At 36.5% G+C, this 57,671-nt stretch carries 47 protein-coding genes, 2 tRNA genes and 5 pseudogenes (1 of these 54 running past the window's edge); 21 read left to right on the forward strand and 33 right to left on the reverse strand.

The annotated features are described in order from the left end of the window. The 4 pseudogenes from ACFIJJ_RS05655 to ACFIJJ_RS05670 form a co-directional block, all read left to right on the forward strand. Positions 1 to 171 (forward strand): annotated as a pseudogene (locus ACFIJJ_RS05655) (type II toxin-antitoxin system HicA family toxin); the annotation flags it as partial. Beyond that, positions 143 to 539: pseudogene (locus ACFIJJ_RS05660) on the forward strand (type II toxin-antitoxin system HicB family antitoxin). The pseudogenes ACFIJJ_RS05655 and ACFIJJ_RS05660, both read left to right, overlap by 29 nt. Positions 540 to 1,048: 509 nt before the next feature. Then, positions 1,049 to 1,363 (forward strand): annotated as a pseudogene (locus ACFIJJ_RS05665) (hypothetical protein); the annotation flags it as partial. A 10-nt stretch (positions 1,364 to 1,373) separates the two neighbouring features. Next, positions 1,374 to 1,954, forward strand: a pseudogene (locus ACFIJJ_RS05670) (hypothetical protein). Between the two features lie 307 nt (positions 1,955 to 2,261). Here ACFIJJ_RS05670 and ACFIJJ_RS05675 read toward each other — a convergent pair. The 4 genes from ACFIJJ_RS05675 to ACFIJJ_RS05690 all read right to left on the reverse strand — a co-directional run bounded on the left by ACFIJJ_RS05675 (position 2,262) and on the right by ACFIJJ_RS05690 (position 3,401). Next, complete coding sequence (locus ACFIJJ_RS05675) at positions 2,262 to 2,384, reverse strand: hypothetical protein (protein ID WP_375646297.1); 123 nt, start codon at positions 2,382 to 2,384, stop codon at positions 2,262 to 2,264. Next, positions 2,381 to 2,716 carry a type II toxin-antitoxin system RelE/ParE family toxin gene (locus ACFIJJ_RS05680; RefSeq protein ID WP_375646298.1) on the reverse strand — a complete coding sequence of 112 codons (336 nt, stop codon included), beginning with the start codon at positions 2,714 to 2,716 and terminating at the stop codon, positions 2,381 to 2,383. The genes ACFIJJ_RS05675 and ACFIJJ_RS05680 overlap by 4 nt, the downstream gene beginning before the upstream one ends. Positions 2,717 to 2,853: 137 nt before the next feature. Then, positions 2,854 to 3,177 carry a type II toxin-antitoxin system PemK/MazF family toxin gene (locus ACFIJJ_RS05685; RefSeq protein WP_375646327.1) on the reverse strand — a complete coding sequence of 108 codons (324 nt, stop codon included), beginning with the start codon at positions 3,175 to 3,177 and terminating at the stop codon, positions 2,854 to 2,856. Further along, on the reverse strand, positions 3,177 to 3,401 hold the full coding sequence (locus ACFIJJ_RS05690) for an antitoxin MazE family protein (RefSeq protein ID WP_375646328.1): 225 nt from the start codon (positions 3,399 to 3,401) through the stop codon (positions 3,177 to 3,179). The genes ACFIJJ_RS05685 and ACFIJJ_RS05690 overlap by 1 nt, the downstream gene beginning before the upstream one ends. Before the next feature lie 134 nt (positions 3,402 to 3,535). Between ACFIJJ_RS05690 and ACFIJJ_RS05695 the strand changes: the two are divergent. The 3 genes and pseudogenes from ACFIJJ_RS05695 to ACFIJJ_RS05705 all read left to right on the forward strand — a co-directional run bounded on the left by ACFIJJ_RS05695 (position 3,536) and on the right by ACFIJJ_RS05705 (position 4,681). Beyond that, positions 3,536 to 4,129: pseudogene (locus ACFIJJ_RS05695) on the forward strand (lysozyme). Next, entirely contained in the window at positions 4,126 to 4,353 is a 228-nt protein-coding gene (locus ACFIJJ_RS05700; RefSeq protein WP_375646300.1) for a hypothetical protein, read from the forward strand. Before ACFIJJ_RS05695 ends, ACFIJJ_RS05700 begins: the two are co-directional and overlap by 4 nt. A 196-nt stretch (positions 4,354 to 4,549) precedes the next feature. Further along, positions 4,550 to 4,681, forward strand: a complete 132-nt coding sequence (locus ACFIJJ_RS05705) for a hypothetical protein (protein WP_375646301.1) — start codon at positions 4,550 to 4,552, stop codon at positions 4,679 to 4,681. A 125-nt stretch (positions 4,682 to 4,806) separates the two neighbouring features. Here ACFIJJ_RS05705 and ACFIJJ_RS05710 read toward each other — a convergent pair whose 3' ends face one another. The 5 genes from ACFIJJ_RS05710 to ACFIJJ_RS05730 all read right to left on the reverse strand — a co-directional run bounded on the left by ACFIJJ_RS05710 (position 4,807) and on the right by ACFIJJ_RS05730 (position 10,661). Continuing rightward, on the reverse strand, positions 4,807 to 5,145 hold the full coding sequence (locus tag ACFIJJ_RS05710; RefSeq protein WP_375646302.1) for a hypothetical protein: 339 nt from the start codon (positions 5,143 to 5,145) through the stop codon (positions 4,807 to 4,809). 161 nt (positions 5,146 to 5,306) lie between these two features. Further along, positions 5,307 to 5,621 (reverse strand): phage integrase central domain-containing protein, encoded by a 315-nt coding sequence (locus ACFIJJ_RS05715; protein ID WP_375646304.1) that lies wholly within the window; start codon positions 5,619 to 5,621, stop codon positions 5,307 to 5,309. Between the two features lie 893 nt (positions 5,622 to 6,514). Further along, positions 6,515 to 7,459, reverse strand: a complete 945-nt coding sequence (locus ACFIJJ_RS05720; protein WP_375623589.1) for a porin — start codon at positions 7,457 to 7,459, stop codon at positions 6,515 to 6,517. Positions 7,460 to 8,019: 560 nt separating this feature from the next. Continuing rightward, positions 8,020 to 8,292: a hypothetical protein gene (locus tag ACFIJJ_RS05725; RefSeq protein WP_375623591.1), complete on the reverse strand. Its 273-nt coding sequence runs from the start codon at positions 8,290 to 8,292 to the stop codon at positions 8,020 to 8,022. Then, positions 8,286 to 10,661 carry a mechanosensitive ion channel domain-containing protein gene (locus ACFIJJ_RS05730; protein ID WP_375646305.1) on the reverse strand — a complete coding sequence of 792 codons (2,376 nt, stop codon included), beginning with the start codon at positions 10,659 to 10,661 and terminating at the stop codon, positions 8,286 to 8,288. The genes ACFIJJ_RS05725 and ACFIJJ_RS05730 overlap by 7 nt, the downstream gene beginning before the upstream one ends. Before the next feature lie 200 nt (positions 10,662 to 10,861). On the opposite strand from ACFIJJ_RS05730, the gene ACFIJJ_RS05735 reads away from it, so the two are divergent. From ACFIJJ_RS05735 to ACFIJJ_RS05750, 4 genes are all read left to right on the forward strand, one after another. Next, the gene (locus ACFIJJ_RS05735; RefSeq protein WP_375646306.1) at positions 10,862 to 11,260 is read left to right on the forward strand and encodes a hypothetical protein; all 399 of its coding nucleotides are present in this window, start codon (positions 10,862 to 10,864) and stop codon (positions 11,258 to 11,260) included. Positions 11,261 to 11,332: 72 nt separating this feature from the next. Then, positions 11,333 to 13,846 carry a protein translocase subunit SecD gene (secD, locus tag ACFIJJ_RS05740; RefSeq protein WP_375623598.1) on the forward strand — a complete coding sequence of 838 codons (2,514 nt, stop codon included), beginning with the start codon at positions 11,333 to 11,335 and terminating at the stop codon, positions 13,844 to 13,846. Between the two features lie 98 nt (positions 13,847 to 13,944). Beyond that, positions 13,945 to 15,696, forward strand: coding sequence for a YbaL family putative K(+) efflux transporter (ybaL, locus tag ACFIJJ_RS05745; protein WP_375646307.1), 1,752 nt, complete (start codon positions 13,945 to 13,947; stop codon positions 15,694 to 15,696). A 15-nt stretch (positions 15,697 to 15,711) separates the two neighbouring features. Further along, positions 15,712 to 16,665, forward strand: a complete 954-nt coding sequence (locus ACFIJJ_RS05750) for a YbhN family protein (protein ID WP_375623602.1) — start codon at positions 15,712 to 15,714, stop codon at positions 16,663 to 16,665. A gap of 1,003 nt (positions 16,666 to 17,668) precedes the next feature. Here the strand turns inward: ACFIJJ_RS05750 and ACFIJJ_RS05755 are convergent. Further along, positions 17,669 to 17,744, reverse strand: a tRNA-Lys gene (locus ACFIJJ_RS05755). Positions 17,745 to 18,181: 437 nt separating this feature from the next. Between ACFIJJ_RS05755 and ACFIJJ_RS05760 the strand changes: the two genes are divergently transcribed. Continuing rightward, on the forward strand, positions 18,182 to 19,750 hold the full coding sequence (locus ACFIJJ_RS05760) for a TerC family protein (protein ID WP_375623604.1): 1,569 nt from the start codon (positions 18,182 to 18,184) through the stop codon (positions 19,748 to 19,750). A 527-nt stretch (positions 19,751 to 20,277) separates the two neighbouring features. On the opposite strand, the gene ACFIJJ_RS05765 is transcribed toward ACFIJJ_RS05760, so the two are convergent. The 4 genes from ACFIJJ_RS05765 to ACFIJJ_RS05780 all read right to left on the reverse strand — a co-directional run bounded on the left by ACFIJJ_RS05765 (position 20,278) and on the right by ACFIJJ_RS05780 (position 23,865). After that, entirely contained in the window at positions 20,278 to 20,562 is a 285-nt protein-coding gene (locus ACFIJJ_RS05765) for a DUF6990 domain-containing protein (protein WP_375623606.1), read from the reverse strand. A 151-nt stretch (positions 20,563 to 20,713) separates the two neighbouring features. Then, a complete protein-coding gene (locus tag ACFIJJ_RS05770; RefSeq protein WP_375623608.1) occupies positions 20,714 to 20,944 on the reverse strand; it encodes a hypothetical protein in 231 nt (76 codons plus the stop codon). 1,898 nt (positions 20,945 to 22,842) lie between these two features. Beyond that, the gene (locus ACFIJJ_RS05775) at positions 22,843 to 23,250 is read right to left on the reverse strand and encodes a YbfB/YjiJ family MFS transporter (RefSeq protein WP_375646330.1); all 408 of its coding nucleotides are present in this window, start codon (positions 23,248 to 23,250) and stop codon (positions 22,843 to 22,845) included. A 538-nt stretch (positions 23,251 to 23,788) separates the two neighbouring features. Then, positions 23,789 to 23,865: transfer RNA gene (locus ACFIJJ_RS05780), tRNA-Arg, on the reverse strand. 263 nt (positions 23,866 to 24,128) lie between these two features. On the opposite strand from ACFIJJ_RS05780, the gene ACFIJJ_RS05785 reads away from it, so the two are divergent. After that, positions 24,129 to 24,902 (forward strand): NAD kinase, encoded by a 774-nt coding sequence (locus ACFIJJ_RS05785; RefSeq protein ID WP_375623610.1) that lies wholly within the window; start codon positions 24,129 to 24,131, stop codon positions 24,900 to 24,902. A 146-nt stretch (positions 24,903 to 25,048) separates the two neighbouring features. Then, entirely contained in the window at positions 25,049 to 26,452 is a 1,404-nt protein-coding gene (locus ACFIJJ_RS05790; protein ID WP_375646309.1) for a DEAD/DEAH box helicase, read from the forward strand. Positions 26,453 to 26,512: 60 nt separating this feature from the next. Here the strand turns inward: ACFIJJ_RS05790 and gltX (ACFIJJ_RS05795) are convergent, their stop codons facing one another. The 7 genes from gltX (ACFIJJ_RS05795) to ACFIJJ_RS05825 all read right to left on the reverse strand — a co-directional run bounded on the left by gltX (ACFIJJ_RS05795) (position 26,513) and on the right by ACFIJJ_RS05825 (position 36,725). Beyond that, a complete protein-coding gene (gene gltX / locus ACFIJJ_RS05795) occupies positions 26,513 to 27,886 on the reverse strand; it encodes a glutamate--tRNA ligase (RefSeq protein ID WP_375623614.1) in 1,374 nt (457 codons plus the stop codon). Between the two features lie 10 nt (positions 27,887 to 27,896). Further along, the gene (locus tag ACFIJJ_RS05800) at positions 27,897 to 29,558 is read right to left on the reverse strand and encodes an NAD+ synthase (protein WP_375623616.1); all 1,662 of its coding nucleotides are present in this window, start codon (positions 29,556 to 29,558) and stop codon (positions 27,897 to 27,899) included. 121 nt (positions 29,559 to 29,679) lie between these two features. Beyond that, positions 29,680 to 31,059, reverse strand: a complete 1,380-nt coding sequence (locus tag ACFIJJ_RS05805; protein ID WP_375623618.1) for a class II 3-deoxy-7-phosphoheptulonate synthase — start codon at positions 31,057 to 31,059, stop codon at positions 29,680 to 29,682. Positions 31,060 to 31,127: 68 nt separating this feature from the next. Then, entirely contained in the window at positions 31,128 to 32,519 is a 1,392-nt protein-coding gene (gene gor / locus ACFIJJ_RS05810; protein ID WP_375623620.1) for a glutathione-disulfide reductase, read from the reverse strand. A 203-nt stretch (positions 32,520 to 32,722) separates the two neighbouring features. Beyond that, complete coding sequence (locus ACFIJJ_RS05815; protein ID WP_375623622.1) at positions 32,723 to 33,292, reverse strand: DUF2059 domain-containing protein; 570 nt, start codon at positions 33,290 to 33,292, stop codon at positions 32,723 to 32,725. A gap of 105 nt (positions 33,293 to 33,397) precedes the next feature. Beyond that, positions 33,398 to 34,102 (reverse strand): ribose-5-phosphate isomerase RpiA, encoded by a 705-nt coding sequence (gene rpiA, locus ACFIJJ_RS05820; protein ID WP_375623624.1) that lies wholly within the window; start codon positions 34,100 to 34,102, stop codon positions 33,398 to 33,400. 352 nt (positions 34,103 to 34,454) lie between these two features. Then, positions 34,455 to 36,725, reverse strand: coding sequence for a ComEC/Rec2 family competence protein (locus ACFIJJ_RS05825; protein WP_375646310.1), 2,271 nt, complete (start codon positions 36,723 to 36,725; stop codon positions 34,455 to 34,457). Positions 36,726 to 36,836: 111 nt separating this feature from the next. On the opposite strand from ACFIJJ_RS05825, the gene gltX (ACFIJJ_RS05830) reads away from it, so the two are divergent. From gltX (ACFIJJ_RS05830) to ACFIJJ_RS05860, 7 genes are all read left to right on the forward strand, one after another. After that, a complete protein-coding gene (gene gltX, locus ACFIJJ_RS05830) occupies positions 36,837 to 38,267 on the forward strand; it encodes a glutamate--tRNA ligase (protein WP_375646311.1) in 1,431 nt (476 codons plus the stop codon). Positions 38,268 to 38,532: 265 nt separating this feature from the next. Further along, the gene (gene gltA / locus ACFIJJ_RS05835) at positions 38,533 to 39,828 is read left to right on the forward strand and encodes a citrate synthase (protein WP_375623630.1); all 1,296 of its coding nucleotides are present in this window, start codon (positions 38,533 to 38,535) and stop codon (positions 39,826 to 39,828) included. Between the two features lie 670 nt (positions 39,829 to 40,498). Further along, on the forward strand, positions 40,499 to 41,251 hold the full coding sequence (locus ACFIJJ_RS05840) for a transporter substrate-binding domain-containing protein (RefSeq protein WP_375623632.1): 753 nt from the start codon (positions 40,499 to 40,501) through the stop codon (positions 41,249 to 41,251). A 468-nt stretch (positions 41,252 to 41,719) separates the two neighbouring features. Beyond that, positions 41,720 to 42,472, forward strand: a complete 753-nt coding sequence (locus ACFIJJ_RS05845) for a transporter substrate-binding domain-containing protein (RefSeq protein ID WP_375646313.1) — start codon at positions 41,720 to 41,722, stop codon at positions 42,470 to 42,472. Positions 42,473 to 42,551: 79 nt separating this feature from the next. Continuing rightward, positions 42,552 to 43,274, forward strand: a complete 723-nt coding sequence (locus ACFIJJ_RS05850; protein ID WP_375646314.1) for an ABC transporter permease — start codon at positions 42,552 to 42,554, stop codon at positions 43,272 to 43,274. Then, positions 43,271 to 43,978 carry an ABC transporter permease gene (locus ACFIJJ_RS05855; protein WP_375646315.1) on the forward strand — a complete coding sequence of 236 codons (708 nt, stop codon included), beginning with the start codon at positions 43,271 to 43,273 and terminating at the stop codon, positions 43,976 to 43,978. Before ACFIJJ_RS05850 ends, ACFIJJ_RS05855 begins: the two co-directional genes overlap by 4 nt. An 80-nt stretch (positions 43,979 to 44,058) precedes the next feature. Continuing rightward, positions 44,059 to 44,832, forward strand: coding sequence for an amino acid ABC transporter ATP-binding protein (locus ACFIJJ_RS05860; protein ID WP_375646316.1), 774 nt, complete (start codon positions 44,059 to 44,061; stop codon positions 44,830 to 44,832). A gap of 20 nt (positions 44,833 to 44,852) precedes the next feature. On the opposite strand, the gene lpxB is transcribed toward ACFIJJ_RS05860, so the two are convergent. From lpxB to rpsB, 12 genes are all read right to left on the reverse strand, one after another. After that, on the reverse strand, positions 44,853 to 46,049 hold the full coding sequence (lpxB, locus tag ACFIJJ_RS05865; protein WP_375623642.1) for a lipid-A-disaccharide synthase: 1,197 nt from the start codon (positions 46,047 to 46,049) through the stop codon (positions 44,853 to 44,855). Continuing rightward, positions 46,042 to 46,914, reverse strand: coding sequence for an LpxI family protein (locus ACFIJJ_RS05870; protein WP_375646317.1), 873 nt, complete (start codon positions 46,912 to 46,914; stop codon positions 46,042 to 46,044). Before ACFIJJ_RS05870 ends, lpxB begins: the two co-directional genes overlap by 8 nt. A 2-nt stretch (positions 46,915 to 46,916) precedes the next feature. Further along, complete coding sequence (gene lpxA / locus ACFIJJ_RS05875) at positions 46,917 to 47,741, reverse strand: acyl-ACP--UDP-N-acetylglucosamine O-acyltransferase (RefSeq protein ID WP_375623646.1); 825 nt, start codon at positions 47,739 to 47,741, stop codon at positions 46,917 to 46,919. A gap of 24 nt (positions 47,742 to 47,765) precedes the next feature. Beyond that, positions 47,766 to 48,233, reverse strand: a complete 468-nt coding sequence (gene fabZ, locus ACFIJJ_RS05880) for a 3-hydroxyacyl-ACP dehydratase FabZ (protein WP_375623648.1) — start codon at positions 48,231 to 48,233, stop codon at positions 47,766 to 47,768. Position 48,234: 1 nt separating this feature from the next. Next, a complete protein-coding gene (gene lpxD / locus ACFIJJ_RS05885) occupies positions 48,235 to 49,281 on the reverse strand; it encodes a UDP-3-O-(3-hydroxymyristoyl)glucosamine N-acyltransferase (protein WP_375623650.1) in 1,047 nt (348 codons plus the stop codon). A 65-nt stretch (positions 49,282 to 49,346) separates the two neighbouring features. After that, positions 49,347 to 51,743, reverse strand: coding sequence for an outer membrane protein assembly factor BamA (gene bamA, locus ACFIJJ_RS05890; RefSeq protein WP_375623652.1), 2,397 nt, complete (start codon positions 51,741 to 51,743; stop codon positions 49,347 to 49,349). A 203-nt stretch (positions 51,744 to 51,946) separates the two neighbouring features. Next, positions 51,947 to 53,095 (reverse strand): RIP metalloprotease, encoded by a 1,149-nt coding sequence (locus ACFIJJ_RS05895; protein WP_375646319.1) that lies wholly within the window; start codon positions 53,093 to 53,095, stop codon positions 51,947 to 51,949. Positions 53,096 to 53,110: 15 nt separating this feature from the next. Next, the gene (locus ACFIJJ_RS05900; protein WP_375623656.1) at positions 53,111 to 53,926 is read right to left on the reverse strand and encodes a phosphatidate cytidylyltransferase; all 816 of its coding nucleotides are present in this window, start codon (positions 53,924 to 53,926) and stop codon (positions 53,111 to 53,113) included. Between the two features lie 725 nt (positions 53,927 to 54,651). Beyond that, positions 54,652 to 55,212: a ribosome recycling factor gene (gene frr / locus ACFIJJ_RS05905; RefSeq protein WP_012755044.1), complete on the reverse strand. Its 561-nt coding sequence runs from the start codon at positions 55,210 to 55,212 to the stop codon at positions 54,652 to 54,654. A gap of 37 nt (positions 55,213 to 55,249) precedes the next feature. Next, a complete protein-coding gene (gene pyrH, locus ACFIJJ_RS05910; RefSeq protein WP_012755043.1) occupies positions 55,250 to 55,969 on the reverse strand; it encodes a UMP kinase in 720 nt (239 codons plus the stop codon). Positions 55,970 to 56,125: 156 nt separating this feature from the next. Continuing rightward, a complete protein-coding gene (tsf, locus tag ACFIJJ_RS05915) occupies positions 56,126 to 57,049 on the reverse strand; it encodes a translation elongation factor Ts (protein ID WP_375623659.1) in 924 nt (307 codons plus the stop codon). Between the two features lie 102 nt (positions 57,050 to 57,151). Then, positions 57,152 to 57,671 carry the 3' portion of a 30S ribosomal protein S2 gene (gene rpsB / locus ACFIJJ_RS05920; protein WP_273788135.1) on the reverse strand. It continues 260 nt past the right edge of the window, so 520 of the gene's 780 nt are visible here — the last part of the coding sequence; the start codon falls outside the window, past its right edge; the stop codon is at positions 57,152 to 57,154.

The following is a 57,671-nucleotide window of genomic DNA, read 5'->3' on the forward strand; positions in this document are numbered from 1 at the left end:
ACTTGTCAAAGTAAAAGGTTCTCATCATAAATTAAAAAAAGATGGTAAGGTTGTTATTGTTCCACATCCTAAAAAAATCTTCCGATTGGAACAACACGCTCTATTGCACAACAAGCAGGATGGTTAAAAAAAAAGAAGAAAAATGAAGAGATTTTTTGCTCTTGTTCATAAAGATGAAGATTCTGCTTTTGGTGTTCAATTTCCTGATTTTGAGGGACTTTTTTCTGCTGCTGATAAGGAAGAAAATTTAATCGAAAATGCAACAGAAGCACTTCAACTTTATTGTGAAGATATGGATACAGTGCCTATTCCTTCAAAATTTGAAGAAGTGCATACAACGGAAATCTGTCAAAACAGCTTTGTCAGAAGGAGCTTTTTTAATACAATTCCCCTTTATTGAAAATGATGCAGAAGTGGTACGTATAAATATATCAATTGAACGACGGCTTTTACGTGCAATTGATGATTGTGCACAAGAAAGAGGTTTAACAAGATCTGCTTTTTTGGCAACAGCAGGCCTTCACGAGCTTAATATTTAGCTCATCAATCTGGAAAAATTTCTCACTCTAGATTTTTTTACAAAAGCGTGTAATTGCATATGATCTGCAAACTATTAATGAAAATCAAAAGGCAGCAGGCAAACAAAACGCTATAATTAAGAGAGATATAACTATCATTGATACCATATACACGGCATCTAATATTTCTGGACCTGTCATGGCCTTTCCCTCCTATAATAATTGCTCAATAATTTATAAAATCTAAAATGTCTTAGAAAATTCTATATATTCTATTTTAAAATAAAAAAATATAAAATATAGATTTTTTCTGTTGACAATATGTAAAAATTCTTATTTCATAATGATTCTGTATTGGTTAAATTGCATCCAAAATTCAAAAATGTTCCCAAAAATTCAGTAAAATATCATGCCTTTAATATAGCTAGAAAGCTCTGTTTTCTAGGTAATTCTGACTAATCTATTTTTCACAGAATAAAAATCAATATTTGACTAATGATGTCATTAATTATGACTCAAAAGGAGCAATGATGAAAGCAATCATCACGAAGCCAATGTGTATTGTTAGCGATAATAAGAGTATTGTTCGTTTTTAAACTTCAACACAAAATAATCCATTTGTTGAGGTTTCCAATCAAGTCTACGCACATCTCAAGCGCGCCAATGCTGCAAAACTTTTTGTTGAAGTCAAAACAACAGCAAAACCTGACAAGGCAGTTGAACAAATTAAGCAAATAGAACAAGACTCCACACAAACATCATATGAACCAGTGACAGAGAAAACCTCACTCGAAAAACCAAAAGCATCTAAAGCTTCCAAGTCATCAACACCTCCCCCCAAAAAAGGCTTAGAAGTTGAAGTTAATCATCCACCCAAAATGCTATCTTCAACAGGTGAAGGATATCTTCACAAGTCTTCAAGCCCCTCGCCTTAATTGGACTCTGCGTGATGCTGTAAACAACACAGCAAAACAAGTCGAACGCTTTACCGAAAAGCAAATTGCCAAAGTTACATCTGCCCAATCAAAGCGTATCAAAAAAGGGGGTTATATTAAAGAAAAAGCGACAGCAAAGTTTCTTGAGACAGATATCATTGGTTCTGGAACACTGATACCTCTTAATTTTTTTCAAGCAAGAGAAACAAAACGCGGTGTGGCTTACAAAATGTTTGGAAAAAAAGAAATCTTACCCCATGCTTTTATCAAGGGAGGCAGTTTTCCAAAGCGTGTTGAATTAAAAAAGCTGAATGGTAATGTATTTCAAAGAGTGGATAAAAATCAATTTCCCATTGCAACACAAGAAGTCCTCTCAATTGCTGGGGTGATGTCCAAGCCAGAGATTGCAAGTGCTATTGTAAAAAAAACAATGAAAGATTAATCAAAAACATACAGTATCAACTTACTCGTCAAGAATATGCTGCTAATAAGAAAGGCTAGATCATGTTCTCAAGCTATGTCTATGTACTCCACACCGTCATCTTATTACTTGACAAGATTCACGGAAAACATATATCGTTAAATTAAGTGCTTGAAAAACACTTAAGCGATTAGTAGATGAATTACGAAACAATCTTTCCCCGCATTTTAAAAATCGGTTATTTCTTATGCTCGAGATAGTATATGAAAGGCTCATCGGGTGCGGTTGTGCTAAAAAACACCCTTTTTAGGGAAAGCATAATGACAGACTTACTAGCGTGTTTTTCAGCGCCCAGCACTTTCTAATTAAAGTGTTAATGAAAAACGTCTAAGTAGTAAGAAGTTCACCCTGATCACCATCTGCTAGAATTGCATCAAGGGTAGCTGCTGCCAACTCAGGGTCATCATGGAATATTTCTGCCATTGCATCATCATGGTTACGGTCCTTCATTTTTGCACTCCTTTAATCTTTACGGTTTTGCCAATCACGCCAGCAAGCACATGCGCGAGTGATATCGGTCTCTTGTGTTTTTGTGGTGCCACCGCATATAGCAACAATACGATCTTTCCAGATTGGACATAATAAACTTGGTAGCTAGGACCAACATTAATACGCAATTCATGAACACCATCACGAAGCGGCTTGAAATCGCCAAAGCTTCCTTGTTCTAAACGATTAAAGCAACGAATAATTGCAGTTTTAGCCTGCATATCACGGAGCTTTCGCAGCCATTTAGCTATCAAGTCTTTGCCATCAGAGGTAAGGTTAGTGACGTATCTCAAAGATTATGTATATTCCCTTATAAACGAATACTTGTCAGGAGAGAAATTAAAAGTTGAGAAAAAATCTTCTTTTATTCCAATGAATAAGTAACATGAAGCTTAACCAAGCTATTTTTCCGAAGAAAAAAATCCAATTTTTATTTTACTATTCCTAAAAATACAGCCAAATAACGTTCAATTTCTACTATTTTATCTGTATGAATGAAGCCGAAAGCTGGACTAACTTTTTCACACCTTACTGTCATAATCTTATCAATCATTACTTGCGAAGGCTTTTGTAAACCATTTTTGTTGTCTGGTTGGAGAGTAATGCGGAGTAATGGCGCTGCAACAAGTGTACTTGTAATTGGTAAAACTGTTACGCTTGTATGTTCACTGGATTGATTAGCTTGAATGATCAATGCGGATCTTGGTTTACCAAAATCACCTTGCATAGCTATTGTTACGAGAGATCCGCGCATCATTCTGTCCAACCATCAACATCCATTAAAGATTGATTCATAAACAACTGTATAGATGTATCAGCTTTATCCATTTTTGCTACTAAGCGACATTGGCGACGACACTCTTCTGCAAAATTTGGCTGACGTGTATCTGGAACCCAAATCTGTATTAAGCGTAAACCTGCTTTTCTTTGCGCATTGCGATGTTTTTGAACCCGTTCATTAACGTGCATTGTACCTATAATAAAATCTCCACTATATTTCATGTAACGTATAACACAGAAAAAAGTTACATGAAACGAGATTTTTAAAAATGCAATAATTACAATTTTTAATATTCACTCATCCCCGCCTTGTGTGGAGCTTTTTATGGAGAATCATATGCGAAAAATATCATCAAAAGGACTTGCACTTATCAAACAATACTGGAAAACCTTTTGTTCATAAAAGCATGGCAATCACTGAAAAACAAGCAGAAGAACTTCTTTGCCAAGACTTAAGATAATTTGAGAATGCTGTTGAACGTGCTGTTACGGTTTCATTAACGGATGAACAATTCGCGGTATTAGTATCCTTTTTCTATAATGTAGGAATAGGAGCCTTTTGTAATTCGACACTGTTAAAAAAGCTCAATCAAGGTGAATATGAAGCTGTCCCTGCCAAGCTACAGAAATGGACCAAAGCAGGCGGAAAGCGTCTTGAAGATCTCGCTCACCGGCGCGCGGCAGAAACAGGCTTATGGGCAAAAGGGGCTTATATTTCCTCCAATTATCAAACAGTAGAAACGCAAGCATCAACGGGCTTTTTCAAAGCAGAAGCCCTTGCACCGATTATTGGTTTTTTCTCAGTTCTTGGTGGATTTTTAGCAGGTAATGGTCCAGTTCAATGAGCTTTGACTACTATTATGGTTTTAGCTGCATGTGCTGGCATTTTCTTTGTTGCTAAACGCTTTCAGGAGCACCGCCTATGATCTTATGGATGAAAAGAAATCTGATGATAACAAGCGCAGCTTTAGCCGCTTTTTTTATGATTTTAGCAAGAGCTTTTACTCTTGGGAAAAAAGCAGAGCAACAAAAACGAACAGAAAAAGCTTTAAAAGCAGCCACAACACGACTGGAGGTGAAAAATGAAGTTAATCAGAAAAGTGATACTGATGTGCGTGCTGCTTTCTCTGACTGGTTGCACGACAAATAAATATGCTTCTTCTTGTGTTGGCTGATTGCCAATTTATTTAGATAAGCAAGATCTGAACGCCATCAGTTCAAACTTAGCAAGAGAGATCTTAAAGCACAATAATCTAGGTGAACGCTTGTGTAGGTGGAAAAGTGGCTAGAAAAAAACACAAGACGATATAGAGCTTACAGAAACAGAAATCCTTCAAGAAATCATCATGACCTACAAAAGTGTAAAAGTGATGTCGCGCTTGATGAAATGGATTGTATTCATCCTCTTTTTGCTTATCCTTGATTTTGCTCGTCTTATGGATGTGATAGACAATGTCTGTGCACGTTTAAAACAGTGACTAACCAAAAACTGAAAGCTTTACCCTTCCCCGCTTTTAAAGCAAGGAATGAGAGATTATATCGTAATCTATCCGCTAATCGCTTCAGTGTTTCTTAGACACCTGACTCGATAATAGACATATTATCAAGCCTCTCCTGATATAAAAGACGCCCATTGTTCTAAGAGGACACGGTGCTGTTCTAAAAAATCCGTCCTCATGTAAGCCTTTGTCACTGACTTCTCAACTGAATACGCAAGAACAAATTCTACAATTTCAAATGGTGTTGACGTTGTCTCTGCTATCCAGTCCCGCAGAATCGATCTGAAACCATCAAGTCTATAATCAAAACCTTTGTCTTTCATGAATTTAGAAAGGACTACATCAGATATAAGCTTTCCAGAACTCTCAGCAAATAAAAAAACTTTTTTTTCTATTTTTTGCTTTTTCAATAACAGTAAACGCTTCAACTGTAAGCGGCACATGAAAATCAGAAACCTTTCCAACAATTCTCTTCATATTTTCTTTTGGGATAATCCATATCGATCACATAAATCTCTTCTAACCGAATATGCCTGATTGGCATAGAACGAACACCTGTCAAAATAAGAAGTTTTAAGGCTAGATTTGATACAAGCTCATTATTTTAAGATTGAAAAAACTTAGGCATTTCTTTCCATGACATTGCTGGAATATTTTGGTATTTTGAATAAACTTTTCTAATAAAGCTTTTGCTTTTAATTGCATATCCACATCTATACCAAGTGCCGTCGCATGTTTTATAGCTATATTCAAGCGGTATAGAGTTACTTGCTGTTTCGTTTTTTGTCTTCCAAATAGGAGAAATGCATCCTTTTATATCAATTTGCATCAGTTCAGTGATTGGCGTATCACCAAGTGTAGGAAAAGCATGTAACTCAAGAGGTATTAACCACCTTGCTGCTTTTCTTTCATTTTTCAATTCGTTTTTTTTTGCTTAAAACGCACTGGAGGCAATTTCTCGTAAAGAAATACCCCCATGCCCGACGAAAATTTTCTTTTTGTTTTCGGCAAATTGGGTCAATTTCGTGATCTAAAATATCACGACAAGATGAAACCTTGAACAGTGCTTCTTTTAAAGATACATTGCTACAAGAGCCTAATCCCATTTCTCATCGTCTTTTATTGAGGTAAAGTCTAAAAAACTATCATCCTTGATCTGGTGTAGTTTTGATAAGCCATAAAACAGCTCTATCAGCATATTTGCCTTTAGATAGATACAGATAAGACAGACAGTCTATCACGTGTTCTTGTTCTTCGAACCACCTTTTAAAAACCATCTTTTGAATCGCACTTAGAGCACTTTCATCTGGTACCAAGATTATATATAAAAAGCAATTTAATAAATAAAATAAAAACAATTAGTTATTAAATAGAAAAAAGATAAACCGCGCTATCAGATGATATTGCAGAGAGTTCTAAGGGAAGAAAAAATTGGTGCACAAACGTGCACGCTGCCCGCATCGCTCTATGTGAATTTTCTTTATTTTCTCATTACTTAGATAGTAAAAACTCTCTTTAAATTTACTGTTTGCAACTCTATAACGATATTATAAAATGATAACTGTAATAATATGAAAGACGAATTAATCCTTCTTTGCTAACAAATATTTCAACCACACCTCGTGAACTAAAAATTTTTCATTCTTAACAATTAAGAATCTGAGTAACTCTTCCTTACCTCCTCATTCTCACTCAAAGTCAAAGCTCCCTTTTTTCACCATAAAATAGTATTTGCAATGCATAAAATTAAAAAATAAAGGCCCTATCAAAGAAATAGGACCTTTTAAATTTAAGCTCCTTTATCCTACAAAACTAGAATTTGTAAGCTATTCCTGCGCGAAAATCATTCGTCTTATACTTAACTTCAATCTCGTCTTTAAATTTCTTTTTACCAAAATCTGAGTAACGATATTCCGCACGCACAACAAAATGGTCTGTCATTGCAAAATCAACACCACCACCGAGAGTATAACCCATCATCGTTTTTGTTACATCCGATGTCCTATTAAATGGCTCACTTCCCGTAATTACTGTCGACAGAATATCTTGAAACTGTCCATAAGCAACACCACCAGCAATATAAGGCATCACACGCCCTGCAGAAAACCCAACACGCACCCGTGTAGCACCTGTCCATTTTTGTTTTAACGTATGATTAAAAGTTAAACTGTCTTTCTCTTCTTTAGCCTCTGCAGCAGAGCGAGAAAAGCCTCTACCCTGTCTCCTGACAAGTTTTGCCCTTTTTCGACTTTTTTTTTCTGCACTTGCATCAGTATCACTACCCGATTCTTTAGTACCCGATCCTTCAGTACTAGGACCATCAGTACCAGTCCCACCAGCACTCGATTCATCAGCCTGAAATTTTGTTTTTGTATCCTTTTTTTCCGTTAAAACGATATCCGTATCAACCCCCATAATAAAATTATTACCGAGATCAAAATTAATACCCGCATAAAAACCACCTATAAACCCAGAAAGATCGGGCAGATACTGTTTCTCGATGGGGATCCATGGTTTACTTTTACTCTCCTCAGTATGATGGAGAGGAATATCAACATGAGGCGTTGTTGCAGAAATTTTACTTGAAAAGCCCCCAACTTGCCCCCCAAAATAAAAACCTGCCCAAGAAAAAGGTGAAGAAGCAAAAACTTCTGAGGCAACATGTACTGGCTCTTCGTGAGCCACCACATCTGCAGCATGTACTATAGAAGGTGAAATTAACGAAAAAACAGATGCTGTTATAAATTTTGTATTCATAAAATTATACCCCATTGCTAAATTTAAATATAATCAAAAATCACATTTAGAAAAACAAAGTTTTATAAAATCTTATGCCGCAAAATCGCATGTACTCCTTTATAGTTACATTTAAATCTATCACTATACTAATATATCATTACATCAAAATTTAATATTATCAAATAAATTTTAAAATATTATAATAATCAATACTTCAAATAATAAATATTTAATAAAAAAACTATTATATTTTTAAAAGGAGAAAATATAAAACATTTTGTATCAATAATACTGCAAAAAAATTACAAAATAGTACATTTTATGCATTTTTTATGAGAAAAAATGCATAAAATGATGTAATAATTTTTAGAAAATTGATATTCATTAAAAATATTATAAAAATACCTAAATATTCTTACACCCTAAATGCATACTGTAGATTCTACATAGTATAAAAACACATCTATTTTATACTAAAATCATACTTTTTTACCATTTTCTAAAGGATGTGTTTATTAATTACGCACAATATCATTATCCTTCTAAATCTTGTCTCTAAACACAAATTCTCAATCATTTTATTTAAAAATTGCTCTTCCCCTACTGATTTCTATAGTATCATCTGCCTTTATTGCAAAACGATCTTTATTAGGAAAAGTTATAAAACATCCCTTCATACAAATTGTAATTGTTTGATGAGTATTTAAAGAAATTGTTGAAGGTATACTTCCTTCAACAACAATAAGAGACTGTATCTTTAAATCAGTATTCTTCACTGTTGCAGCAAAAGCTGTTATGGTAAAAATACTTAACAGAATAACTGTAATCAAAGCATAAGTATATTTCAGCATTCTAAGATTCCTTCCTCAGAAAAATGCTTATATAGGCTAAATCGAAGAGCATTGGTTACATGAGAAGGTGAGGTAATATTAGGCACATAAATAGCCAAATTAAAGGAAAAACTCTTATGATCAAATGCAGTAAAACTCACCTGTGGGATAGGATTTTTTAAAACGCCTTCTGTCTCAGAAGCAATCTCTAACAAAATTTCAACAACATGCTCTGGAGCAACCTTAGATGATACAGTAACTGGTATATCAATTCGTCCTACTTTATTACGTCGTGTCCAATTACTAACGTTGTTATTAATAAGGCTTGAATTGGGAATAATAATTGTCTTACGCTGAATCGTCTCAAGTTCCGTTGCACGCACACTAATACGCTTAACAACACCAGCTACTGATCCAGATTCTATATAGTCTCCTATTTTAAATGGTCTTCCAACTAAAATAATAAGTCCAGAGACAAAGTTTTGGACAATATTCTGTAAACCAAAACCTATACCAAGTGAAAGTCCTCCAGCAATAAGAGCGAAATTTCTAAGATCCAAACCTGCCATTGATAATCCCGTCAAAGCAGATACAACAACGCCTCCATAACTTATCACTGTTTTGATAGAATTACGTATACCAGAATCGAACTCTCCATGAACCAACACAACACTATCTAACCAACCAATAAATCGGCGAATAAGAAACCAGCAAACACAAAAAGAAATAATTCCTGTTACAAGAGAAGTCAAAGAAAGAGTCATATTTCCAATCTGAAAACCGGTCACCGATTGCCACAAAACTGCTTTTAAATCAGAATAGGAAAATCCAAACTGTACAGCAATTGGCATTGTACAAAATATAACAACAAACAAATTGAGAAAAACGCTCACAAAAACTCCCAATTGATTCATCGTTTTTTCTTCTAAATGAAATCGCTGCATCAAAAGGTGACCAGCCGTTGTTTTCATCAATTGGCCTTTAGTTCCAAGTGCTTGAGCACTTTGTATTCCTAAATACATGAGAACTAAAAATACTCCATCAATCATAATTTGCTGCATAATAAAACGCGCAAGACCAACATAACCTAAAAAATTCAACACAAAGAGCAGTAACCCAAAGCCAATAAGAGGAATGCGTATATAAAATGGCCAAAAGTATGGCTCTTTTTTTTCTTCTTGAACACGCCTACGTCTAAACCGCAAAGGTACAAATGATATTATAAACAGCAATATCGCTATCAGAAAAACAGCAATAAAACTTTTAGCAATTGTCAAAGATAGAGGCGCTGAAATGATTTGATAAATACTATCAAGAACAGCGTCAAATGCCAAAATCCCCCCTAAAGAAGTGAGTAAAATCACTAATTGATAAGCAGACGATGGCGCAATACTGAAAAGACGCACATGGGGCTTATTCGATGATAAAAGAACAATCGCTAAGCGATTGATTAAAAATACTAAAATAATTTGGCAACCTATCATATCAAAAACTGTTGTAAGCCTACCTGGATCTAAGTTAAAACTACGAAACAAAAACAACACAAGATAAACGCAAAGAATACACACAAGTGAAGGTAAGAGAACTGAAATAAAGGCGATCAATAAGCGTTGTAAATAAGATATTTCCTCATTAGACTTCGTAAAATGGCAATACACATGAACAAGAACTTTTTGAGAAAAATACGAAAGTCCCAAAGTAATAAAAAGTGGAATTAAAAAGCAAAGAAATAGTTGTAAAAACTTGAAATAAAATATAAAATTCCACCAAGAATCTAACAACAAAAGAAAATCTGATGAAGCCTCTTTTGTTGTTTGGGCGAGATGCTGAACCATCGCAATCGAAAACTCAAGCCTATACGTAAGCGTGCGTTTAAAAAGCTCCCGAGATTGAGAAATAGAAAGTTCAGCTATTCTATTTGCCGCTAAGAAAATTGCCTCAAAACGAAGCATGATACTGTTAATTTTAGCTTTTTGCTCTATCAAGTAAGAATATTCCTTCACTGAGCTTTTCAGTTTTTTCACATCACGATGGAGCTCCGTTAATTGATCAAGAAGTGTATTAATCTCATTAAGAGGAGAACGCAAAACAAATGCTGCCTCAATAGCACGTTCACCGATATCTTGTGCACGTAACCGCAATTCTTCTAAAGCACGCTCATCTTCTGGCTTTCTGTCAAAATCTCTTTTTAAAGTTTCAGTATTTTCTTCAAGAGTCTTAATAATCAACAGTTGTTGTTGAATAATTTCATCAACTGAATAAGAAGCTATCGTTTGTTCGACAATTGTATTTTGTGCCCCCCTATTCCCCCATGCACCAGAATTAAATACAAAGATAATCCCCAAAAGAAGGAAAAGTATGTGGATATTTTTTCTACAAAATGAATACATATCTACCTTGCAAGAACAAAAAGGATTTTATTCCTCTCTTTTAAATATGCTATAAAATAGATATAAATATGCTATAAAATAGATATTTTCAACTTTTATAGAATAATCTTATAAAAGCTTTCCCTTATCCTATAATACTGGTAATAAGATAAAAGAATTAAATAAGATGAACTCAATAAGATTAAAGAAGGCACTCTAGCATGTTTTTTTTGCACCTTTATTGCAAAAAAGAAGATTTTCTTCCTTTGACAACTTGGATTTTTCTATCCAGTTTAGGTGTATTCTTGACGAACAACCTAGGAATGCGTGCTTATTTAATCAAACAATCACACACCAATAATATCATTAAAACGAATAGATTTGATTTACACAATAAGTGTGATCAGGTGAATGTTACCACAACTGAAAACAAAAAACTTGTAACATGCCATACAGAATCTATTTTTATGAGAACCTTTCAAAGAATCCTAGCATTGGATTTCTTTTTAATAAAGATTCCAGCTGTTGACACACAATTTCGTAGCGTTAAAACGCAATATTTCTCAAATAAACGCGCTCCCCCCAATGAACAACACTTAATCCTCTTCCTTGAATTATAAAAACGATCATCTTATTTTACTTGTGCTTTTAACTTTGAATAACTGTTAGATTGCCTATTTGCGGAATATATCATGCGTACACCTAATTGGTTAACTGCCCTTTATTGTTTTATTCTCTTAGGCAGCATTTATGTTGCCTTACCCAATTTATTTTCACACGAACAAGTTAAAAACTCGAAATTCTTACCCGACACCCGTGTAGCACTTGGTCTTGACCTTCAAGGAGGCTCTTCTCTCCTGCTCGAGGTTGATAGCAAAACGTTAAAACACGATCAGTTACACACAGTTTTAAGCAGTGTACGCAATACATTGCGTGAAAAACAAATCCGCACCTTAAGTGTGCGTATTGTTGAAGATAGCGTTATTGCCCTTATTTCTGACCCATCACAAACTGAAAAAGCGCTCTCTGCTTTGAAAACATTAATAACTCCCATACATAGTAGCTTTGGCACAACAGAACATAACATCGCGATCAGTGCTCAAAATGAAACTCTCCGCGTCACATTAACGGAAGCTGGTATAAAAGACCGTGTAAGCAATGCTATTGAACAAAGCTTAGAAATCATCCGTCGCCGTATAGATCAAGTTGGTGTTTCAGAACCAGCCATCCAAAAGATTGGAAATGATCGTATTATGGTCCAATTGCCTGGCCTACAAGATCCCAAACAACTGCGTGATCTCTTAGGAACAACCGCTAAGATGAGTTTTCATCTTGTTCCTTCTAATGTGGACCCCAATAATCCCCCTATAGGTGTTTCTATTCTCCCTGGATATACAGATGAGACACAACATTATGCAATTTATGATCAAATCGCTTTAGATGGAAATGTCCTGAAAGATGCCCGTGCAGGTTTTGACCCCCAAATACCAGGACGTTCTATTATTTCATTTACTCTAGATTCCGCTGGCGCTAAAATATTTGCCGATATAACACGACAAAATATTAACCGTCCTTTTGCTATTGTTCTGGATAATAAAGTTTTAACGGCGCCTACCATCAATAGTGTCATTCCCAATGGACAAGGTCAAATTACAGGAAACTTTGATCCCAAAGAAGCCTCAACTCTGGCTGCCCTGCTCCGCGCTGGTTCCCTCCCCGCACCGCTCACGGTCATTGAAGAGAGAACCGTAGGTCCCAATCTTGGTGCTGATGCCATCCAAATGGGACTTTACACCGGCGTTATCGGCTTTATTCTTGTTGCAATTTTTATTTTTCTTCTCTACCGTATTTGGGGATTAATTGCCAATATAGCACTAGCCCTCCACACGATTTTAACATTTGCTGCCCTGAGCCTCCTCGGTGCTACGCTTACACTGCCTGGTATTGCTGGTATTATTTTAGGCATTGGTATTGCCGTTGATGCTAATATTCTCATCAATGAACGTATCCGTGAAGAAAGTCGAAAAGGTGTGAGTGCTTTTGCAGCTTTAGATCGTGGATTTAAACAAGCTTTTGCAACCATTGTTGATGCAAATGTTACTGCAATTATAGCGACTGTCTTACTATTTTGGTTCGGTACCGGTCCCGTTCGTGGTTTTGCCGTAACAATGTTGCTTGGTATTATCATCTCCATGTTTACGAATATCACCATTGTACGCATCATCATGATTTGGATCGTTCGTAAATGGAAAATTAAAAAGTTGCATATTCACTCTGCTTTCAATATCATGCCACAAAACACAACTTTCCACTTTATGAAAGCACGTTTCATTGGTATTGGCGTCTCAATTGTTTTATCAATAGCTTCAGTTTTTCTCTTTTTTAAGCCTGGGTTGAATTTCGGAATTGATTTCATTGGTGGAAGCCAAATGAGTATTACCACGAAAGCACCAGCAGATCTAGCAACTCTGCGTTCCAAGCTTTCTACTCTTAATGTTGGTGAAGTTTCCTTGCAAAATATTGATAACGAAAATACCGTATTAATTCGCATGCAGAAACAAAGCGGTAGCGAAGCACAACAAACCATCGCCATTGATAAGGTTAAAACAGCTGTACAAAATATCTATCCCGATACCACATTCGATCAAATAGAAGTTGTTGGTCCCAAAATTTCAGGCGAGCTTGCCACAGCTGCTTTTACTGCTGTTATTCTTGCGGCGATTGCCATGTCTCTCTATATATGGCTCCGCTTCGAGTGGTTCTTTGCCGTTGGAGCCATTGTCACACTCATTCTAGACACCACAAAAATGATTGGCTTTTTTGCTTTATTTCAATTTGATTTTAATTTAACGGCTATCGCTGCACTCTTAACAATTGTTGGATATTCTATAAATGATAAAGTTGTCGTCTATGATAGAATGCGCGAAAATATGCGTCTTTATAAAAAAATGCCGTTGCGTGAGCTGATTGATCTGTCCATTAATCAGGTTCTTGTACGTTGTTTTTTTACATCAGCCACAACAATTCTTGCGATGCTCCCCATGGCGATATGGGGTGGAAGTGCTGTTCATAATTTTGCATTGCCCATGGTCTTTGGGATTATTATTGCAACATCATCCTCTATCTTTATTGCTGCTCCTATTTTACTCCTGCTAGGAAATTGGTGGCGTGAGCGAAATAATCGTGCAAATACCAAAGTGAAATAAAAATGCCCTTTAATGCGTATGATACATCTCGCCTCTCTTCTCATAGAAATATAGTCGTTTTCATTCATTCGCTTTTTGATCAAGAATAGTAATAATCCATGCTCCACGACACACCACTTATCACAACTATTGTTGCAGGCTTATGTTTAGCATTTCTCTTGGGAATGATTGCGAGCCGTTTACGTATTTCACCACTTGTAGGCTATTTATTAGCTGGTGTTATTGTGGGACCCAATACAGGCGGATTTAAAATAGATTCCGTCATCATTAATCAACTTGCTGAAATTGGTATTATTTTGCTGATGTTTGGTGTTGGGCTCCACTTTTCATTAAAAGACCTTTTATCTGTCAAAGCTATTGCTGTCCCCGCCGCTATTGCACAAATAGTATTTTCTACTTTTCTAGGTTTGTGCCTTGGTCTGATTATGGGATGGGGCTTTAGTGGTAGTTTGATCTTCGGTCTTGCTTTATCCATAGCTAGTACCGTTATCCTGCTACGGGCTTTGCAAGAGCGTCATCTTATTGAAACAGAAAAAGGACGCATTGCCGTTGGATGGTTGATTATTGAGGATTTAGCAATGGTCCTTATACTTGTCCTCATCCCTTCCTTGGCAAGTGCCCTCAGCAATACCAAAAAAGAAGCGTTGGATCCTCTTGTTCAATGGTTGGATTTAAGTATTTGGGGTATTTTTGGTCTCACCATCCTGAAAGTAATTGTATTTATTGCACTTATGCTTGTCATTGGGCGACGCGTTATCCCATGGCTTTTAAAAATGAGCGCACAATCGGGATCACGTGAATTATTTCGTCTTAGCGTCTTTGCTATTGCATTAGGAGTAGCTTTCGGAGCCGCTCATTTATTTGGTGTTTCTCTTTCTCTTGGTGCTTTTTTTGCTGGTATGGTCATGAGCGAATCAGAATTAAGCCACCGTGCCGCTGAAGAATCTTTACCACTGCGAGATGCCTTTTCTGTTCTCTTTTTTGTTTCTGTAGGCATGTTATTTGACCCAGAGAAACTTTTAACTCATTTTTTCCCTCTCTTAGCAACCTTATTCATTATCGTAATCGGAAAATCTGCTATTGCCTTTTTCATCGTTAAGGCTTTTCGCTATTCTAATGCAACAGCTTTGACTATTTCTGCAAGCCTTGCCCAAATTGGAGAATTTTCCTTTATCCTTGCTGGTTTAAGTTTAAGCTTAGGACTTTTAAACAATGACGCTCATGATTTAATTCTTGGAGGAGCAATTTTTTCTATTTTGCTCAATCCTCTTGTTTTCATTGCCTGTAATAAAATTAAAAAACGTTTAGAAAAAAATTCTGCAGCTTCACAAAATACCCAAACAATTATTGATATTGATCCACAAGATCCTGACCAAGACTTTTTACCGATAACATTAAAAAATAACCATATCGTAATTATTGGCTATGGTCGTATCGGTAAGTGTGTTGCATTATCTTTAATAAATAGAGGTGATCCTATAGTGATTGTAGAAGAATCAAAACGCCTCTCTGATAAAGCGATTGCAGATGGATTTGAGACTATTTGCGGCAATATCATTCAACAAGAAATAATGAACGCAGCAAATATAAATAATGCACATAAAGTTGTTATTACAATGCGAAGTACCATTGAAGTAGGAGAATGTATCGTGAATATACGTGATATGAAGAAAGATATCCAGATAATCACACATGCATTATCTGACACAGAAACAACATATCTCATTGATTTAGGAGCTGATGTTGTAGTAACAGATGATGAAGAAATTGCCAATGGCATTATAGAGTATATAACAGAACGAAGATCTGTAAGGAATATGCTCAATCATGAAAATTTACAGAAAACATAAAATGGATACAGAATCATGAAAATAAAGCAATTTATATGGCCATTGATTGGTATCTTAGCAATGCTGGTGTCTATTCGGATCCTTTATATGAAGCTCTCTGCCATTTCATTTGGGGACGTATTGGAGCGCTTGAGCGATTTAAATGCACAGCACTGGTTATTAGCCTGTTTATGTTCTCTCCTAGCTTATGCTGCTCTTGCTGGATATGATCGAATTGCCTTACAACATCTAGGCCATAAAATTTCTTGGATTTTTATCGCTATATGTTCATTTACAACCTACGCTCTTTCACACAATATCGGTGCTTCAGTTTTTTCTGGTGCCGTTGTGCGCTATCGCGCCTATAAAATGAAAGGATTAAACGGAACAGAAATCGCAATATTAGTAGGTTTTTGCTCTTTTACTTTTGTAATCGGAACAATCTTACTTTTGGGAATCGTTTTGGTGCTGCAACCCGAAATTATCACTCTCATTCATAAAGAACTTCCCGAATGGCTAGGAACAACGGCTGGAGCAATTTTACTCAGCTGTATAGCACTTTATACGTTTGGTAGCTGGCTTCAGTTAAAACCCTTACGCGTGGGTAAGAAAATTCAACTTTCCTACCCACGGCTGAAAATTGTTATTCAACAGCTTCTCATTAGCCCTCTAGAGCTTTTAGGAGCAGCTGGAATTATATATGCTGTTCTCCCACACAACGCAGATGTTCATTTTATCTCTGTTCTTGGTGTTTTCCTAACATCTTTTACGATAACTCTTCTCTCTAATGCTCCAGCAGGAGGAGTAGGAGTTCTGGAAGCTCTCTTCATAACAGGCATGCCCAATATGAATCCAGCTGATGTTATTGCAGCACTTATTGTCTTTAGAATGTTTTATTTGATTATACCGCTCATCATTTCATTATTTGTGGTCGCCATTTTTGAAGCGCACCAATATTGGAAAAGAGCCCCTAAAACACCACCTGAATAAACAAAAGGTTATCAATTACTTCTTTTTTGTGTGCCTATTAAGAACAGAACACCATCGTATTACCAATTTACATATCTTTTTTAAGAAAATTCTCTCAGTGCTCTTCCCCATTACACAACAATACCCGTGAATGGTATAATAAAGTCATTGTTGCAACATCATCTTTATACTTAATAAAAGAGCAAGCCTGCACCATTATACTATTTTCCCAATGTTGGGATAATTTTTGGCGCCTAAGAACGTTAATAAGAATCATTTTTATGCTTTTCTTCAATAGTCTTTATCCACACGTTAATCCCATTTATAAAGCAAAAATAATAATTTTAATTGATTTATTATAAGAGGGATTGAGACAAAAGAAGTTTATGATAGTAAAGTTTAAAAAATAATAATTAATCATTATAAATCAATATATTATAATTATTCTGAGCGGCTTTCTTAATATTTATATTTTTAGAGGTTAAGCTAACGGAAAGACAGCATAGCGTAACTGCACAGCTTAATATTTTAAAACTTTAAGCCTCATTAAAGCTTATTCTCTTTCGTTTAACAGGTATTAGTTTTAAACAATTAAACTAATCTAATTTTATTCCTGTTATATCCGCTAAATACTTTATTTTATCTTGATTTACCTTCTTGGAATACTGATGATTATTACAGAAGTTTTTTGTTTAAGCGGGAGAGTTATCAAAAAATATCCACGCTGCTAATACAACTAAAGTCCAAAGTTTCTTCTGTCTTTAAACAATATGCTAAAAATCCAAAAAAAATTTAATCAATTTATATTAAAAGAAGAAACAATACGTATTAAAAGATCTTTAAATATCCTTTGGAAGTTTTTTGAGTCCCCTAAAAAGTACAAAAACCGATGACTAAACTATATCAACAATCTTCACTTTTAAACAAACAGATATGGGGAAATCATACTGCCCAATTTTATTTAGAAACTCGTATCTTAAAAAAATTTACGCAATCAATAAGTTATTTACGGTATAAAATAGAATGGTGGGTGATGAGGGGATCGAACCCACGACCCGCTGATTAAGAGTCAGCTGCTCTACCGACTGAGCTAATCACCCATAAGCTTCTCAAAAGACGAGAATGAGCGTTTCTATAACGCTCCTAAGGATGGATGTCCAGATATTTTGTTGTTTGTTATATAAACTCATTGTCTGTAAGGTTAAAAATATGATATTCACCTCTTGATCTTATATAAAAATAAACCCATTATAAGAAGCTTTATAAATAAATGTTCTGATTGTTACACAGAACCTATAGTTAGAGGATTATCGAGCATAATGCCCGAGCAAAAATTAGAGGGACCTTCTTGTGGTTGTAAGCGGGATGGGGCATCATTTTGTTTTATCAACAATCACATGCATTCAAGCAATATTGTGCTATTTTTTTCTTTGAATCTAAGTTTTCTTACATACAATGTTCATGATCCAATATACGAATAAAAGCCTATGAATTTTTTTTGTCAATCGCGCGCTTTTAAACTTCTAAAAGGTAAGGAATGATGGAATGGATCACTGATCCCCATGCGTGGTTTGGTTTGATCACGCTGGTTTTTCTCGAAATTGTTTTAGGAATAGATAACCTTATCTTTATTGCAATTTTAGCTGAAAAATTGCCACTGCATTTGCGTGACCGCGCACGCTTTATAGGTCTTACTTTAGCATTAATTATGCGGCTTTTCCTTCTTACCGTTATTGGATGGGTTATGAGACTCGATAGGGTAATTCTTTCACTTTCATCTTTTGCATTTAGTTGGCATAGCTTTATTTTAATCGGTGGTGGAGCCTTTTTGCTAGCAAAGGGAACGCTAGAATTACATGAAAGGTTAGAAGGAGTATCACATGAAAGAAAAACAGGCGTTGGTTATGCTGTTTTTTGGCAAGTCATCGTTCAAGTCGTGGTGCTGGATGCCGTTTTTTCACTAGACAGTATTATTACCGCAACAGGTATGATTGCAAAAGAGCAGGCAGCAGTTATGTATATCGCAGTCATAGCTGCTATGGGAGTAATGATGTGCGGATCTGGTGCTCTTATGCGTTTTATTAATCGTCATCCCACTATTGTAATCCTTTGTCTTGGTTTTTTGATGATGATTGGTTTTACTCTCATTGTTGAAGGATTTGGTTTTCATATTCCAAAAGGGTATTTGTATGCTGCTATTGGTTTTTCTGTTCTCATCGAAGCTTTTAATCAAATTGGACGTCGTAACCGTGAAAAAATGATTAAAACGAATGATCTACGCAGTAGAACAGCTGATGCTGTTTTGAGGCTCTTAGGAGGAGGAAGCAAAGATAGTCACCTTGCTGAGACTGTAGATGTTATTGCTGAACAGGCTGCTGCTTCTGAGTTATTTAGACCAGAAGAAAAGGAGATGATTCGTGGTGTTCTCGATTTAGCTGATCGCCCTGTTCGCTCTATCATGTCGCCACGTAATGAGATTGAGTGGTTAGATTTAAATGCTGATGAAAATGAAATGCGTGAAGAATTACAAAAAGTTAAACATAGCCGCTTAATTCTTGCGCGTGAAAAAGTGGATGAATTTGTTGGCGTTGCGTTGACAAAAGATCTTCTTTTGAATTTGGCTGAGGGGAAAAAGATTAATTGGAAAAAAGCTATGCGAGAACCCCTCGTTGTTCATGAAAACACAAGTGTTTTACGATTGATGGAGCAGTTACGTCATTCTTCGATTCAGCTTGCAATTATTGTTGATGAGCATGGATCTTTTGAAGGAATTGCAACACCAACTGATATTCTTGAAGCTATTGCAGGAGACTTTCCTGATGACGATGAAGAACTTATGATCGCAGAACAACTCGAAAATGGCAGTCTTCTTGTTGAGGGATATGCTGATATCCGCCGTTTAAGTGGTTATCTTGGGCGTAACCTTGTAGATGAAGCAGATCGTTATACGACTCTGGCAGGCTTTATGCTTTGGCAGTTTGGTCATTTACCAAATGAGGGAGAAAGCTTTGAAACGGATGGTTTACACTTTAAAGTGATTGAAATGGAACGCCGAAACATATCTAAAATCCTTATTTCTCCACTTGTATCACCAGAAAAAAGCTAATTCTTTTTATAAGCAAGATGAATAAAAAGATTTTTTTATGATTAAAAATTGAAAATAATAAGCCGTTGATGACTTAATTGCATTTCATTATTTTTATATTTTTTTAAGCCTAAAATAATGACATACAAAAGTTATGTTATCAATGAACTTTCCATTACAAGAAGTTTTCATTGATGATTGACGAAAAGCTGGAAGAAAGAAAATGGTGCAAATTATTTGTCAATAGTCATTAATCTCAAAACAATGAATATATACAACATTTTGATTTATAATAATTATTTATTACAATATTACCTTCACATCAAGAAAGCCTCTTTCAAACATCAGATTTCCGCCAATGGATAAAACTCCACCATTGTTGAGTTCACTCAACTGATGATGGCAGCTTTAAAGCAGAATCTGGTTCCTATAATCTTTTTAGATCTTCTTGATATTTCTTAAGGAGCTATTCCTTATCTTTTGTTTCGATAAATGTAGCTATTTTTTTCCTTCCAAGAATGAGACTCCACCTCTCTGGAAACCCCTTATTAAGAACTTTGTTTTTCTTCTAGATGGCTCATATTTTTTGCTAATTTTTTAATTAAAGTGTAGCTGAGCTGCTTAGATTTCACTACTTTTTTGGCTAAAGCCAATGCACGTTCCAGATGAATCTGTTGGGTGTTTTCATCAAAGCCTAAATGATCCTCTGCACTGAAACTTTGATAATAAGATTGTAAGGGTGCAACATCACCCAATAAAGCCACTGCACCAATATGAAGTAAGCTATAATCTGCATCATCTACCTTGATAACCTTATGTGCCTCCAACTTCACTCTTTTACCAAGATGGTGCTCCATATCTGGAATAAAAGCATTTATGAAGATCTATTTTTTTCATCGCCTATTTCAAGATATAATCAAGCTTAATTCCAACTAATCTGCATATATTTCTTCTTCACAAACTCTCAATCCCTTTTTATCAAAATCAAGTTGTAGATCTTGTAAGTGCTAAGAATTGATAGGGATCAATTACCATGCAGGCAACAGCTAAAATACCAGTACTAATCGAAACTCCAACATCAAATTGCGGATAATCTTTGATAATTGCGCCATTGTAAAGAATTTGCGCTTCATGATCTGGTCGTTGATAACGTATTAAATGATTACCTGCCTCTTTAATTTTTTCAACAAACCAATCAAGATTTTTAAAGAGCACTGTTGCACTCTCCATGATTAAAAAATTCTTTGCTCTACCTCAAAAGAGGTTGTATCCATATCAAAAGTCAAAAGACAAGCAGATTTTTGCAAACAAAAGTGATAACGCCGTGTAAGAGAAGAATCTTATCAATAAGGTCTTTGGTGATTTCTCATGAAACGTTTAAACGAGATGGAATCTTGTTCAATAAAAAATACAATAAAGTCAATATTTTGTGTACAATTGTTTTATATGAATCCCATTTAAAATCTACACTTTCATACGTAATTTAATTGACCATTTTGATAAACAATTACCATGTATGAATAGACCATAAAAAGCAAATCATGATGCAAATGTTATATCTTGTGATAATCAAAAGCTTTTTAATGATATAACGCAAGAAAATGAGGTCCCCTCAAATTTAAGGATACCTATTAAGACAAAGATAAGCAGATAAATTTAAAAAAATTGTAATCATATCACAAAGGCATGGGGTTTTACTCAATTTTGAGTCAAAAGCGACAATGTTTAAAGAATGCTCTATTCTAAAGTTAACGAGCTCGAATTTGTGCTGGTTAATTTTGCCAGCTCAAATATGGACCGGCTTATTTGCAGAGAAGTTATGTTTAAATGCAAAGTGAAAATACGCTTATGAGAACCTCACTAAATGAACGTTTAAACGTTTAGAGACATAAAATGATATCTCTATAAAAACGTTTGAAACCTAGATTTATAACAGTTTAAAAGCCTTAGATTTTATAAAAAGCGGTTGTTTATTGTCTTCTGAAAAGCTGCTTTTAAAAACCAATGCTTGTAAATATAAACAACGGATTTTGTTGCAAATATTCACTTAATACGCATTTTCTCTTGATTGTCTTAATATGAACCTACCAAGCGTTGAAACATTTTGATAATGTACTTTGTGTCAAATGACCACCTCAAAAATGAGAGCGTTATTCTTAATACGTTTTATAGCCATAAAAAAGTGTTTATAGGTTCTGTAATTCAAATGAGTGATTAAAGATCATATCTGTCATTTACGTTCCTTTTGATCAGTTTTAATCAATATAATAGAGCGCTTGCAATATGATATGTTTTGTATATATGCATTCATTATTGATTTCTTTTGTATGATCTGTAGCACCTCTATTTAAAAGCAGCGTCATATCAATTGGTACGGCTTTCTTTTATGAATTCTTTCTTTTATGACGCGTTTATAATCATCAAAAAAGCACCCCCCACGTCTGTCATTTATTCTGTTTATCAATCTTGATAATGTTATCGCTTTCATAAACCTCACAATTTATGGGAACCGAATATAAATCGCTATGTCTTTTTATTCTTGCATTGCCATATACATTACCTCTAATCACGAAATAACCAGAGACCTTGGCATTTCCGTAAATAGAGCTATACACATCAGTATGACACCCCATGCTATCATTTCCCGTAAACATTTCCTAACAACAGCATGATTCATAAACCGCAGCATTGCTATGAATACGTGCACTACCGGATAATTTTGCATTCCCATAAACCCGCGCATAATGATAAACTCAACCGTTATAAGAAAGATGAGCATTGTCATAAACATGAGCACTAAAATACACATAGGTTTTATCACATATAAGGGTATTGCCATAGACATAGCCACCAATGGCAGTATTGCTATAGCCCCTTGTATTTTCATAAACACGACTATATTTTACAACACAGACACTATCAGCAACCCAGCAATTGCCATCATGAAAGAGATTGCTCTTTCATTTTCAATAAAAGCATCTAGACCGCTTTTTTACATCACCAAAATCGTTTAAAGAACGAATGCAATATAAAATATATGACCAGTCACGAAATCTATTTGATTGGTTAATTCATATTTTTGGGATGGTTTTTTCTTATTAACAGGAGTGATTTCATTTGCAATAGAAGAAATAACAGAGTTGTTTTTTTGATATAGTTGTCATATTCAAGCTAATAATAACATATTCATTACCTAATCGAATACCAACTCCTACACCTGCATAAAGCGAAGCAATAATCCGCCCATTATGGCTATGCTGCATGACCAGAATAGACCCCAAAATCATCATTGCTACACTCGCAACACCAGCAGCAAATGGATCAAAAGGACCAAGTGTTAACGCCATGAAAATAATAAGTGCACTCATTACTATAGCTGCACAAGATAGTATGTGAGGAGCAAGAGATATATTCCCAATTCTGCCAAATGTAAAGAACATACTCCCAACTAAATAACCACCATAATTAGCGCTCGGTATATAAGAAAGTTGATTAAAGGTAAACAATCCCTCATCTAACATAACTGGCAATATTGGTGTATAAAGAAATCGTCAGATACCCATTCCCAAAACCATACAGAATACAGCGTTTTGAAAAAAATCAAATCTTGACGATTACTTTTTCCCCATTATGATTCCTTTAACTGGTGATATTCCTCATCCGCGTTCCATCTCACCATAACAGCCTTTAGCTCCCAAAATAGAATAAACGCAAATTTAGCTATCTATTTTAATGCTCAAAACAATATATTTAGCGATCTACTATCAACATCACCTGATCAATTGTAGAATAACATATTGAATTAATATGTATTTTTATGTTATAAATGTTTATAGTTAAATTGAAAGCATATTTAGATAATCTTGCTCTTTTATCTCGACATTCAAAATACCTAACCGAAGAATTATATACGCAGCCGTAAATTTTACTTCTCTTAAAATCATTGGCTTATTCGCTAAAAAACTTAATAAACAATTCAAATAACCATTTTCATAAAAGAGGAAATTGACTTCTTTTTAGGTAATATTGTTATTTAGGATAATATGAAGTTGAAGAATTTGGTGCACCCGACAGAATTCGAATCTGTGACCTCTGCCTTCGGAGGGCAGCGCTCTATCCAGCTGAGCTACGGGTGCTTCACACTGATTATTAAAATCAGTTATGGTCTTTTAACTAATCATACTCTTAGCTTCAATGCTAAATTATCATTCTAATAAAAAAATTACTTGTTTGTAATTTATCTAACGACGCACTCCTTTTACTTTTTAATGATACTTTACCTTGAAATAACTTCTCTTTATTCAATGCTCTTTTTATTATAAAAAGAGCTTTTATTACAACTTCAAAACTCTCAAAAATAAGTTACAACATAAATTATAAGTATCAGGATAATTTTTAAATGGCTACATTACCAAGTCGCTTTCATTTTATTTCCGCAGAAACTGAGGAGGCTGTTAAAGCTACCCATAAATTAATTTCCGTTTATGGTCATTCTTCTCTGGAAGAAACTGATATTGTTGTTGCTATAGGTGGTGATGGGACAATGTTACAAACTGTACGAGAAGTCATGAACACAGGCAAACCTATTTATGGCATGAATCAAGGTTCTGTAGGATTTCTTATGAATGAATTTCATGAAAAAAAATTGCCCAATCGTATTGCTGCCGCACATAAAAAAGAAATCCATCCCCTGCGCATGATTGCAAAATCTGAATGTCAAGATTCTATCGAGGCGCTTGCAATTAATGAAGTATCCCTCTTTCGGCAATCTTATCAAGCGGCAAAAATTCGCATCACCATTGATAACAACGTACGCATGGAGCAATTAAATTGTGATGGTGTTCTTGTTGCCACACCAGCTGGATCAACCGCCTATAATTTATCAGCACAAGGACCTATCTTACCTCTTATGGCTCCCCTTATGGCCCTCACTCCCGTTAGCCCTTTTCGCCCTCGGCGTTGGCATGGAGCTTTGCTTCCCAATACAGTAACAGTGCGCTTTGATATGCTTGAACCTGACAAACGCCCTGTCAACGCTGCTGCAGATAATATTGAAGTTAAATCTGTCCATTCAGTTACTATTTCAATGGCAACAGAAGTAACAGCTTCAATCCTTTTTGACTCAAATCATTCATGGGATGAGCGCATTTTATCAGAACAATTTCGCTATTAATGATTGTATTATGCGTTTTATGTGTATATGATTGTTATAGTTAATTTTTTTGTAAAAACATCTTAACACTTTTAAAGAGTGTAGAATATTGGTTATAATTATCATTTAGATAACGCAGTTAAAATCACAGAGCAGTTGATAAAAAAATGATACCATCTTTAAACAGTTTTGATGATTTAGGTCTTTCCGCAAAGGTTATTAATGCCGTAAAATCAGCGGGATATACCGTTCCAACACCTATTCAAAGTGAAACAATTCCGCATGTCCTTCAAAGAAAAGATGTTCTAGGAATCGCTCAAACGGGAACAGGTAAAACTGCTTCTTTCGTATTGCCTATGCTCACTCTCCTTGAGAAAGGTCGTGCAAGAGCACGAATGCCCCGTACGCTCATCTTAGAACCAACACGGGAAATTGCAGCTCAAGTTGAAGAAAATTTCGATAAATACGGAATAAACCATCGTTTAAATGTTGCTCTTTTGATTGGTGGTGTTTCTTTTGAACTCCAAGATCGCAAACTTGAACGGGGAGCTGATGTTCTTATAGCAACACCAGGGCGCCTTCTTGATCATTTCGAGCGTGGTAAATTGCTCCTGATGGGCGTTGAGATCCTTGTTATTGATGAAGCTGATCGCATGTTGGACATGGGCTTTATTCCTGATATTGAACGCATCTGTAAGCTAACCCCTTTTACGCGTCAAACTTTGTTCTTTTCTGCAACAATGGCACCAGAAATTACAAAACTAACGAAACAGTTTTTACATTCCCCAGTAGCTGTTGAAGTTACAAAAGCTTCCTCAACAGCCACCACAATTACACAACGGCTTGTCAAATCTGGAAATAAATCATGGGACAAAAGAGCAGTTCTACGAGAACTTATCCAAAATGAAGGTGCAGAGCTTCAAAACGCTATTATTTTCTGTAATCGCAAGAGAGATATCTCTGAACTTTTTAGATCACTCATTAAACATAACTTTAATGTAGGGGCACTTCATGGAGATATGGACCAATATTCACGCATGAGCACCCTAGCCGATTTTAAAAATAATAAACTTACACTTCTGGTTGCTTCTGATGTTGCTGCCCGTGGACTCGATATTCCAGCTGTAAGTCATGTATTTAACTATGATGTTCCTACACATGCTGAAGACTATATCCATCGAATTGGTCGTACAGGACGTGCAAATCGCAGCGGAAAAGCCTTTACAATCGTTACAAAAGCTGATCAAAAATATATCAATGCCATCGAGGAAATGAGTAATGAAAAAATTGAATGGCTCAATGGAGATCTCTCGACTTTAATAACTGATGATCAAACAGAAGATATTGTTGTAAAGAAAAGGTCTTCAAAATCTTCAAAGAAAACTGCTCCCAAAGAGCCTGTTGCTCACATTAAAAAATCTGCAAAAGAGAATAAAATAGATTATATCAAAAGCGTGAATAATAAAGAAAACCCACCTGAAAAACAGCGCCCACGAAAAAATAAAAATTACACGCCCCTTGGATTTGGTGATGATATTCCTGCATTCATGCTCATAAAAACGCGTAGATAGACTTGTCCTTTACTCTCTGTAAGCATAAAGTAAATAAAAAATGCCTTTTAAAAGTTTCTCTTATTTCTTAGAGAGTCTTTCTATTACCTTTTCACGCCCTAAAAGCTGCAAAAGCTTTCCCATTTCAGGTCCATGATCCATGCCTGTCAGTGCTTGACGTAATGGCATAAATAAAGACTTTCCTTTCCGACCTGTTTTTTCTTTTAATGCGGTTGTCCAAATTTTCCAACTTTCCTCATTCAAAGCACCTTCAGGTAAGAAATCGAGTGATTGACGCACAAATTCACAATCCTCTAATGCTACTGTGTCAAAATTCTGTTCATCATGAATGATTTTCCACCATAAGACAGCATCATTGACTTTATCAATATTGCTTCTTACCGCGTTCCAGAAATATTCCGCCTTATCTCCTTCAATAGAAAGTTTTTTAAGGCGCATGTTAACGTTTTCATAACTTAGTTCATGAACAAGATGACTATTCAAAGTACAAAGATCAGCAATATCAAATTTTGCAACCGATTTTGATGTATCTTGTAAATTAAAATGCTCTAAAAGTGCTGCTTGATGGGGATAGGGATGTACATTTTGTGATGTCCCAATCAAAACAGCAAGACACTGAACAGCTATAGATTCAAATCCTTCTTCTCGTAGAGAACGAATAGAAAGATCATTATTGCGTTTTGAAAATCCTTTTCCTAAAACTGTTGCCAATAAATTGGTATGACCAAAAACAGGTAATTCTGCATTGAGAGCTTTAAAAAGAGCAATCTGAACCCCTGTATTTGTAATATGATCATCCCCACGAATAATATGTGTAATGGCCATATCTGCGTCATCCACAACAGACGGCAATGTATAAAGATAGGTTCCATCTTTACGAATAAGAACAGGATCTGAAAGAGAAGCCAAATCAATCGTCTGCTTTCCCTTTACGGCATCATTCCAGCAAACTTCTGTTCTCTTTGTTTGCAAAGGATCACTTTCAAAATTAGGAAGAAGAAAACGCCAATGCGGTTTACGACCTTGTAATTCAAAGTTTTTTTTGTCTTCTTCTGTCAACTTCAATGCTGCACGGTCATAAATAGGAGGCAATTTGCGTGAAAGCTGGATTTTACGACGCCGCTCTAATTCCTCTGTTGTCTCATAACAAGGATAAAGAAGACCACGTTGTTTGAGAATTTCTGCCACTTCATCATATCGATTAAATCGCTTGGATTGGTAATAAATTGCATCTGGTTGAATACCGAGCCATTCAAGGTCAGCAGCAATAGCATCGATATATTCTTGTTTAGAACGCTCAATATCTGTATCATCATAGCGCAAAACAAATTCTCCCTTATACGCTTGCGCATAAAGCCAATTGAAAAGCGCAATACGGATATTGCCAATATGAATATAACCTGTTGGAGAGGGAGCAAAACGAACTTTAACCATAAAATAATACTCAATTTTTATCGCGAAAATGATTGACTATAGGATAGCGACGATCGCGTCCGAAATTCTTGTAACTGATTTTTACACCAGGCGCAGATTGACGCCTTTTATATTCGGCACCATAAAGAAGCTGTTCAACTTTCGCAACAGTTTCTCGTGAATGTCCACGTTTAACAATATCACAAATACTCATGTCATTTTCTACAAGAGATTGTAATATATCATCTAAAATAGGATAAGGAGGAAGAGAATCTTCATCTTTTTGATTTTCCCGCAGCTCTGCAGAGGGTGCTTTTTCTATAATATTGGATGGAATGATCATTCCTTCTGGTCCTCTCAAATTGTGCAAGTGATTTTTATTGCGCCACTCCGCTAATGCATAAACCTGCATTTTATAAATATCTTTAAGAGGATTAAACCCGCCATTCATATCCCCATACAGTGTTGCATATCCCACAGCCATTTCTGACTTATTGCCTGTCGTTACCACCATTGAGCCGAATTTATTTGAAAGCGCCATTAAAAGTGTACCGCGTATACGACTTTGAAGATTTTCTTCTGTGACGTCAGAGGGTAACCCTGAAAAAACAGGGGCCATTGTCTTTAAAAAAGCTTCAACAGGTTGTGCAATCGGTATGATTTCATAACGACATCCCAAAAGATCAGCACATTCTTTGGCATCTTTTAATGACTCTTGCGAAGTATAATGATAGGGCATCATAATGGTGCGAACCCTCTCAGCACCAAGAGCATCCACCGCCATTGCCGTACACAGGGCTGAATCAATTCCTCCTGAAAGACCAAGAATAACATCCTTAAAGCCGTTTTTATTAACGTAATCTTTTAATCCCAAAACACAAGCTTGATAATCAGCCGCTAATCCATTGAGAAGACTTTCATTAGGACCTGAAATACAGTGCCATCCCGTCGTTGTTTTTTGCCAATGGCTTAAAGCAATATGGCTATCAAAGTGTTTCATTTGAAATATCTTTTTTCCTTGTCCATTCAAGGCAAAAGACCCACCATCAAAAACGAGCTCATCTTGACCACCTACTTGATTAGCGTAGATAATTGGCACTCCAGATTGTAGAGCCTGCGTATGAACAACGTCTATACGTTTTAATGTTTTATTACGATAATAAGGAGATCCGTTAAGGACAAGAATAATCTCAGCCCCTTTATCTTTAAGCTCTGTACTAAGAGAGAAATCATTCCAAAGATCTTCACAAATGACTATTCCCAATTTGATTCCATGATAAATAATAAGCTCAGGACGTGGACCGGAAGAAAATAGACGCTTTTCATCAAATTCGGCATAATTAGGTAAATCAAACTTTAAGCTTTCGGCAATGACTCTCCCTTCATCAAGAAGCATGACACCATTATAAATTTTGCCATTGCGTCTTAATGGAAGACCGATGACAATACCTGGTCCGCCTACGGTTACTTTTGCTAATTTCTCAATGGCCTCTTCACATGTTTTTGTAAAAGCAGGTTTTAGAACAAGATCTTCCGGCGGATAAGCGCTTATAAAAAGCTCCGAGAATAAAACAAGATCAGCCCCCTCTTCTTTAGCCTTTTGATGTGCCATAACAGCTAGAGAAAAATTCCCCTCAATATCACCAACAATAGGATTTAATTGGGCAATTGCTACCCGAAAATCATTTTTCATAAGCCTTTTTATCACTTCATCAGTTTGGCAACCACAACTTTATTTTTCATCATCGGAAATATCACTTTTAAAAAATTCTCTTCTGCCATAATGCCCTGAAAAATATTAGGTCATTTTTTGCCTACCCCTCAGCAGCAATTTCTAACGAGTCAGTGGCACGATTTTTTTTAAGGAGTTCAGCAACAAGAAAAGCCAATTCTAACGCTTGATCTGCATTTAACCGTGGATCACATTGCGTATGATAACGATCAGACAAATCGTCCACAGAAATGGCATGCGCCCCTCCTGTACATTCAGTAACATCACGACCTGTCATCTCAATATGTATGCCTCCTGGATAAGTTCCCTCTCCATGATGCACGGCAAAAAAATTCTCGACTTCTTTTAAAACATAATCAAAGGGACGCGTCTTATAACCATTGGCAGTAATTGTATTGCCATGCATTGGATCACATGACCATATAACCGCACGCTTCTCGCGTTCAACGGCACGGATGAGTTTAGGCAGATAACTTTCAACCTTATCATAACCAAAGCGCGTAATAAGTGTAAGCCGCCCCAGCTCATTTTCAGGATTTAGAATATCAATTAATCTTAAAAGCTCATCAGGTTCAATAGAAGGGCCACACTTTAATCCTATAGGGTTTTCAATGCCACGGCAATATTCAACGTGAGCATGATCAATCTGTCGTGTACGGTCACCAATCCATAACATATGGCCAGATGTTGCATACCAATTTCCTGAAGTTGAATCAATCCGCGTCAAAGCCTCTTCATAACCAAGTAAAAGCGCTTCATGACTAGTATAAAAAGATGTTTCACGTAATGAAGAATGCGTTTTGGATGTAATCCCTATAGAACGCATAAAATCAATTGCTTCAGAAATACGCTCTGCCAATAATTCATAACGTTCCCCCTGCGGACTGTTAGAAACAAAACTCAACATCCATGTGTGAACATTTTCTAAATTAGCATAGCCACCTTGTGAAAAAGCACGCAATAGATTAAGCGTTGCCGCAGATTGGCGATAAGCCATAGACATCCGTTGTGGATCCGGAATACGAGAATCGGCGCCAAATTCAATGCCATTAATAATATCCCCCCGATAAACAGGAAGCTCAATCCCTTCTTTGCTTTCGATATCAGAAGAGCGTGGCTTTGCAAATTGACCAGCAATACGACCAATTTTAACAACGGGTTTAGAACTACCAAAGGTTAAAACAATCGCCATTTGCAAAAACACACGAAAAAAATCTCGGATATTATCAGCTTCATGTTCTGCAAAGCTTTCGGCACAATCACCACCTTGCAATAAAAAAGCTTGTCCTTTTGCAACAGCTGCTAATTCATTTTTTAAATCACGAGCTTCACCGGCAAAAACTAAAGGAGGATAGCTTCTCAGTTTTCGTTCAACATTTTCTAACATAGACTTATCCGGATAAGTCGGAACTTGTTTAATTGGCCTTTTTCTCCAAGAGTCAGGCGCCCATTCTTTTATCATTACACTCTCTCTAAAGACTAAACTTACAGCTTGGCATATCAAAAACTTTTTACCATAATATATGCTGTTTAACTTTCTATTTTCTTCCCATTTTCATATATATAACTTGGTTTATACATTGTTACCAATTCTTCTGCCATCGTTGGATGCACTGCCATCGTCTCATCAAAGATATCCTTCGTCAGCTTACCCTTGAGAGATATCCCTATAAGCTGAGCCATCTCACCAGCATTTTCCCCTAAAATATGAGCGCCCACAACAATACGGCTTTCACCATCAACAATGAGTTTCATAAGCATTTTCTCTGAACTACCAGAAAGAACATTACGCATAGGACGAAAAACTGTACGATAAATTTCAAGACGCTTATAACGCTTTACCGCCTCTTCTTCTGAAAGACCAACTGTTCCAATCTCTGGCTGTGAAAAAACTGCTGTTGTAATTAAATCATAATCAGGTGTTGTGGGAATATTCTCAAATGCTGTCTTAACAAAACACATTGCATCATGAATCGCAACAGGTGTTAATTGAATATGACCTGTTACATCACCAACAGCCCAAATATGAGGGATATTTGTTGTCATTTTCTCATCAACAACAACTGCACCAAATTCATCCACTTGAACACCTGCCCTATCAAGTCTTAAACCCGTTGTATTTGGTACACGCCCCGTAGCCAACATTATCTGATCGGCACTGATTATTTTCCCATTGGATAAAACAACTTCATAACAATTTTCTGCAGCCTGCACTTTAGAAATTGTTATCCCGTAGAGAATAGAAATCCCTTTTTCAATCATCGCATCGCTGAGCAATTGCCGCAAATCATGATCAAAATTACGAAGGATTAAATCACTTCGATGGAGGAGTGTTGTTTTTACACCTAATTCATGAAAAATATTAGCAAATTCAACACCAATATACCCTCCACCAACAATGACTATTGATTTTGGGAGTTGATCAAGGTCAAAAATCTCATTAGAAGTAAGGCAAAATCCACCACCTTCTATGGGAGTATTTTGTGCAAATTTTGCTCCCGTTGCAATCAAAATTTTTTCTGCACTTACCCGCTCACCCGTAGCAGAAAGCTCTAATGTGTGATCATCTATAAAAGTAGCACGACTTTCATAAATATGCACATTGTTATTTTCTAATCCCTTACGATACAGCCCTTCTAACCTTGATATTTCTTTATTTTTAGCTGCAACCAACTTGTCCCAGCTAAAAATTGGATCCGCATATTCCCACCCAAAACCAACACTTTTCTTAAATTCTTTTACATATTGTGATGCATAAACATAAAGTTTTTTGGGAACGCAACCACGAATAACACAAGTGCCCCCTATACGATATTCCTCTGCTATAGCGACCCGCTTGCCAAGACCTCCAGCAAGCCGTGCTGCACGCACTCCACCAGAACCACTTCCAATAACAAATAAATCAAAATCAAAAGAGCCCACGAATTATTCCTTCTTATATAGCTGCAAGAGTAGGCTAAGGTCTTTTATTATCAAATGAAAGTCTTTTTTTCTTTTGAAGAAGCCTTTTTTATAAAACAGTATTCTAAAAAGACCTAATCTCATTAAAATATTAAAAACGGCGGGAAAACCGCCGCTATTAAAAAAATCAGAAATTGCCCATTGTTGTCATGATATCGATCAAGCTATTTTTTATTTTTTGAAGATTCTGATTTTATAGGCATATTTGTAGGCATAGTAGAATTATTCAAATTAAGTGTTTCAGACATCTCTTTTTTCACATTTTCTACAAGATCCCGCATAAGAGCAGTACGCCATATATCAAATGCTGAATAAGAATCACGTGCAATATTAGGGACTTCTGTCAAAAACTTTTTACCGGTATCAGAATTATAAAATGTTGTTATCGCATCAAGCTCTTTTTGAGTAAAATATTTTGCGTACACATGAGCAATCTCTTTTTCTAGATCAGAGCGCCTTTTAATTAAAGCAAGCGCCTGCTTATCAACAATATCAGAAATAGCTGTTGCCAAATTCGGATCATCGCTGATCAGTTCATTTTTGAAATCATGGACCGCATTTGGTAAAAAACTATCAAATTGATCCGTTGCATGAATAGCTCTGATTGCCTTTCGCGCTGAAGCCAAATGTTGATCACTCACACCTTGTGCATAAACCATTCCAACATTCACAAAAAAAATAGCGATTGCACCAAAATATACGACAAAACGCTGAAAAGAAAATATTATTCTCATTTAATGATTACCCCGATAGCTAATTATAATTTTAATTTGTTATTCTACCTAAAATCTTTAAGACCCTTTTTACTGTGCTAACATATCATCATGTAAATGCCTTTTCTAAAAATCAAACGGTTCTAAAATTTTTATTTGACCATCAGCCATAGCGACAATTGCACGTGAAGCCAACCCCAAAAAAAGGCCATGCTCAACAACACCAGGAATGGCAAGAAGTGCATCCGATAATGGTTTTGGTTGCAAAATGCAGCCCCAAAATGCATCAAGAATAAAATGACCACCATCTGTTTCAAAAGGATCTTTTCCATTCATTCGCAATGAAATTTTCCCAGAAAGCCCTAAATCATCAGCGACTTTTTCAATGGCTTTGCATGTTGTGTGGATACCAAATGGATTAACTTCAATTGGTAGTGCAAAAGCACCAAGTCTTTTTACCACCTTTGTTTCATCCGCAATGACAAGCATTGCACGAGATGCCGATGCCACAATTTTTTCATACAACAATGCTCCCCCTCCCCCTTTAATGAGCATCATCTCAGGACCAATTTCATCTGCTCCGTCAATATCAAGATCAAGCTCAGGTATTTGTTCTAAAGTGCTAACAGGCACTCCAAACTTACGACAGAGTTGTTCAGAATATTTTGAAGTAGCAACACCAGTCACCCGCAAACCATCCGCAACACGCTCACCTAGAAGACGAATAAATTCATTGACTGTCGAACCAGATCCGATACCAAGCCGCATACCATCTTCAACAAACTCAAGCGCTTTAATAGCTGCCATTTTTTTTAACTGCTGAACATTCATGAATGATTTTGCCTTTTTCCGTAAGCAACATTTATCCCCCTATTACCACCGATAATAATGATAATAAAAGATAACCTCTTGACGTAATCTATTTAAATTTACCGTCATCTTTTGCTTGAAGAGATGTTACTCGTTATAGAAATATATGATAAGAATAAAATAGAATAATCAACAATTATCTTTTTTATTTCTTTAAGAAAATTTGTTAGCATTTTTCTCATTCAAGATGACGTTGATAAACTTACCAATTGAAAAAACGCAAAATATGACCAGAAAAGTCTTCTATTATTTTTTGTTTTGTCATTATCCAGATATTTTGTCATTATCCAGATATGAAGAAAAATGTGATAAATTATATGTTTTTTTGTGAATACTGTCTGTGTATATTCCATGGTCTATGAAACCCTAGTGAAGACCAAATAATATCCCCACTTTTGGTCATCATAACGCTTCCTCGTGATAACAATTGCTGAGGTATAAATATTATTTTTGCCTTCTTGTAACAAGTTGGATTATGCATTACAAATGTCTGAATGAGAATATCTGCCTCTACACATTGATCTGTTTCTCTCTGTAAAACGATCACTTTTAATCCATTATCCAATAAAGATGTACATACATGATAATCACAAATAAATTGTCCGTGCAACGAAGGACCATATTTTGTTGGTTTAATCGTTTCATTCACACGAAATGACTTTTCCCATATGGATGTCGTGAACTTAGAAATATGGTAACGATCAATATATAATTTTTTATCATGGATAACGCCCACGAGACGCATATTATCTGCTATAATCAGTTGTACAGGTGAATGCATTATACAAATAGAAATACCTGCCAAAATAAACAAACTAAAAAAGAGCCGGATAGGTGTTTTGCAAAAAGTCAGTCCAACCAAGCCTATACTCAATAAAACTAACGCTGATAACGGCATAAAACCAGGATTCAAATCAGGAGAAATAGCCTTGATAGCATGTGCAATCTTTATTACAAGATCAACTCCAAAACCCATAATTTGAAGAGGAAGCCATTCGAATCCTCCTAACATTGCAAGAACTGCGATTAATCCAAAGGGAATGACAAAAATTGAGATGACAGGCAAAGCGAAAGCATTACTAATAATGCTCAAAAATGCCATATTAGAAAAATGATAAGCAGCATAAATTCCACTTGCACTCCCTGCAACAAAGGAAGAAGCACATGTTGAAAGCATCGATGAGAAAACAAAATTTATCACTCCTCCTCCAACATAAGAGGGTGTTGTTTTTCTTTTACGAAAAAATGATCTTCCACTCCACCAATCAAAAAAAGCAATCAAAGCAGCAGTCGCAGAAAAGGACATTTGAAAGCTAGGACCTAATATTTCATGGGGTGTCATCGCCAGAGTTATCAACCCTGCAATGGAAAAATTACGCATTGTTATAGCAGAGCGATTACACAATATAGCAACCAACATAACAGCAATCATCACAAAACTTCTTTGCGCTGATATTGCTAAGCCTGACAATAATAAATAAAAAGCTGTTATCATAAACGCAACGATAGCAGCAAATTTTTTACTGGAATAATAGGAAGAAAAAACTGGAAAAAATGCTAAAAAACTACGGATACTCAAAAGAACTATACCGCTTAACAACGCCATATGTAAACCTGATATTGATAAAATATGGGCTAATCCAGCTGTACGTAATGCTTCATTTGTCTCATTTGAAATACCAGCACGCTGCCCTGTTATGAGAGCAGCTGCAACGCTCCCCTTTTCTCCTTCAAGGGCTATACGGATTCTTTGTGTCATCTTCGTGCGTAAATTTTCAATTTTCTGTAGAATGATAGCGAATATTCCATCAGGCTGCGAAACGGATATTTTTCTTGGTTTTCCTAAATAAACGCCTTGTGCTCCAATTCTTTTAAAATAATTATGAAAACTAAAATCGTAGCCTCCTGGACGCACCGGCCCAGAGAATGCACGCATCCTCACTTTTCCATGCAGTCCATCACCAATCGCTAAGCCAGATGGCAAATATCTTGCCGATAAACGAACACGAAGAAGACTATGGCGTAATACGGGCTTTTCTGTACTCAAAATATCCAAAACTAAACGAAATCCTCCTTTGGCACCTGACTCAATAGAAACAATTCTTCCCGTCAATGTAGTGACAATGTCACTGCTTAGCATGGGTGTTGCAATACGCCACGTTTCTATTTTTGCCGCTAAAGCACCCAATATAATACAAAACAGAAACCCCACGGGAATCCATATTTTTCGATAAAAACGTGCACCATAGAATATTGCGAGAAAAATACTGACCAACGCCCCCAATTGTCCCCAAGTTGGTTCCCACTCTAAATGAAAATAGAAAATGATTCCTAGGGCAAAAAAGACTAAAATCAGCGAAAAAAGGATACCAAAAGAAACTTCTTTATTGATACAATCTTCTAACCATTTGCGAAAAAAAATGATTACTTCTTTTAAGAGTGTCCATAAAAAAAGTTTTTGTTGGTTATAGCCACCATTCTTTGCATCATCATATCTAGAAAAAACACTCTGCCCTATCTGACATGGCTTTTTTTCTTCTGTAACAGATTTTTCGGATAAACCCTCTTTACTTTTATAAAACATCAGTCCCCCACTTTAACTCGCAATACGGCTATTGCACGCCCCATCACTTATGCTAACATGACTTTTCTATAAAATTCCATAAGTAATATCTTAGTTTAAAGGAAAATATTCGTGTCTGTTATTACTCGTTTTGCCCCTTCACCCACTGGCTTCCTTCATATTGGTGGTGCTCGTACTGCTCTTTTTAATTGGCTTTATGCAAAACATACCGGTGGAAAAATGCTTTTACGAATTGAAGATACAGACCGAGAGCGTTCAACAGAAGCAGCTGTAAAAGCCATTATAGATGGCTTGCACTGGATGGGTCTTAGTTATGATGGCGCCCCTATTTCGCAATTCGAACGTGCAGAACGTCACCGCCAAATCGCTGAACAGTTGGTCAAGAATGGTAAAGCATATTATTGTTATGCTTCACCTGAGGAGTTAGCTGAAATGCGTGAAAAAGCCCGTGCAGAAGGGCGCCCACCACGTTATGATGGACGTTGGCGCGACCGTGATCGTTCTGAAGCTCCTAAAGGTGCTAAGCCTGTTATTCGCATTAAAGCCCCTCAAGATGGAGAAACGATCGTACATGACCGTGTTCAAGGTGATGTTCGTTTCCCTAATAAAGATCTCGATGACTTCATTATTTTGCGTTCTGATGGTTCACCTACCTATATGCATGCCGTTGTCGTTGATGATCATGATATGGGGATCACACATATCATACGTGGTGACGATCATCTTACCAACGCAGCCCGACAAACGATTATCTTTAAAGCAATGGGATGGGACATTCCTGTTATGGCACATATCCCTCTTATCCATGGTGAAAACGGCGCAAAATTATCAAAGCGACATGGTGCGCTGGGTGTGGATGCCTACCGAACTATGGGATATCTTCCTGGTGCTCTGCGCAATTACCTTGTCCGTTTAGGTTGGAGTCATGGTGATGATGAACTTATGTCACTCGAAGATATGATTTCTTGGTTTGATATTGAGGATATTAACAAAGGTGCTGCTCGTTTTGATCTCAAAAAGCTCGATTCCATCAACGGACACTATATGCGCATGAGCAATGATCAAGAACTTTTTGATGCCGCTCTTAATATTCTACCAGAAACCGATAGGGGAGCACAAATTATTGAAAAACTTGATGAAAAACGCCGTGTTCAATTTTTAAAAGCAATCCCGCATTTGAAAGAACGTTCAAAAACACTGTGCGAACTGATTGACAATGCCTCCTTCATTTTTACGCAACGACCTTTACAACTTGATGAAAAAGCTCAAATGCTCTTAGATAAAAATGGACGAACCATTTTAAACGATCTTTATCTTGCTCTGAAAGCGTGCCCCTCTTGGGATACAAAAACTCTAGATGAAACACTTCGCTCTTGTATCCAAACACAGAATCTCAAATTTGGATCTATCGCCCAACCACTTCGCGCAGCTCTTACAGGATGTGCAACATCGCCAGGTGTTTTGGATATTCTTGTTTTATTAGGACGCGATGAATCCCTTTATCGCATCAAGGACCAACTTATCACAACAATATGCTCATAATGGGTACTGAATATATCTCCTCAAATGAGCCTCTATACAGATATCTCAACACGATCTAAAAGAGTTTTTTATGTTACATCATTGAAATACATTTCCTATTGAGTAATAATGATCAATAAGGAAATATTTTTAGATTGCATGTACTCACTTTTAGAGGCAATCTACCCTTAATATAAGTAAGAAAAGCTTCAGTTATTGTATATCTCCTACTCTGATGAAGCAGAGTCTTAATTTTTAGAAGCGAAGGATCTGAAAGGAATACCGAATGTCTGAGAATAGCGCACATATTATTGTGAATGATAAAAAAGTAGAACTTCCCCTGCGTAAAGGCACAAGTGGACCCGAAGTCATCGAAATTGCTTCTCTCTACAAAAAAACTGGTATTTTTACTTATGATCCGGGGTTTACTTCAACAGCTTCTTGTGAATCAAAAATTACTTATATTGATGGTGATAAAGGTATATTGCTTTATCGTGGTTATCCTATCGACCAATTGGCTGAAAAAGGAGATTTTCTCGAAAGTTGTTATCTTCTCCTTTATGGTGAACTCCCAACACAGCAAGAAAAAAATGACTTTGATCGATGTATTATGCAGCATACCATGGTCCACGAACAGTTTTCACGTTTTTTTCACGGCTTCCGTCGTGACTCTCATCCTATGGCTGTTATGGTTGCCTGCCTTGGCGCTATGTCTGCGTTCTATCACGACTCTATTGATATTACAGATCCTCACCAGAGAATGATTGCTTCTGTACGTCTTATCTCAAAAGTTCCAACGCTTGCTGCTATGGCCTATAAATACAGTATCGGACAAGCCTTTGTTTATCCACGCAATGATCTTAGTTATGCTGCAAATTTCCTCCATATGTGCTTTGCTGTTCCTTGTGAAGAATATAAAATAAACCCAGTGCTTGCCCGGGCGATGGATCAAATCTTTATCCTTCATGCAGATCATGAACAAAATGCTTCTACATCTACAGTGCGTCTTGCTGGATCCTCGGGTGCTAATCCGTTTGCCTGTATTGCAGCAGGTGTTGCATGCCTTTGGGGACCAGCACATGGTGGTGCCAATGAAGCATGTCTAAAAATGCTCCAAGAAATAGGTTCTATTAAAAGAATTCCTGAATTTATTGCACGTGCAAAAGATAAAAATGATCCTTTCCGCCTCATGGGCTTTGGGCACCGTGTCTATAAAAATTATGATCCACGTGCAAAAATCATGCAAAAAACTTGTCATGAAGTTTTAAAAGAACTCAACATTCAAGATGACCCGCTTCTTGATATTGCAATAGAACTTGAAAAAATTGCTTTAAATGATGAATATTTTATCGAAAAAAAGCTTTATCCCAATGTTGATTTCTATTCCGGCATTACATTAAAAGCTCTAGGTTTTCCAACTGAAATGTTTACTGTCCTTTTTGCATTGGCACGCAGTGTCGGGTGGGTGGCGCAATGGAAAGAAATGATTGAAGACCCTGAACAAAAAATTGGTCGTCCTCGACAACTCTACACAGGCTATGCCATGCGTAACTATGTTCCTATAGATGAACGTGCAAATTAAAAAAAGAAATCAATAAAGCTTCATTTACTGAAGCTTTATTGAGAATAATCAAAAAACATCCTTTAAGAATTTTTATAAAATGTGATTCTAAAACTCTATAAAAATTTACTAAAAAATTCTAAGTTTTAGCTCTGTAAAGAAATTGAGAATTTTACCTTATAATTCTCATTATCTTTAATGGAAATGTATCCCCTATCATTCCCTCATGTTTAAAAGCCTTATTACATATTAAAATCTAGCAAAGCCAGAATTTTTCTTTTTATCTTCTCCAGATAAAATTGCAAAAAGCTTACATTAAGTGCTTCTCTAAGATGCCAAAACTTCTTATCCCTCTTCAAATAGATTCGAATAAAAATACTTTACATTTTGTCATGTTAAGAGCTAAAATTTTCTTTGTATTTAAGTTAATAGGTTTTCTTTTAAAGACAAATTATTGATTTTTAAGTAAAATCATTAAAAATCATCATACAATCAATAAGAGGTGACCTTCTTTCCTGTATTTTTTATTCCCATACTTAATAAAAAGAAATTATTTTTTTGACAATGATATTCAGCATAATGATATCAAAATGAACACAGATAAATTTTTTACATTGCTCCAAAAGAGCTTACAGATTATAAAAATTCATGATGGTTTCATATTTGCCAGCTTATCCAATAGGAGAACATAATGAAATTATTAGCAGGAGCTCTTATAATAAGCGCGACACTATTTACCCTATCGGCCAATTCTCAAACGCTGAAAATTGCAAGCGATGCTTCTTATCCGCCATTTAGTTATATTGACTCAAATAATGAACTTCAAGGGTTTGATATTGATATATCTTATGCTCTTTGTAAAAAAATGAATGTTGAATGTACTATTGTCACACAAGACTTCGAGGGGATGATTCCCGGTCTTCTTGCCAAAAAATACGATGCTATTGTTTCTTCCCTTTCTCCTACAAAAGAGCGCTTACAAAAAATTGATTTTACAGATCCTTACTACAACACAGCACTCGCTGTTATCGTTACCAAAAATTCGGAAATTAAAGAAATCTCAACACAAGCATTTAGAGGTAAAAACCTTGGTGTACAATCAAATACAACACAAGCTGCATATGCAGAAGATCATTATGCCTCTGAAGGAGTTAATATCAAACTTTATCCTACAGCAACAGAAGTTAATCGTGATCTTTTAAGCCATCGGCTTGATATCATCATCTTTGATAAATTAAAAGCATTAAATTGGCTTGAAAATGAAGGAAAAGACTGCTGTCTCCTCTTGGGAACTCTAGAAGAAACAAATTTTCCTATTGCAATTGCACTCCGTCAAAATAATAATGATCTTAAAAACAGTTTTAATAAAGCAATAGAAGAAATCCGCGCCGATGGAACCTATGAGAAAATTATGAGAAAATATTTTACTTTCGATATCAATTAGATAGCACTATGAATTAAAACTCAATCTGTATATTTAAGGAGTATTTTTTAAATCTTTATTGGACATGCAGATATAATTAGAAATTCGGCTTTTTTATAAGAAAATTTACATTTATCAAAATAACTTTTAATTGCTCCTTGAGAGCTAAACATTTTATAGAATCTAATGACAACAATAAGGTTGTATTTTTATCGTATCAAAATCTAATTTTTTCTTTATGTCCAAATTTAATAGCCTTATTTTCAAGAAAAATCCGCAGTTTTGACTCATGAAATGATTCAAATCAAACATTTCGTGAAAATTAAGCTATCATACAAGCAATAAGATATTTATTCTTTTTTTATCAATAATGTCCAACATAATGATCTAAAATAAACATCAATAAATTTTTGAATTGCTCCCAAAAAGCTTACAGATTATAAAAACATAATGATTTCATATTGCCCGCTTATCCAATAGGAGAACATCATGAAACTATTAGCTGGAGCTCTTATAATAAGCGCTGCACTATTCACCCAATTGGCTGATGCGAAAACATTAAAAATTGCGAGTGAAGGCACCTATCCTCCCTTCAGTTATATTGACTCAAATAACAAACTGCAAGGATTTGATATTGATATATCTTACGCACTTTGTAAAAAAATGAATATTGAATGTACTATTGTCACACAAGACTTCGAGGGAATGATCCCTGGACTTATTGCAAAAAAATATGATGCTATCATTGCTTCCCTCTCTCTCACACAAGATCGCTTACAAAAAATTGACTTCACAGATCCTTACTACAATACAGCACTGGCTGTTATTGTTACCAAAGCTTCGGGAATTAAAGAAATCTCGACAAAAGATTTTAGAGGTAAAAATCTTGGTGTGCAATCCAATACAACACAAGCTTTCTATGCAGAAGATCATTATGCCTCTGAAGAGGTGAAAATAAAACTCTATCCTTCCACAATCGAAGTTAATCGTGATCTTTTAAATCATCGACTTGATGTGATTATTGTTGATAAATTACAAGCATTAAATTGGCTTAAAAATGAAGGAAAAGATTGCTGTTTCCTCCTAGGAACTCTAGATGAAACAAGATTTCCTGTTGCAATTGCAGTCCGTCAAAATAATAATGATCTTAAAAATAAGCTCAATGAGGCGCTAAAAGAAATTCGTTTGGATGGAACTTATGAGAAAATTATGAGAAAATATTTTACAAGTGATGTTTATTAAATATCAATATGATATTTAAATGAAACCCGTTGGTTATTGCTAAAAAATATTATCTAACTCTTTCATGAGGAACACAAGAATGATTGAAAATTTAGCATTGCTATCATTTAGCAATGGGGGATGGGGAGCTGTTATACTTTCCAGTGCAGGAATGACATTGTCATTGGCGTTATGTTGTGGCCTTCTAGGATTTCCTCTAGGACTTCTCAATGCAGTAATGATTCGATCCAATATTAAGATAGCTAAAGCTCTAGCACGTCTCTTTTCAACGGTGTTTCGTGGATTACCAGAGCTTTTAACTCTGTTTTTAGTTTACTACGGATTACAAAGCCTTATTCAAAATTTATTTGACTATTTTAATTTTGAAATCATGTTCAGTATCAATGCTTTTGTTGCTGGTGTTCTTGCTCTTAGTATGGTTCTTGCAGCTTTTTCTTGTGAAGTTTGGCTTGGAGCATTTAATATTTTTGATAAAGGTCAATACGAAGCGGCTAAAGCTTTAGGCCTTTCACGAACAACCACATTTTTTCGTATTGTCTTTCCTCAGCTCATCCGAAATGCCTTACCAGGACTTTCTAATAATTGGCTTACTTTACTGAAAGATACATCCCTTGTTTCTACAATCGCGCTTGTTGACCTCATGCGACAAACGAATTTAGCTGTCGCTGCTACCAATAAACCCATGCTATTTTATTTTGTAGCATGCTTACTCTATTTGTTATTTTCAGCGGTTTTTACTGCAATCTTACGCCATTTGGAAACATACACTCAAATAGGCTATAAAAAGGTGCTAGGTCAATGATTCCTGAGTGGCTTTATTTCCTTTTTAATCCTGATCTTTTAAGCCATTATGGACCCAAATTTATTAATGGCTTTATTGTTACTGTTGAGCTTGTTTCTATCTCTTGTTCTCTAGGTCTTTTTCTTGGTATGCTTATCGCTTTTGCTCGTCTATCAAAGAATACATTTTTACAATATTTTGCAAATGCTTATGTCTATTTTTTCCGCGGCTCTCCTTTATTAGCTCAACTCTTTCTTTTTTATTATGGGCTTGGGTCAATGAATAGTTTTTGGCAACAGGTGGGACTATGGTGGTTTTTTCAAAACGCGTGGTATTGTTGTCTTTTTATTTTTACACTCAATTCTGCGGCCTATCAATCTGAGATCTTTAAAGGAAGTTTTTTATCCGTAACAACTGGACAACGTGAAGCATCAAAAGCTTTAGGTTTAAGTGACTCTGTCACATTTTTTAGAGTTATTCTTCCACAAGCAATGATTGTAGCATTACGCCCCCTAGGAAATGAGTTGATTTTAATGATTAAATCCAGTGCTGTTGCCTCACTTATTACTGTTTATGATTTAATGGGGGTTGCTAAACTCACTTATTCACGGACTTTTGATTTTCAAGTTTACGTTTGGGCTGCTCTTATCTATCTCTTTATCGTTGAACTCATTCATCGTTTTATTATTTTTATCGAACAGCGCCTCACTCGATATTTACGCTAAATAAAATGATCATAAAAAAACTTTACCAAACCAAAATGTTGAATTAATCAAGTTCTTCATCAATGAAAGAATAAAATAAGATGAATTTGAAAAATAATAAATCGATCTCTCCCAGTAAAAACCCAGTGATCTCTATTCGAAACCTCAATAAATGGTATGGAAACTTTCAGGTCCTACATGATATCAACCTTAATGTTCAAACTGGTGAACATATCGTTATTTGTGGACCTTCCGGATCAGGAAAATCAACATTAATTCGTTGTATTAATCAATTAGAACAAGCACAAAAAGGTTCAATCTGTATCCATAACGTTGATATCCATACTGCTCCTGTACAACAGCAAAAAAATGTTCTTCGTAAGATAGGAATGGTCTTTCAGAATTTTAATTTATTTCCCCACATGAGCGTTATACAAAATTGTATTTTAGCACCTATGACAGTTCAAGGGCTGTCCAAACAACAAGCACAAGAACGGGCAATTCGTTACTTAACGCATGTTGGTATTGAAAAACACTGTGAAAAATATCCTTTACAACTTTCTGGTGGGCAACAACAACGTGTTGCGATTGCCCGTGCACTTTGTATGGAACCTGAAGTCATGCTTTTTGATGAACCAACCTCTGCTCTTGATCCAGAAAGTGTGGGAGAAGTTTTGGACGTGATGGCTCGATTGGCAGATACAGGAATTACAATGCTTTGTGTTACCCATGAAATGGGCTTCGCACGTAAAGTCTCAGAAAGAATACTCTTTCTAGAAAATGGAAAAATTGTTGAAGATACAGAATCTGAACAATTTTTTACCAATCCTAAAAGCCAACGTGCTTGTGATTTTCTTGCTAAAATTAAATATTAATCATTAACATATTGCTTTATTTATACAATTTTATTCCTATTTTTTAAAAGAGTAATAATTGTTTGTGCACCAACAACCCCCGATGGTACTTCAGTTTTCATTTTCTGTTCTACCATCTCAAAGGAATCAAGTTGAGCCTGTCGCAATAAAGGATTAGCCAAAAGTTGTTCTACTTGTCTTGCTAACATGCCAGGACGGATTAATTCATTCAAATATTCCGAAACAATAGGCTTATCAGCAATAATGTTTGGAAGAGCAGCACTCCATAACATCATTTTAGGAAAAATAAATAATTTAGAAAAGCGATCAAGTTTATAGCAAAGAACCATAGGAATTTTTGCTAAGGCTAATTCAAGTGAAACAGTTCCATGTGCAGCAAGAGCAACATCTGCTTGTGCAAAAGCACGCCATTTTTCATCTTCACCAACGACAATTTCTATCTTGCTTTTCCAGCATTGCACAAAGTCACGGATTCTATCTACCAAATGAGGTAGGGTTGGTAAAATAATACGTAAATGAGGAATACGTTGTACAAGAATCTCTACTGTTTCTCGAAAAATAGGCATTAAAGAATGAATTTCTGAATTGCGTGATCCTGGCAAAATAACCAATGTAGGTGATAATGTTTGTGTATCAATCAAATTTCTTTGTTCTAATTGGTGTTTTTTTTCTGACTGAACGCTCAAAAGGGGAGGATATGTCAAAAGACGATGTCCAACATAGGTCGTGGCAGGACCTCCCAAATCTTGCATAATCTTTTCTTCAAAAGGAAAAACCGCTAAAATATGATCAACAAATCCACACATAGCTTTTGCACGCTCTGGTCTCCATGCCCAAACGGTTGGTGCAATATATTTAATGATAGGAATAGAAGGTGCTAAAGCACGTACTTTTTTTGCAACACGATGCGTGAAATCAGGACTATCAATAATAATTAAACAATCAGGTTGTTCTTGTGCAATAAATTTGGATAAATTGCGAATATGTAGCAATAACAATGGTAGTTTTTTCAATACTTCCTTTAAACCTATTAAAGCAATATCATGGGAATCAAAAAAGCTTTTTAAACCTAATGCCTTTAAATGCCTCCCCCCAACACCAATCAAATGAATATTGCATCCTATCTGTTGTGATAAACAAGAAATTAAATCGGCCCCAAGTAAATCACCAGATTCTTCACCTGAAACCACTGCAATCTTTAAGAAACAATTATTCATGACCAAACTTTTCAAATGTCTCTATAAATAGAGAATATTTGTTGGCTTTTTCTATTGTTGTTTTCACCGATAATATTAGACTTCTATTTGCCTCCACCGCAACACCAGATAAACCACTCTTTGCAATATTCATTATTGTCGCGGGCCCAATTGATGGCAAATCAACGCGATTATCCTGTTGTGGTTTTGCACATTTTACAAGAACGCCACCTTTAGAGGGAATTTGCCCTCTTTCTCGCATTTCACAAACACGCCACAACATATTATCAGTTCCCTCAGCGCCCTCCAGAGCAACTACCCTTCCTTGGACAACAACAACGGCTTGCCCAATATCCAATTGCCCTAAAAGCTTTGCTGCTTTTGCTGCTAAAAAAATATCTTTTTTCTCTTTTGAAGTAGCACACCGTACTGTTAAATTAAATTCTATGGGAGCTAAAAGATCTGGTACTATTTCGTGAGCACCAACAACACAAAAACCGTGCGCTTCAATAATCCGTATAAAAGCTTTTAATAACGCATCATCTCCCCTCCTCAAAGCTCCAATTAACTTAGGAAGAGCTAAAAATGTTGTCCAGTCCAGTCGCAATTGTTTAAGAAGTGGACGCTTTTTCACACCACCTGCCAAAACAACATTATATACACCAGCCTCTTTTAAAATTTTAACGAGTCGTGCTAACTCTACAATTGATAGCTCGCAATGCTCATAGCGATAAAGAACAGAATCTGCCTCACCATGTAACAGCACAAGAAAAGGATTTTCTCCATTCTTCTCAAGAGTCTGCGCAACAGTAATCGGTAGAACACCATTTCCTGCTATAATAGCAGTACGGCCGGAAAGAAAACTTCTGGCTCCCCGAATAGGCATTTTTAATCCTTATATTCTTTTATTCTATCGCCTTCAAATTTTGGTGTACAATAAAAACGCTTTCCTTCTTCTTTAATAAAATTAACAACTTCAGAAACAGACTGAGAAGAAGAATAGAAAGAAGCAACATCACTGACACGCTCTTTAAATGGTTTGCTATGATCAAAAAGCATCGCAACCGCATGACGGAGTGCATGAATATCTTGACGCTCAAGTCCTGCACGCTTCATGCCAATAATATTGAGGCCGGCAAGTTTTGCCTGCACACCAACAGCTGTTCCATAAGGTATCAGATCACCAACCAGCGCAGATACGCCGCCGATAAATGCATGATGTCCAACACGAACAAATTGATGAACAGCAGCACCACCACCAATAATCACATAATCACCAACAGTAACATGACCAGCAATCATTGCGTTATTGGCAAATGTTACATGATTGCCTACATAACAATCGTGAGCGATATGCGCATAACAAAAAAATTGGCAATTATCACCAACAACTGTCATTCCTACACTCGAATCGGAACCCCTATGCATTGTTACACCTTCACGAATCGTACAATTCTTACCAATAAAAAGAGTTGTAGCCCCTCCTTTATGTTTATTATTTTGCGGATCTGCCCCCAAAACAGCATGAGAAAATACTTTACTCTTGGCTCCTAACGTTGTCTTTCCCATTATTACAACATGACTTGTCAAACTACATTCATCACCAATAACAGCCTCTGAACTAATATGGCAAAATGGTCCAACGCGTACATTCTCACCAAGCTGCGCTCCCTTCTCCACAAGAGCAGTTGGATGGATTTTCGTACCGGACATTTTTAAATTCCCATCAAATATCGTTTATGCTTCTTCGACAATCATCGCAGCAATTTCTGCTTCAGCGACGCGAACATCTTCTACTTTTGCAACACATGAAAAACGTCTCATACCAGATCTTTTTTTCAAAAGCTGAACATGGATCTTTAGCTGATCACCAGGTATAACCGGCTTACGAAATTTCGCATTATCAACCGTCATAAGGTAAACTAAATTTGTTTGCTTATTGCCTAAATTTAAAAGTGCTATTGCTCCTGCCGTTTGTGCCATAGCTTCTAAAATCAAAACTCCAGGCATAACAGGCTTTGCGGGAAAATGTCCCGTAAAATGTGGCTCATTAATCGTTATATTTTTAATACCAACCGCTTCTTGTTCACCATCAATATCAACGATACGATCAATCAATAAAAATGGATAACGGTGCGGTAATATTGATAATAGCTTTTCAATATCGACAGCCTCTAAGTTTTTAGTTTTTTCACTGCTGATCATATCAGCGTTTCTCCTTTTTAACTTTTCCCATACTGCGCAACGCCGCTACTTCACGAAACCATTGTTTAAATGGTCGCGCTGGACTACCTCCCCATTTTTCGCCATCCGGAATGTCATTCATAACACCACTACGAGCAGCAATCTGAACAGATTTACCTATTATGATGTGATCCGCTACTCCCACACTTCCGCCAAGCTGAGACATATCCCCTATAGATGTACTTCCCGCAATGCCACATTGAGCGGCAATAAGACAATAGCGTCCAATTTTGACATTGTGGGCAATTTGTACAAGATTATCAATCTTGCTTCCTTCACCAATAACAGTATCTTGAAATGTCCCACGATCAATTGTCGTGTTCGCACCAACTTCTACACCATCCTCAATAATAACACGACCAAGCTGTGGAATTTTCTCGATTCCAGCCCCGCCTCCAACATAACCAAAACCATCTTGCCCAATGCAAACGCCAGGATAAAGCTGAACCTTATCACCTATTATAGAACACTGAACTGTGACCTTAGGAGCAATATAGCAGTCTCGCCCAATACGGCAATTTTCACCGATAACAGCTGTGGATGAAATAAGAGTTCCTGCACCAATCTCAACATTTTTACCAATAACAGCTCCCGCTTCAATACACACATCATCTGCCAACTTAGCCGTTGGATGAATATGCGCATGCGATGAAATCCCCTTCTGCCCCAACCAAGGCATTGGCTTGACAGAATCCGGAAACAAAATACGACCAATCTGAGCAAAGTCACGCTGTGGTGTGGATGTCACCAAAATTGCCATAGTTTCGGGAACTTTAAAAACAATCTCATTCGTACAAAAAACAGCAACAGCAGAACTGTCCAGTAAAGCATCAGAAAACTTCCGATGCTCTACAAAAACAAGAGAACCTTCCACAGCACTCTCAAGTGAAGAAAGAGTATTGATAACTTTATGAGAAAACTCTGGATTAAGAAGCTTTGCACCCGTCAACTCAGCAGCATTTGCAACTGTCAATCGTCGGGACGGCGTAAAAAAAAATGTATCCGCCATCAAAACACTTTCTCTCCCAGCTTAAGCTATTCTCTTCAAGTTTTTCCTTCTTAAAATCGCTCAAATCAGAACTTCGTAGAAATACCAAAATTCAATTGTTGCAAACGATCACCTTCCTGCTTCGTTATTGGCCAAGCATAATCAAAACGCAAAGGACCAAACGGAGAATCCCACATCAAACTCACACCTGCAGATGAACGCCAAGCACTTTTGGTATTAGTAACAGACGGTTCACCCTTAAAAACGGCTTTATAATTATTGCCATAAAGCGTAGCAATATCCGCAAATAAAGCACCGCGCAACCCGAACCCTTCAGGCACAACAGGGATAGGAAACTGGACTTCAGCAGTCGCATTCATATATGTCGTTCCCCCCAAGAAATAAACCTCACCCTTACTGGAAACCTGACGTGGACCTATTCCATTATATTTGAACCCTCGAATCATATCAGAATTTACTTTAAACATATCGAAAATACGAACACCATCTCGGCCCATTCCGTGGATATAACCACCCCCAAAGGAAAGCAAACCAACGATATCCTTCTGATCAGAAAGAGTCTTGTACATCATCGCCTTACCCGTGGTCTTTAAGAACTTTGCACTTCCACCAAGCCCTGCATATTCCTGAAGAAGATGCACGTACCATCCATCATGAGGAGATCTCATATCATCAATCGTATTATAGGTGAAACCATAACTAATTGATGAACGTTTCCAAGGGCTGTGTTTTGCAGCTTGAACAATCGCACCAGAATATTTCCCATATAATTCTATTATGTCACTCTCTTTGTCAAAATCATACTCTCCGCCAAAATCATATTCTTCCTGCACATAAGAATAAGCTACATTAGCAGATAATTGATTATTAATAGGTAACGAAAACCGCAGCGATCCACCTGTCTGCCGTACATCATAGGCTTTATCAGCACGATAAGTACTACGAAAAACATCAACGCCAGCAGATAAACGATACCCTAAGAAATAAGGATCAACAAATGATAAATTATAATTACGAGATTTTTCTTGCCCCGCACCTAATCCTAAACGAACATATTGACCACGTCCCCCAAGATTACGTTCAGTAACAGAAACTTCAAGTGACATACCAGGACTTGTTCCCCCTGTTGTATACCCTCCAGAAAGAGAGAGATCTCCTGTTGAAGCTTCAACGACATCTATTACCAAAACAACTTGGTCAGATTGATCTGTAGGAACCATTGAAATATTAACGGCTTTGAAGAAACCTAAACTTTCTAGACGACGTTTTGCCCGCTGTAATAAAGTTTGATTGTAAGCATCTCCTTCGTTTAAATCAATCTCACGGCGAATGACGTAATCACGCGTTTTCTCATTGCCACGTATATCAATACGTTGAATATAAGCACGTGTACCTTGTTCAATATTATATAAAATTGAAATTGTATGATTTGCTAAATTACGATTTCCCCGCGGTTCAACTTTAGCAAAAGCATATCCCGAATCAGCAACTTTGTTATTAATAGTTGCAACAGACTGTTCAATATCCTCTGCACTATAAACATTACCTGGCTGGGTTTTAAGCACCCTTTTTACAGATTGAACATCAATTCCATCAACATCACTTTCAACCTGAATATCGCTAATTTTATAGAGCGCACCCTCATCAAGAACGAAAGAAATTTTATACGTATTGCTTGCCGCATCAAAAGTTGCTTTAGAAGAGACTACACGAAAATCTGCATAACCACGGTTATAATAAAAGCGACGTAAAGCTTCTTCATCAACAGCGAGGCGCTCTTCACTATAAACATCACCTCCCAACAACTTCGAAAAAATTCCTGAAGTTTTTGTTGAAATCACATCACGCAAACGGCGACTTCCAAAGACATTATTTCCCTTAAAAGTGATATCACCAATCTTTGTTTTTTTCCCTTCAACAACATTAAATACCACATTAACCCGCCCTTTTCCGAGGTTAATCGTTTGAACATTAACAGTGATATTATTACGACCAAGAGTTTTATAAGCTTCACGAATTGTATTTATATCAGCAGAAAGCTTAGCAGAATTAAAAGGCTCATTCGGTTTTAAAGAAATAAACCGCTTAAGATCTGGGTCTTTAAAAGATTTATTTCCTTGAAACAATATTTGATTGACAACCTCGTATTCTTTTACGAATACAACCAATTTATCACCCACCGGATTTATTTTAACATCATAAAATAAACCCAATTCGAAAAGGTTCTTCACAGCACTATCAACATCACCACTGGAAACACCTTGCCCAACCTTAATCCCCATATTGTCTCGAATCGCCTGAGAACTTACAAACTTATTCCCACGAACTTCAATAGATCGGACTACAGACGCTTGTATTTCTCCGACCGCAGCAAGTGACATAAAAACCGTTGCTGGGGCAAGCAACCCCATCTTTAACACCAATACAGATGCTGCATTTAAAAACTTTGAATTCGTAGTCATTGGCTTTTTTACCTTACTCTTGTTCCTTGGACATGATGCCTTAAAAAGCTAACTGCCATAACAACCTTTTTACAGCGAGACTTTTTATTCCTTAATTACTCATTATAATGTACAACGCCACAACATTTTGTAGACATGGTAAACAACCTTCAATTTATTTTTGCTATTATTACTCAATTTATAAAGCGTTTTCCATAATTTAATTAGCTAAACCAACAAAAATAATCATTAAAAAAGACAAAGATCATAAAAAGGAGAAGAATGGAAAAACCTAAACGAAAAATGATTCCCTGAATTTTAGCAGATATTTGCCTCCCAGTAATGACTTCAATGACATGCAATAAAAGATGCCCACCATCAAGCGGTAGAATCGGAAAAAGATTAATAAGCCCAACACTTATTGAAAGAAAAGCTGCCAAGTTCAACAAAGAGATAAAACCTGTCTCGCTCACTTTCCAAGCAATTTTAACGGTTTTAGAAGGTCCACTTAGTCGACAATGATCCTCTTTTCCTCCTATTAAACGACTCATAAAAAGAACGGTTTGAGTGGCGATAAACACAGTACGGTCTGACGCTTCTCTTATAGCTGTTACAAAACCATAGCGAATATGTTTTATATAAGTTGGATCTAAACGTGCAGGATTATTTAAATCAACAGGAACGCCTACACCTATCATAGCACTTCGGGTTCGATTACCAAATCCATCATCTCGCTCAACGACTTTCGGGGTAATCATTGTTGTAAAGACTCGCCCCATGCGTTCTATTTTAAACTCTATGGGTTCTCTTCCGTGAAAAATCACATAGTTCATCAAATCTTCAAAACTTTCAACCCGTCGTCCATCCATTTCAACAAAACGATCACCTAATTCCAAACCAGATTGAAGAGCAGGGCTATCTTTTACCAAAGAACCAACAACGGGCTCAATGGCTACACGACCATAGATAAAGAAAAAAAATGTTAGAATAACAACAGTAAAAAGGGCATTGAAAAGGGGACCAGCAAAAACAGTTGCTGCTTTTTTCCAAGCATGCGCACTCGCAAATGAACCATCAACAATCAGAGATGATTGGGATGATACCGTATCGATTTTCTCCTCATCCCCAACAAATTTTACATAACCTCCTAAGGGGATAAGTGCTAAACGCCACTTCGTGCCACGCTTATCTGTATAACTCGCTATCTCTGGTCCAAATCCAAGCGAAAAAACTAACGCCTTAATACCACACCACCGACCAATGAGATAATGCCCAAATTCGTGCACAAAAATGATAATCATAATGATGAAAAGAATACTCAAACTTCTTAAAAGAAAATCACCCATAGTGACGATATGATTTAAAAGTTCCAAACTATCTTCTCCTAATTAGATCATACTAAAAAGATTAAAAGGCGCATCCATATCAGACATAAATGAACCAATTAAATAAAGAAGAAAAGCCGCCCCTACCAATCCGTCTATACGATCCATAAAACCACCATGTCCAGGCAATAAAGAGCTAGAATCTTTAACAGAAAACCGTCTTTTGAGCCATGATTGCCCTAAATCACTCAATTGTGAAACAATTGATAAAACAAGTGTAAGGAGCGGCACAAAAAAACTTGCTAAATTTATATCAAAAAATCCAAAAGCAACCCATATACCACCGAAAACTCCGACAAATGTACCACCAAGTGCTCCTGACCATGTTTTATTAGGAGAAAATTGTGGTGCTAATTTAGGCCCCCCTAATGCACGTCCGATAAAATAACCACCAATATCTGTTCCCCACACTATCGTAAATAAGAAAATAACGACTTGGAACCCCAACATTTCATGATCCCGCAGAAAGCATAAAGCAACAACAGGAAAAGATGCATATAAAAAACCACAAAAAACCCAACCACTCTTCTTTATAGATATGATAGCCAACACCGTAGCCAAAACGATTAAAACACAAAAAATTAATGAAGCAGATACACTCAACACTAAAAAAAAGCCAAAGATCAAATAAAAAATACTTGCTAATATTTTTTGTAAAACACACCATTTTTCTTTAGTAATACTCATCCACTCATAAAGAACAAAACCGCCAATACACCATACAAATAAAAAAAAGAAGTTTCCTCCCAACCATGTTAGATACAACGCAATAACGCCAAAAACAAAAGCTGTCAGAATACGATAAACCAAATTAGACAAAACAACATCCAAACAATAAAAATAGAAAATACAAGCTCTAAAAATTAACGCAAGAAAAACTCTCCTACGCAGTATTTTTATATCATACCTGTATAATTTCTCTTATAATTTATCATAAATAATTCAGTCTACTAAGATAGCGCTTATGAAACTAATAATCAATGAAAACAGCTTCAAAAATCTCTGTCAAGATTAATCCTAAAATATTTTTTAATATTTTCTCAAATATAAAATGAAAAAGCAGCCACCTATGCCCCATACAAATTAACTAATACAGGTTTCGTATAAAAACACTTTTCTATCAACTATTTGTCATTAAAAAACAAATTACGCCACACAACATCTTCTTGATCGATTATACCCACATGTTTTATAATGAGAAATATTAGGCGTATTTTTTTGCGTTATATTCTTTCCGCAACCTTTATCTTAGAATCTTTGAATAATTTCTAATAATACTTTATATTATGCAGTTTAACAAAGACGAACTCAACTAAAAGCCCACACTATGCTGTTAAATAGTGTCCTTCAGCAAAGGGCATGATTTATCACGCAGATAAAAAAATTAAAACATCTGCACTTTCAAATCAATCTCTCCCATATCAAAATGATAAAACACTTTCCTGCATCACACCTTGCTATCACAGAGCCCCCCCTCCTATTATCCCTAGAAATAATTTACAGGCTGGGAGTATAACATCCTTTTTTCTAGCGACAAAATCGTCTTAAACGTGCATAATTTCAGATTCTTTTACGGCTAAAATTTTATCAATATCAGCAATAGTTTCATCCGTGAGTTTTTGAACTTTTTCAGATAAACTATGGGCTTCATCTTGTCCAATTTCACCATCTTTTTCTAACTTTTTTAAATTGTCCATACCATCCCGACGAACATGACGTGTAGCAACACGCGCTTGCTCTGCATAGTGATGCGCAATTTTTACAAGTTCTTTACGGCGCTCTTCGTTCAACTCAGGCAAAGGAATACGTAGATTCGTACCATCAGTTATGGGATTTAAACCAAGACCAGAATCGCGAATAGCGCGCTCTACAGCTCCGACCATCGTCTTATCCCATACAGAAACCGAAAGCATCCGAGGTTCGGGAACAGAAATATTAGCAACCTGATTTATATGCACAACAGAACCATAAGATTCAACAGTCAACGGTTCTAATAAACTGGCCGATGCACGTCCAGTCCGCAAACCACCTAACTCATGTTTAAAAGCCGTAATGGCACCATCCATGCGACGTTTCAGATCATCCATAATTGATGTAACATTCATATTTCTGTCTCCTTCAATTGTCCTTTGAAGCTTACCCTTATTCCGATACTATTGTAAAGCGTCCTGTTCCATTCAAGACCTTAGCCAAACCACCTTTTTCATGAATGGAATACACAATAATCGGGACATTGTTCTCACGTGCTAAAGTGACCGCCGTTGAATCCATAACAGATAATCCCCATTGCAAAACTTCAACATGTGTTAATTGGTCAAAACGTTTAGCCGTAGGGTCTATTTTGGGATCTGCTGAATAAATACCATCAACTTGTGTTCCTTTAAGAAGGACATCCGCACCAATTTCAGCTGCACGTAAAGTAGCAGCAGAATCAGTGGTAAAAAATGGATTTCCTGTACCGCCTGCAAAAATAACGACTTTTCCCTGATTCATATAAGCTATTGCTTTACGTTGCGAGAAACTTTCACAAATTTGTGGCATAGCAATCGCAGAGAGTACAACAGTTTCAACCCCTAATTTTGTCAAAGATGTTCGCAATGCTAAAGAGTTAATAGCAGTTGCAAGCATTCCCATATGATCACCTGTCACTCGGTCCCCACCATGTGAAGCAACAGCAACGCCACGAAAAATATTTCCCCCTCCGATAACAACCGCAACTTCTATCCCCATTGTGCGCACTTCTGCAATATCGGCTGCGATACGGTCTACAACAGAAACATCAATACCAAAACTCTGCCCCCCCATAAGAGCTTCACCAGAAGCCTTTAAAAGTATACGTTTATACGGAAGTGCTAATGCCATTCATAATCTCCCCAAAAGCACATTTATTTTCGCTTTTGACACCACGAAGGGCACCACTTTTTTCACGTGACGCCCTTTCAACAATTATATTGTTCTCATCAGAAATTCTACAACCAACGATATCATTTTAAATCTCTGATCAAGAGTTTGCAATAACTAGCCCTTTGCAGCAGCCGCAACCTCTGCAGCGAAATCAGACTCCTCTTTTTCTACACCTTCACCTAACGCAAAACGAATAAAGCCTGTGATTTTTGCTGGTGCACCAATTGATTTCTCAGCGTCTTTTAAAGCTGCTTCAACAGTCATATCAGGATTCATAACAAAAGCTTGAGAAAGCAAAACAACCTCTTCAAAAAACTTACGCATACGTCCTTCTACCATTTTTTCAATGATATTTTCAGGCTTTCCCGACTGACGTGCTTGATCTGAAAAAATTGCTTTTTCACGTTCAACAGCAGCAGCATCAACATCTTGTGCTGTAAGTGCTAATGGATTGGTTGCGGCGATATGCATCGCGACCTGCCGTCCAAAAGCAAGAGCAGCTTCTTTATTTCCTGCCGTTTCAATTGCAACCAAAACACCAAGTTTTCCAAGCCCATCAGCTACACTATTGTGTATATAAGTCGCAACAACACCATTCTCAACAGACAATTTAGCGGAACGACGAAAAGTCATATTTTCGCCAATTGTACCAATTGCATCTTTAATTGTAAGCTCTACAGTCTTCTCAGAGCCTGGATAAAGAGAAACAGAAACAGATTCAACATCCCCTGGCGTATCTAAGGCAGCAGTTGCTACTTTACGCACAATGTCTTGGAATCCATCATTGCGTGCAACAAAATCTGTTTCAGAATTAATCTCAATCAAAACTGCATGTGAATCTTTTGATACGACTCCGATTAATCCCTCAGCTGCTGTACGACCAGCCTTTTTATCTGCTTTAGCTATTCCTTTTTTACGAAGCCAATCAACAGCAGCTTCCATATCTCCATTGGTCTCTGCTAGAGCGGCTTTACAGTCCATCATGCCAGCGCCAGATAGTTCTCGAAGTTCTTTTACTTGTGCAGCAGTAATGCTCATATTTGCCTCTTTATTTTGTAACAGTGAAAGCGTGCAAAATCCCTCTGCACGCCTATAACTTCTTCTTTAGACAATAAAAGTACCTTAATTAGGCATTTTATATTATTCAGAAACTTCTGAAACTGCATTTTCTTCCAAAATAGGTTCCACAGGTGCATCAACTTGAGCTCCTAAATCGATACCCATTGCTCCTTGCTGGCGTGCAATACCATCAAGAGCAGCACGGGCAAAAAGATCGCAATAAAGAGAAATTGCACGTGAAGCATCGTCGTTCCCTGGTATTGGATGTGTCACGTCATCAGGATCACAATTGGTATCAATAATAGCAATCACTGGAATACCTAAACGTTTTGCTTCTTGGAGTGCAATATTTTCTTTATTCGTATCGATAACAAAGATAAGATCTGGAACAGAACCCATATCTTTAATACCACCAAGCGCACGATTAAGCTTTTCACGATCACGTTCAAGATTTAAACGTTCCTTTTTGGTAAAGCCTTGCGCTTCAGCAGCAAGAATTTTATCAAGCTTTCGCAAACGATGGATCGAATTGGAAATCGTTTTCCAGTTTGTGAGCATACCGCCAAGCCAACGTGCATTAACGTAATATTGGGCGGAACGA

The sequence above is a fragment of the Bartonella sp. TT29SHDZB genome, from assembly GCF_042193395.1.
In the GTDB taxonomy this organism is placed as follows: domain Bacteria; phylum Pseudomonadota; class Alphaproteobacteria; order Rhizobiales; family Rhizobiaceae; genus Bartonella.

What these genes read in the sequence shown, in the direction of transcription:
- ACFIJJ_RS05675 (WP_375646297.1), bottom strand. Translation starts at nt 2,384, where the DNA reads ATGAAGGACCGTAACCATGATGATGCAATGGCAGAAATATTCCATGAT.
- ACFIJJ_RS05685 (WP_375646327.1), bottom strand. Translation starts at nt 3,177, where the DNA reads ATGCGCGGATCTCTCGTAACAATAGCTATGCAAGGTGATTTTGGTAAA.
- ACFIJJ_RS05700 (WP_375646300.1), top strand. Translation starts at nt 4,126, where the DNA reads ATGATCTTATGGATGAAAAGAAATCTGATGATAACAAGCGCAGCTTTA.
- ACFIJJ_RS05705 (WP_375646301.1), top strand. Translation starts at nt 4,550, where the DNA reads ATGACCTACAAAAGTGTAAAAGTGATGTCGCGCTTGATGAAATGGATT.
- ACFIJJ_RS05710 (WP_375646302.1), bottom strand. Translation starts at nt 5,145, where the DNA reads ATGTGCCGCTTACAGTTGAAGCGTTTACTGTTATTGAAAAAGCAAAAA.
- ACFIJJ_RS05720 (WP_375623589.1), bottom strand. Translation starts at nt 7,459, where the DNA reads ATGAATACAAAATTTATAACAGCATCTGTTTTTTCGTTAATTTCACCT.
- ACFIJJ_RS05725 (WP_375623591.1), bottom strand. Translation starts at nt 8,292, where the DNA reads ATGCTGAAATATACTTATGCTTTGATTACAGTTATTCTGTTAAGTATT.
- ACFIJJ_RS05730 (WP_375646305.1), bottom strand. Translation starts at nt 10,661, where the DNA reads ATGTATTCATTTTGTAGAAAAAATATCCACATACTTTTCCTTCTTTTG.
- ACFIJJ_RS05735 (WP_375646306.1), top strand. Translation starts at nt 10,862, where the DNA reads ATGTTTTTTTTGCACCTTTATTGCAAAAAAGAAGATTTTCTTCCTTTG.
- secD (WP_375623598.1), top strand. Translation starts at nt 11,333, where the DNA reads ATGCGTACACCTAATTGGTTAACTGCCCTTTATTGTTTTATTCTCTTA.
- ybaL (WP_375646307.1), top strand. Translation starts at nt 13,945, where the DNA reads ATGCTCCACGACACACCACTTATCACAACTATTGTTGCAGGCTTATGT.
- ACFIJJ_RS05750 (WP_375623602.1), top strand. Translation starts at nt 15,712, where the DNA reads ATGAAAATAAAGCAATTTATATGGCCATTGATTGGTATCTTAGCAATG.
- ACFIJJ_RS05760 (WP_375623604.1), top strand. Translation starts at nt 18,182, where the DNA reads ATGATGGAATGGATCACTGATCCCCATGCGTGGTTTGGTTTGATCACG.
- ACFIJJ_RS05775 (WP_375646330.1), bottom strand. Translation starts at nt 23,250, where the DNA reads ATGTTAGATGAGGGATTGTTTACCTTTAATCAACTTTCTTATATACCG.
- ACFIJJ_RS05785 (WP_375623610.1), top strand. Translation starts at nt 24,129, where the DNA reads ATGGCTACATTACCAAGTCGCTTTCATTTTATTTCCGCAGAAACTGAG.
- ACFIJJ_RS05790 (WP_375646309.1), top strand. Translation starts at nt 25,049, where the DNA reads ATGATACCATCTTTAAACAGTTTTGATGATTTAGGTCTTTCCGCAAAG.
- gltX (WP_375623614.1), bottom strand. Translation starts at nt 27,886, where the DNA reads ATGGTTAAAGTTCGTTTTGCTCCCTCTCCAACAGGTTATATTCATATT.
- ACFIJJ_RS05800 (WP_375623616.1), bottom strand. Translation starts at nt 29,558, where the DNA reads ATGAAAAATGATTTTCGGGTAGCAATTGCCCAATTAAATCCTATTGTT.
- ACFIJJ_RS05805 (WP_375623618.1), bottom strand. Translation starts at nt 31,059, where the DNA reads ATGATAAAAGAATGGGCGCCTGACTCTTGGAGAAAAAGGCCAATTAAA.
- ACFIJJ_RS05815 (WP_375623622.1), bottom strand. Translation starts at nt 33,292, where the DNA reads ATGAGAATAATATTTTCTTTTCAGCGTTTTGTCGTATATTTTGGTGCA.
- rpiA (WP_375623624.1), bottom strand. Translation starts at nt 34,102, where the DNA reads ATGAATGTTCAGCAGTTAAAAAAAATGGCAGCTATTAAAGCGCTTGAG.
- ACFIJJ_RS05825 (WP_375646310.1), bottom strand. Translation starts at nt 36,725, where the DNA reads ATGTTTTATAAAAGTAAAGAGGGTTTATCCGAAAAATCTGTTACAGAA.
- gltA (WP_375623630.1), top strand. Translation starts at nt 38,533, where the DNA reads ATGTCTGAGAATAGCGCACATATTATTGTGAATGATAAAAAAGTAGAA.
- ACFIJJ_RS05840 (WP_375623632.1), top strand. Translation starts at nt 40,499, where the DNA reads ATGAAATTATTAGCAGGAGCTCTTATAATAAGCGCGACACTATTTACC.
- ACFIJJ_RS05845 (WP_375646313.1), top strand. Translation starts at nt 41,720, where the DNA reads ATGAAACTATTAGCTGGAGCTCTTATAATAAGCGCTGCACTATTCACC.
- ACFIJJ_RS05850 (WP_375646314.1), top strand. Translation starts at nt 42,552, where the DNA reads ATGATTGAAAATTTAGCATTGCTATCATTTAGCAATGGGGGATGGGGA.
- ACFIJJ_RS05855 (WP_375646315.1), top strand. Translation starts at nt 43,271, where the DNA reads ATGATTCCTGAGTGGCTTTATTTCCTTTTTAATCCTGATCTTTTAAGC.
- ACFIJJ_RS05860 (WP_375646316.1), top strand. Translation starts at nt 44,059, where the DNA reads ATGAATTTGAAAAATAATAAATCGATCTCTCCCAGTAAAAACCCAGTG.
- lpxB (WP_375623642.1), bottom strand. Translation starts at nt 46,049, where the DNA reads ATGAATAATTGTTTCTTAAAGATTGCAGTGGTTTCAGGTGAAGAATCT.
- ACFIJJ_RS05870 (WP_375646317.1), bottom strand. Translation starts at nt 46,914, where the DNA reads ATGCCTATTCGGGGAGCCAGAAGTTTTCTTTCCGGCCGTACTGCTATT.
- lpxA (WP_375623646.1), bottom strand. Translation starts at nt 47,741, where the DNA reads ATGTCCGGTACGAAAATCCATCCAACTGCTCTTGTGGAGAAGGGAGCG.
- fabZ (WP_375623648.1), bottom strand. Translation starts at nt 48,233, where the DNA reads ATGATCAGCAGTGAAAAAACTAAAAACTTAGAGGCTGTCGATATTGAA.
- lpxD (WP_375623650.1), bottom strand. Translation starts at nt 49,281, where the DNA reads ATGGCGGATACATTTTTTTTTACGCCGTCCCGACGATTGACAGTTGCA.
- bamA (WP_375623652.1), bottom strand. Translation starts at nt 51,743, where the DNA reads ATGACTACGAATTCAAAGTTTTTAAATGCAGCATCTGTATTGGTGTTA.
- frr (WP_012755044.1), bottom strand. Translation starts at nt 55,212, where the DNA reads ATGAATGTTACATCAATTATGGATGATCTGAAACGTCGCATGGATGGT.
- pyrH (WP_012755043.1), bottom strand. Translation starts at nt 55,969, where the DNA reads ATGGCATTAGCACTTCCGTATAAACGTATACTTTTAAAGGCTTCTGGT.
- tsf (WP_375623659.1), bottom strand. Translation starts at nt 57,049, where the DNA reads ATGAGCATTACTGCTGCACAAGTAAAAGAACTTCGAGAACTATCTGGC.